We start from the raw sequence: 54,829 nt of genomic DNA on the forward strand, positions 1-54,829 counted from the left end.
CGGTTGAGCGTGATGATGGCCGCGTTGGGGCGGTATTCCAGGAGGACGGCTTCGGTCATTGGGGCGGGTCTCCAGTCGGAGGGATGATGCCACGCTCCAGGTACACGGGACGCAGGTGGCTGCGGAAGGAGGGCAGGCGGAAGGCGAAGATCGTTCCTGCGACGATGCAGGCAATTCCGCCAACCAGGAACGTGAATGGCGCGCCGATGCGCTCTGCCAGGGACCCTGCGGCGAGGTGCCCGATGGGGAGCGACCCGATGAAGAACATCGTGTAGTAGCTCATGACGCGTCCGCGCTTGTCATCGTCCACGATGCTTTGCAGGATCGTGTTGCAGGTCGCCGCCGTCATGAACATGCCGAAGCCCGCCAGGCCGATGAGGAACGCGGAAAGGGGGACGGAGCGGGAGAAGCTGAAGCCGCACGCGCCGACGCCTGCGGTAATGGCGGCGATGGGGATCCACTTGCCGAGCCCGCGCACCGAGGGACGGCGCGCGAGGCTCACTGCGGAGATGACGGCGCCCAGGCCGACCGCGCCGATGAAGATGCCCACGAGATGGGCGCCTTCGCCGAACGTCTTCACGGCGATGGCGGGCATGAGCGTGGAATAGGGGCCGATCGTGAAGCTCAGCGTGCCCAGCAGGAAGAGCATGCTGCGGATGGGGACGCTGCCCATCGCATAGCGCCAGCCGTCGGCAAGGTCGGCCAGCGGATGGCTCGCGGCGCGGGGCGGCGCCGGCCGCACCTTGATACCGAACAGCGCAACCAGGACGGCGAGGAAGCTCGCCGAGTTGAGGGCGAAGCAGGCCGTCTCGCCCCACGCGGCGACGATGAATCCGCCGATCGACGGGCCCACGAGCCTCGCCCCGTTCATGAGGATGGAATTGAGCGCGATCGCGTTCGGGAGGTCGTCCTTGTCGTCGAGGAGCAGGACGAAGAAGGACTGCCGCGTGGGCGTCTCGAACGAGTTGGCGAGGCCCGCGAAAAAGGCGAGGACGGCGAGCTGGGTCATGGTGATGACGCCCAGGCCCGAAAGAATCGCGAGCACGAGCGACTGCAGGCAGAGGAGCGAGAGTACGGTGATCAGGATCCGGCGCCGGTCCAGGCGGTCGCCCAGGACGCCGGCGAAGGGCGACAGGACCAGGTAGGGCACCGAGTTGAGGAAGCCCACGAGTCCCGTGAACAGCGTGGAGCCGGACAGGCGGTAGGCGAGCCACATGAGCGCCAGCGACTGCACCCAGGTCCCGATCATCGACACCGCCTGCCCGGCGTAATAGCGGCGGAAGTTGGGCGAGGCGAGCGCTCGAAGGCTGTGGGGTAGGGGCACGGGGGGGGTCGGATTCCGGCTCGGGGCCGGGTTGCCTCAGGCGAGGCGCGCGAGCTGTGACCGGATGTCTTCGAGCTTCGTGCGGAAGTCCGCGAGCCGCTTCTTCATCTGGTCCACCACGGCGGCCGGCGCACGCGCGACGAAAGCCTCGTTGCCCAGGTTGGTTTCGGCCTTGGCGATCTCGCCGTCCAGCCGCGCGGCTTCCTTCGCCAACCGCTCGCGTTCGGCGGTACGGTCGATCTCGACGTGAAGCATGAGCTTGCCGCTTCCGGTCGCTGCGACGGGGCACTCCACATCCGGAAGCGCGCTGACGACCCTGGCCTCCGACAGGCGCGCGAGGGCTTGCAGGTACGGCAGGTGGATCGCCACCTCGGGACCGGCCTGCACGAACGCCGGCACGCGCTGCCCCGGGGCGAGGCCCATCTCGGATCGCAGGTTCCTGGCCGCGTTGGTGAGTTCCTTCAAGGCGGCGACGGCGCGCTCGGCCTCCTCGTCGATCTTGTCGGGCTGCGGCTGCGGCCAGCGCGCGAGCATGACGGTTTCGCCCGTGGCGCCGGCGAGCGGCGCCACCTTCTGCCAGAGCTCTTCCGTGATGAAGGGGATGATGGGGTGGGCCAGGCGCAGCGTCGTCTCGAGCACCCGGATGAGCGTGCGGCGCGTGCCGCGCTGGGCGGCCTCGCTCCCGGTCTGGAGCTGCACCTTGGCGAGCTCCACGTACCAATCGCAGTACTCGTCCCAGGCGAATTCGTAGAGCGCGCGCGCAGCGGTATCGAAACGGTATTCCTCGAAGCCCTGCGCGACTTGCGCCTCCGCGCGCTGCAATCGCGAGACGATCCACCGGTCGGCAAAGGAGAGTTCGACGGGCGAGGCGGCGTCGAGGCCGGTGTCCTTGCCTTCGCAGTTCATCAGGACGAAGCGAGTCGCGTTCCAGAGCTTGTTGCAGAAGCTGCGGTAGCCCTCGCAGCGCTTCAGGTCGAAATTCAGGGTGCGCCCGAGCGTGGAGAGCGCGGCGAAGGTGAAGCGCAGTGCGTCCGCGCCGTAGGACGTGATTCCTTCCGGATAGTCGCGCTTGATGCGCCTGGCCGCGGCATCCTTGTGCGAGGCGAGCATCAGCCCCTTGGTGGATTTCTCCAGCAACGCGGGAAGCCCGATCCCGTCGATCACGTCGATGGGGTCGATGGTGTTCCCCTTCGACTTCGACATCCGCTGACCCTCGCCGTCGCGCACGGTCGCATTCAGGTATACGTCCCTGAACGGGATTTCGCCGGTGAAGTGGAGCGTCGTCATGATCATGCGCGCGACCCAGAAGAAAATGATGTCCGGCCCCGTGATCATCACCGAAGAAGGCAGGTAGAACTTGCGTTCGCGGGCGAACTGCGCCCCGTCGGGCCACCCCAGTGCCGAGAAGGGAACGAAGGCCGACGAGAACCACGTGTCGAGCATGTCGGGATCGCGCCTGTCGGGCGAAAGGGCCTTGCCGCCGGTCTTCGCCTTCGCGCAAGCTTCCTCGAAGGTGCGCCCCACGTACGGCGTGCCGTCATCGGCGTACCACGCCGGGATCTGGTGCCCCCACCACAGCTGCCGCGAGATGCACCAGTCCTGGATGTTCTCGAGCCACTGGCGGTAGACCGTCGTCCATTCGTCCGGCACGAACCGGATGCGCCCGTCGTTCACCGTCTCGAGGCCGAGCCTGGCCAGGCCATCCATCTTCACGAACCACTGGTCCGAAAGCATCGGCTCGACGACGGCGTCGGAGCGCTGCGAGCGCGGCTGCATGAGCTTGTGCGGCTTCACGCTGTCCACCAGGCCGGCCTTGTCCAGGTCGGCCAGCACGCGCTTCCTCGCCTCGAAACGGTCGAGGCCGCGGTATGGCGCGGGGGCGTTGTCGTTCACCTTCGCGTCGAGAGTGAAGATGTCCACCATCGGCAGCGAATGGCGCGCGCCGACCTGGTAGTCGTTGAAGTCGTGGGCGGGCGTGATCTTCACGCAGCCGGTGCCGAATTCCCGGTCCACGTATTCGTCGCCGATGACCGGGATCAGCCGGTCCGCGAGCGGCAGCCGGATCATTCGCCCGATGAGGTGCTTGTAGCGCCGGTCTTCGGGATGCACGGCCACCGCGGTGTCGCCCAGCATCGTTTCGGGGCGCGTCGTGGCCACCACGAGGCATTCCGTCCCTTCCTCGAGCGGGTAGCGCAGGTGCCAGAGCGAACCGTTTTCTTCCCGCGATTCGACTTCGAGGTCGGACACGGCGGTAAGCAGGACCGGATCCCAGTTCACGAGGCGCTTGCCCCGGTAGATGAGGCCCTCCTCGTGCAGGCGGACGAACACTTCCGTCACGGCGCGCGAGCGCGCCTCGTCCATGGTGAAGTACTCGCGCGACCAGTCGCAGGAGGCGCCCAGGCGTCGCATCTGGCGCGTGATGGTCGACCCCGACGCCTCCTTCCATTCCCGGACGCGCTCGACGAACTTGTCGCGGCCCAGCGCGCGGCGCGAGGTGCCCTCCTGCTCCAGCTGGCGCTCGACCACCATTTGCGTCGCGATGCCGGCGTGATCCGTGCCCGGCTGCCAGAGGACGTTCTCCCCCTTCATCCGGTGCCAGCGGGTGAGGACATCCATCAGCGTCTGCTGGAAGGCGTGCCCCATGTGCAGCGTGCCGGTGACGTTGGGCGGCGGCAGCTGGATGGAGAACGACGGGCGCGCGGCGTCAAAGGTGGCCTTGAACCAGCCGCGGGATTCCCAGTAGGGGTACCAGTGCGCCTCGATGGCGTGAGGGGCGAAGCTTTTCTCGAGTTCCATGGTTCGTTCGTGCCTATCGATGCGGGCGGCGCGCGAGCGCCTCGGCCACCGCGTCGCCGACGGCGTTCGCGATTTCCTGCCTGAGATCTCCCAGCGTGGCGGCCACGGAGGCGTGGACCTCGGCGGCGACCTGCTGGGTGAGGCGGCGTTCCAGGTCCCGGGCCAGGCGTGACTGGACCGCGTTCACGACCTCGGCGATCAGGGCGCGGGTGTATTCGTCGTCGCCGGCGGCCATGGTCCTGTCGTGAACCTGGGCCGGCGGGGCAGCAGGCGCTGCGGGGCCCGCCGCCGGTGTGCCGCCGCGCGTGATCACCTCGGTCAGGACAGGAAAGTCCGCGCTGTCACCGTCTTCGGCGCGAGGGGGCACGTGCCTGCGCAGGAGGGCGTCGGCCTTGCCGAGGATGTCGCGGTCGTCCTCCATGGCCCTCAGGCCTCCTCGATCGCGTTCACGTTGATCTCGTAACCGCGCTTGCGGTAGAAGACGAACCGGCCGCGGGCGCGCTGCCTGTCCTCCTCATCCTTGCCCACGATCTCGAGCAGTCGCTCGAAGGAGGCGAAGAAGGGCGGCCACTCGTCCGCGAGATTCAGGAGCACGTCGTGGTGCGACAGCCCTTCCTCGCTCGCCGCGAGGATCACGGGCGTTTCGGGCGCGATCGGATCGGTGGCGCGGCAATGGGGAACGAAGCGGATCGACTGGAAAGTCCAGAGCAAGCGGTCGAACCCCGCGAGAACCTGCGCGTCCGGCGAATAGACCACCAGCCGGTTGTCGCCATCGGCCGCCTTGGCCGCGAGGCGGCAGGCGTAGCGCAGCTTGTCCTCGGCGTAGTGGTAGAAGTCGATGCGCGTCACGCCGAGCGCCGCGTGAGGAAATTCGCGAGCAGCGCGACGGGGCGGCCGGTGGCGCCTTTCTCGGCTCCCGATTTCCAGGCGGTGCCGGCGACGTCCAGGTGCGCCCAGGGGTAGGCCTTGGCAAAGCGCTCGAGGAAGCAGGCAGCGGTGATCGCGCCGCCCGCGCGCGAGGCGATGTTGGGGATGTCCGCGAAGTTGGACTTGAGCCCCTCCTGGTAGTCGTCCCACAGCGGCAGGTGCCAGGCGCGGTCCCATGAGGCATCGCCCGCCTGGATGAGTTCCCGGGCCAGCGAATCGGTGTTGGCGAAGAGGCCGGTGGCGATGTTGCCCAGCGCGATCACCATCGCACCGGTCAGGGTGGCGATGTCCACGACGGCCGCGGGCTTGTAGCGCTCCGCGTAGGTGAGGGCATCGCAGAGGATGAGGCGGCCCTCGGCATCGGTGTTGAGGATCTCGACCGTCTTGCCGGACATCGTGGTCACGATGTCACCGGGCTTGATGGCGTTGCCGCCGGGCATGTTCTCGGTGGCGGGGACGATGCCCACGACGTTCATCGGCAGTTTCATGAGGGCGACAGCCTTCATCGTGCCCAGCACGCTCGCCGCGCCGCACATGTCGAATTTCATCTCGTCCATCTCGGGCGCGGGCTTGAGCGAGATGCCGCCCGTGTCGAACGTGACGCCCTTGCCCACGAGAACCACGGGGGGCTGGCCCTTCTTCTTCGCGCCGCGGTGCTCGAGGACGATCAGTTTCGGGGGCTGGCGGCTGCCGCGCGCGACGGCCAGGAACGCGCCCATGCCGAGCTTCTCGAGTTCCTTCTCGCCCAGGACCTCGCAATTGAGCCCGTGCAGTTTCGCGAGCGCCTGGGCTTCGGTGGCGAGGTAGGCCGGCGTGCACACGTTGGCCGGCAGGTTGCCGAGGTCGCGCGCGAGGCAAACGCCCCCGGCGATGGCGTAGGCCCGATGGGCGGCCGCTTCGCCGGCCGCGACGTCGCTGCGCCTCGCCAAGTGCAGGACCACCTTGCCAAGGGCCCGCTTGTTCTCCTCCGGCTTGTTCTCCTCCGGCTTGCTCTTCATGCGGTCGAAGCGGTACATCCCCTCCATGATGCCGAGCACTGCCTGCTCGACCTTGAAGGCCGTGTCGCGCTTGCGCAGCGTGATGTCGGTGAGGAAGAAGGCCGCATCGGTCGCCCCGGTGGCGCGCAGCGCCTTGACGGCCGTGTCGATGGCCTTCCGGTAGGCCGACTCGCCCATCTCGCGGTCCTTGCCGAGCCCGACGAGGAGGACGCGGTCGGACGGCACGCCCGCCACGCTCTGCAGGAGGAGCGTCGTGCCGGCCTTGCCTTCCAGGTCGCCGCGGCTCAGTACATCCGTGATGAAACCCTTGGCGGCACGGTCAATGCCCTGCGCGGAGGCAGTGAGCTTTCGACCTTCGAAGACACCAACCACCACGCATCCGGTGCGCTGCTTTTCGGGGCTGCCGCTCTTTATGCTAAATTCCATTTGTTTTCCTGTACTTGGACGCTCGCTGCCGGATTGCGATTATCCCTGTTTTGAGCGACTCAAGTCAAAGCCAGCCGAGCCCGTGTCCACTCATACTTCCTGTCGGCTCTTCCCTCGACGATGATCTTCGATCGCAGCCTCATTCGCGAGTTCAGTCTCGTGGCGCTCGCCGTGGTGGCCGTCCTGATCGCGCTCATCCTCACGCGGCTCCTCATCCTGCTGCTGGGCAAGGCGGCCGGTGGCGAGGTGCTGCCCGAGGCTGTCATCGGCCTCATCGCTTTCGGGATCCTGACCTACCTGCCGATCCTGCTGTCGATCGCGGCGTTCGTGGCGGTGCTGCTCACGCTCACGCGCAGCTTCCGGGACGCGGAGATGACGGTGTGGTTCACCTCGGGGCTGTCGATTGCCGCGTGGGTGAAGCCGGTGCTGAGGTTCGCGCTCCCGATCGCGCTCGTCTGCGCCGCGCTTTCGCTCGTGATCGCTCCGTGGTCGGAGTCACAGAGCCGCGAGTACCGGCGCCTGCTGGAGAGCCGCGACGAGGTCTCCGCGGTGACGCCGGGCGTGTTTCGCGAGTCGCGGCAATCCGATCGCGTGTTCTTCGTGGACAAGCTCTCGGAGCGAGACGACGTGGTGAACAACGTCTTCGTGCAGTCCACGGAGCACAACCGGCTGGGCGTGATCGTCGCGCAGAAGGGCTTTGTCGAGACCGCGGAGAACGGCGACCGCTTCATCGTCCTGGAGAACGGGCGCCGCTATGAGGGGACGCCGGGCCTGCTCGATTACCGGATGGCGGACTTTGCGCGCTACCTGATCCGGATCGAGCCGAAGGAGGCCAAGAAGGAGGTGCCCCCCTCCAAGGCCATGGACACGATGGAGCTGCTCGCGGATCCGACCCCGCACAACATCGCGGAGCTGCACTGGCGGATCGCGATGCCCATTTCAGTGCTTCTCATGGCGCTCATCGCCCTGCCGCTTTCGTTCGTGAACCCGCGCACGGGGCGCTCGTGGAACCTGGTGCTCGCCGTGCTCGTCTATACGCTCTACAACAACCTGCTCTCGATATTCCAGGCCTGGACGTCGCAAGGCAAGGTTCCGCTCTGGCTCGGCCTGTGGCCGGTGCACCTCACGGTGGCGGCCGTCATCGCTTTCCTGCTGTCGAGGCAGATGTACTCCAGGCGTTGGTTCGCGTTCGGGCGGTAGGCGCGCTCGCCCGGGAAGCCGTGCCGAGGTATAATTTCGGGCTTCCCGGCAGCGGGAACTGCAAGCAGTCCACGGAGAGGTGGATGAGCGGTTTAAGTCGCACGCCTGGAAAGCGTGTTTAGGTTAATAGCCTAACGCGGGTTCGAATCCCGCCCTCTCCGCCAGTCTTCAATGCCAACCGCATGATCCGGTTGGCGTTGTCATTTGTGGAATTCCCCCGCTTCTCCGGACACTACGCTAAGCCCGCATGAGTACGTTCGAACTCCATCGGGCTGACCTGCCCAAGCGTCGAATGTCGGCGCCGGGAATTGTAGAACACTTCGATGTAGTCGAAGATGTCGGCGCGCGCGACTTCGCGCGTGGCGTACGTCCTGCGATAGACACGTTCCTTTTTGAGGCGAGGCGAAGAAGCTCTCGACCGCGGAGTTGTCCCAACAGTCGCCGCGCTTGCTCATGCTGCAGGTGATGCCCTCGGCCGACAGCAGGCGCTGGAAGTCCTCGCTGGTGTATTGGCTGCCCTGGTCGGAATGGGCAAAAGCTCCGAAGGCTTGCCGCGTCGCCACAGCGCCATTATCAACGCGTCCAGCACCAGTTGCGCGGTCATGGTGGGTTGCATAGACCAGCCGACCACGCGCCGGCTGAACAGATCCACCACAACGGCAAGGAACAACCAGCCCTCGCCCGTCCAGATGTAGGTGAAATCGGCTGCCCACTTCCGGTTCGGAGCAGCAGCGGCGAAGTCTCGCTCCAACACGTTCGGTGCGATGCTGTGTTCCGGACGCAATCCAATGTCGGTAGGCATGCGCCGCGGCTTGGGCTGCGCGCTCATGCCAGCCCCTCGCATCAGTCGCGCCACTCGATTCTCGCTGCAGGATTGGCCTGCGACGACCATGTCCTCCAGACCCGCGGCGAGCCGTAGGTCTGGTGACTCAAGGCGAAGCTTCCCGGATCAGCACCAGCAAGCCCGCGTTGGCGATCGAGCGCACGCTCGGCGAGCGTCCAAGCCATCGTCCCCGCCCGCGGGGCCCGGCGGCGCCCCCCCCCCCCCCCCCGCGCCCCCGCGGGGGCGGGCCCGCCCGGCCCCCGCGCCCCCCCCCCCCGCCCCGGCCCGGAGGGGGCGCCCCCCCCCCGCCCCCCCCGGGCCCCCCCCCCCCCGCCCCCCCCCCCCCCCCCCCCCCCGGGCCCCCCCCCCCCCCCCCCCCCCCCCCGGCCCCCCGGGGCCCGCCCCCCGGCCCCCGCCGCCGCGGCCCCGCCCGCGCGCGCCCCGCGCCGCGCCCCCCCCGCCCGCGGGGCCGCCGCCGGCCCGCCGGCCCCGCGCCGCCGGCGCGGGCCCGCGCCGCCGCGGCGGGGGGGCGCGGCGGGGGGCCCCCCCCGGGGGCCCCGGGCCGCGCGCCGGCCCCGCCCCCCCCCGCGCCGCGCCGCGGCCGCCCCGGCCCCGCCCCGTTCCCCCCCGAGTTGGCGACAACCCCCACCACTTCCCCAAAAAAAATCCCACCCCCCCCCAATTTTCGGCAAGTTTTTTCCGGTCGAGCGCCCCGCGCCCCGGAACGCCCCGGACCCCCCGACCCCGTTGCCCCCGGCCTTTGTGTGGGCCCCGCGCGGCGGCACCGGTTCCCACGCCCGCGGGCCGTGCGGACTCGACGCCGCCGCACGCCGGCGGCCGGCCGGCTGGGCCGGACGCGCCGGGGCAGAACCCGCTCGACGACACCTCGAGCAAGCGGCACATCATCCGGGTCGGCCACACCCGGCCGATAGCGGGCTACAAACACATACCTCACGTTGGTTCCTTCGCGAAGTAGCCCAGCGCTTTTTTAGAATGTCGCGCTCCATTCGAACTTTCGCCAACTCGCCTAAGCTGCTCGTTCTCCAGCTGCTGCGCAGCCTTCAACGGCAATGCCCGGTCCTTCTCGTATCGACCTGCCGCGAAGTTGTCCACCCACCCCTTCAGGACCGAACGCTCCACGCCAAGCTCACGCGCAACCGCCGACACCGATCGTCCAGGTTGCTGTGTGAGTTTCACTCCCTGCGCTTGAACTCGGCCGTAAACTTCCGTCTTTGCTTCGTTGCCATCGAACACCTCCAATTGCCAGTTTGGCATCATCAGATGTGTCCGGGGAAACGGGGGAATTCCATTTGTGCGGTGGCTTTTGCCCACAATCCCGCCCACAAACGGCGAGGCACCCACGCCTCTGGTGGTGGGGTACCTGGACCCACGGGGGCCATTGTCGGCAGGGCGAGGTGGGCAATCGCGTATTGAATGAAGTCGCTCGAGCGGTACCAACGCACGATGCAGGCATCATGGCAAGCATGAAAATCGCTGAAGAGACGCTTGGAATGCTGGAGGGCGCGTTGCGCGGCACGCGTGTGCCGCGCGTGCGTGCGCTTCACCTGCCGCCTGCGCAGTGGACCGAGACGCGTGACGGTGAGTTCTGCGCGCTCGAGCTGGACGACGGCTCGCTCGGGCTAAGCTACGTGCTGCTCGATGACACGCTAGCCAAGCTTGCTTCCGGCGCGTCAGGGACAGGCCCCGTCGGCGTCGACGCGCTCGCCGTCGCTCGCCACTGGGGCGGCACCGACACCACGTTGCGCACGATCGGATTCGCCGCGGTCAATGCACTGACGCGCCACCTGTTCGACCGCGCCGGCTTTGTTCCACCCGACGCTACCGATTCCATCGGCGGTCTCGCGCCACTGGCGGGGGAGCACATCGGGATGATCGGCTACTTCCGGCCCCTCGTGGCTCAGGTCACGGCAAATGGTGCGCGGCTCATGGTGCTCGAGTTGAGGCCCGACCTGGCGGGAGCACGTGAGGGGTTCCACATCACGCTCGACCCGCGTGAACTCGAGGCCTGCGACAAGGTGCTCTCGACGAGCACCGTGCTGCTCAACGAGACGCTCGACGCCGTGCTCGCGCATTGCGGTCACGCACGCGCATTCGCGATGATCGGCCCCGGCGCGAGCTGCTTGCCCGATGCGCTGTTCGCGCGGGGCGTGACGCTGATGGGCGGCGTGTGGATCGAGCACCCCGACGCATTCAAGAAGGCGCTCGCCGTCGGTGAGCGGTGGGGGCCGTACGCACGCAAGATCGCGCTCGCGCGCGCCGACTACCCCGGAATCGGCGCACTCGGCATCGCCCGATAGGCGTCGCTGCATGCGGGGAGTGGCGATCTGCTGACGGAATTGATGCGTGCGATGAGCCACGCTATCCACGCGATCAGCGAGAGGACCGCGAATCTCCCATGGTGGATGAGTCCGCCTTCATTGCCGGGTGGTGCCGATGTCGGCGTCCTGCAGGCTGGGTGGCTTCCCCTGCAGCGCGTACTCGCCATATTGCTGGATCAGCTTCGCCACCACGCCGGTCCAGCCGGTCTGATGGCTCGCGCCCAGGCCCGCACCCGTGTCGCCGTGAAAGTATTCGTGGAACAGGATCAGGTCGCGCCAATGCGGGTCGTTCTGGAATTTCTCGCAGTTGCCATACACCGGACGGCGGCCGTTCTCGTCCCGGAGGAAGATCCGGATGAGCCGGTAGGACAGGTCGGCCGTCACTTCCCACAGCGTCGCCTTGCGACCGGACCCGCTGGGCAGTTCGACATGGAAGTCGTCGCCGAGGAAATAGTGGTGCTTCTGCAGCGACTCGATGAGCAGGAAATTGAGGGGAAACCACACCGGGCCGCGCCAGTTCGAATTGCCGCCGAATTGCGCGATCGTCGATTCGGCCGGTTCATAGTCCAGCACGAACTGATGAGCGTCCAGGCGCAGGACGAACGGATTCGCCGCGTGCTGTTTCGACACGGAACGCACACCGTGGGCGCTCAGCATCCCGTCTTCCCGCAGTACATGCTCGAGGATGCGGCCGAGCTTGTGCGAATCGACCAGCGCCAGGCGGACCCGGTCCCGGATGCCGCGGTGATTGAAGTCGGCGAGGCCTTGCAGCAGTTCCGGCCGGTAACGGGCGAACCAACGCGAGCGCTCGCTGAAGCCGCGGAATGCGTGCAGGATGTCCCACTCGCCGATCGCGATGGCGGCGACCGGAATCGTGCCGCCGATGGTGAACGCCTTGACCGGCAGGCAGCGCTCGTCCGGGAAATTGAGCACGTCGAAGTAATAGCCTTCTTCCTCGTGCCATAGGCCGCCTTCTCGGCCGCCGACCTGGTTCATGGCCGCGCCAATGTAGATGAAATGCTCGAAGAACTTGGTTGCGATATCCTCGTACACCGGATCCCCCCGGGCGAGCTCCAGCGCGATGCTGAGCATGTTCAGGCAATACATCGCCATCCAGCTGGTGCCGTCAGCCTGCTCGAGCTCGCCGACGCCGGGCAGTCCGGCGCTGCGGTCGAAAGCGCCGATGTTGTCCAGGCCCAGGAATCCCCCCTCGAAGATATTGTTGCCTTGGGCGTCCTTGCGGTTGACCCACCAGGTGAAATTGATCAGCAGCTTCTGGAATATCCGCTCGAGGAAGGCGCGGTCGCTGCGTCCGTACATCTTCTGCTCGATCTGATAGACGCGGATCGCCGCCCACGCATGCACCGGTGGATTGACGTCGCCGAATGCCCATTCGTAGGCGGGAATCTGGCCGTTGGGGTGCATGTACCACTCACGCGTCAGCAGGAGCAGCTGGCTCTTGGCGAAATCCGGGTCGATCATGGCAAAGGTGACGGCGTGGAACGCCATGTCCCAGGCGGCGAACCACGGGTACTCCCACTTGTCCGGCATCGACAGCACGTCGCCCGCGGCCAGATGCCCCCACGCGTGGTCGCGGCCGCGTTTGCGCGCCTCGGACGGCGGCGGGCCGACGGGATCGCCCTCGAGCCAGCGATGCACCAGGAAATGGTAGTACTGCTTGCTCCAGAGCATGCCGGCGAAGGCCTGGCGCTGGACGTTGCGCATGTCTTCGGGCAGCTCGAAAGGCGTGACACGCCGATAGAACGCATCCGCCTCGTCCTTGCGCCGCGCGAACATGGCGTCGAATTCGTCGCCGAGCGGCGCCTTCGAGCCGCCCGCGTTGCCCAGGCGCAGCCGGATCGTCACCGTCTGGCCTGCGCCGACGACGCGCTCGTAGCGCGGGGCAGCCTTGGTGCCGATGCGCGCCGGATTGACCGCTTCGTGCCGGCCATTGACAACGAAGTCGTTGAACGCGTCCTTGACGAAGGGCGAGGCGTTGGGCGCGCCTGACAGGCGCTCGCTATTGGTTTCGTTTTCGGTGAACAGGACGTCCTCAGGCAGCTCGCACACCAGCCAGTGCGGCGCCAGATCGTGGTGCGTCGCCTTGAGGACCACGGCGTCGCCTCCGGATCGATCGATCTCGATGCGCGGCTTCGGCCGGCCCGGATGCCACGACCAGTCGTTCCTGAACCACAACGTCGGCAGCACCTGCAGGGCCGCGGCCGCCGGGCCGCGGTTGATGGCGCTGATCCTGATCAGGATGTCTTCGGGCGCGGCCTTTGCGTATTCGACGAACACGTCGAAGTAGCGATCGTCGTCGAAGATCCCGGTGTCGAGCAGTTCGTACTCGGGCCTCATCCGGTCGCGCCGCCGGCTTTCCGCCACCAGGGCCGCGTAGGGGTAGGCTCGCTGCGGATACTTGTACAGGAACTTCATGTACGCGTGGCTGGGGACATTGTCGAGATAGAAGTAGTACTCCTTGACGTCCTCGCCGTGATTGCCCTCGTTGCCGTTGAGCCCGAACATCCGCTCCTTCAGGATCGGGTCGGCGCCGTTCCACAGCGCCAGCGCAAAGCACAGATGCTGACCCTCGTCCGATATGCCGGCGATGCCGTCCTCGCCCCAGCGGTAGGCACGCGAGCGCGCCTGGTCGTGCGTCAGGCCTTCCCAGGCGTCGCCGCTGGCGCTGTAGTCCTCGCGCACCGTGCCCCATTGCCGCTCACTGACGTACGGGCCCCAGCGACGCCACGGCTCGGTTCCGGCCCGGGCAGCGTCCAGCCGGTCTTCTTCTGCGGTCATCGACGATCGTCCTTCCGCGGGCCGATTGCGCGCACGCAACCCGGGTCACTTCAAAATGCCTGCGCCTGCAAATGACGCTTGCGCCGGAACTATCGTGATGTCAATGCGATCAACGACTATATACGGGGAGGTTCTTCGTCCATCGCAGGAGTTCCTGGGTGTTCCGACATCGAGGTAAGGTGCGGGTTCAAGTCTGCGGCTTGTCGGCCCGCCTGGATGGCGGCTGAAAGCTGGCGGCCGGGCTGCAGGACGAAGGCGCGGCGTCCTTTGTAGAATCCTGGAACGAGCTGACGGGCGTAAAGGGCGAGCCATGAACGTATTGGCAGTCGATGTGGGCGGCACCCATGTGAAGATACTGGCCACCGGGCAGGCCGTATCGCGGGAGTTTGCCTCCGGGCCGAAGCTGACGGCCAGGCAGATGGTTGCCGGCGTGAAGAAGCTGGCAGGGAACTGGAAATACGACGCGGTCGCGATCGGGTATCCGGGACCGGTGCTGCGCAACCGACCGGTGGCCGAACCGCACAACCTCGGGACAGGATGGGTCGCATTCGACTACGAAGCGGCATTCGGCTGTCCGACCAAGGTCGTCAACGATGCCGCGATGCAGGCCCTGGGCAGCTACCAGGGAGGCAGGATGCTGTTCCTGGGCCTGGGCACGGGTCTCGGAACGGCGATGATCGTGGAAGGCGTGGTCGAGCCCATGGAACTGGGCCATTTGCCCTACCGGAAGGGCACCTATGAGGATTATGTGGGGCTGCGCGGGCTGGAGCGCCTGGGTGAGAAGAAGTGGCGGCGGCATGTCGTCGCCGTCGTCGAGCGTCTGCGCGCCGCCCTCGAGCCCGACGACGTGGTCATTGGCGGCGGCAATTCGAAGAAGCTCGCCGAGCCGCCCCTCGGCTGCCGGCTCGGCGACAATGCCAACGCATTCCTGGGCGGATTCCGGCTCTGGCAGAAGGCAGCGGGAGGCAGGCGCAGCCTGCACCGGCGTACGCGCCCCGGTCAGCCCCCCGTGAAAGGCGCATGGAAATGACGGCCGCCGTCGAAGCAGCATCCGCCGCGTGGAAGGCGCTGGCGCAGCATCAGCGGGAAATCCGCGACCTGCACCTGCGCGAACTCTTCGCCGGCGATCCGGCGCGCGCCGAACGCATGACCATCGAGGCGGCGGGCCTGACGCTGGACTACTCCAGGAACCGCATCACCGACGAAACGATCAAGCTGCTCGTGGCGCTCGCGGAGCAGTCGGGCCTGCGCTCGCGCATCGAGGCGATGTTCCGCGGCGAGCGCGTCAATGTCACCGAGAACCGCGCCGTGCTGCACGTGGCCTTGCGTGCGCCGCGCGGCGCCTCGATCATGGTCGACGGGCAGAACGTGGTGCCCGCGGTGCATGCGGTGCTCGACAGGATGGAGGCCTTCGCCGCGCGCGTGCGCAGCGGGGCGTGGACCGGCCATGGCGGCAAGCGCATTCGCAACGTGGTCAACATCGGCATCGGCGGCTCGGACCTCGGGCCGGTCATGGCCTACGAGGCGCTGAAGCACTACAGCGATCGCGGCATGACGTTCCGCTTCGTCTCCAACGTCGACGGCACCGATTTCGCCGAGGCCACGCGCGACCTCGACGCCGCCGAAACGCTGTTCATCGTCGCCTCGAAAACGTTCACCACGCTGGAGACCATGACCAATGCGCACACCGCGCGGGAGTGGTTGCTGCGCGCGCTGGACGGGGACGAAAGGGCGGTGGCGAAGCATTTCGTCGCGGTGTCCACCAATGCCGCCAAGGTATCCGCATTCGGCATCGACACCGCCAACATGTTCGGATTCTGGGACTGGGTCGGCGGCCGCTATTCGATGGATTCCGCGATCGGCCTGTCCACCATGCTCGCGATCGGGCCCGGGCACTTCCGCGCGCTGCTCGATGGCTTTCATGAAATGGACGAGCACTATCGCAGCGCGCCGTTCGCGCGCAATCTGCCGGTGCTTATGGGCCTGCTCGCGCTCTGGTACAACAATTTCTTCGGCGCGCAGACGGTCGCGGTGCTGCCCTACGAGCAGTACCTGAAGCGCTTTCCCGCCTACCTGCAGCAGCTCACCATGGAAAGCAACGGCAAGCGCGTGACGCTCGACGGCAAGCCGGTCGAGCGCGACACGGGGCCGATCTACTGGGGCGAACCCGGCGCCAACGGCCAGCACTCCTTCTATCAGCTGATCCACCAGGGAACGCGGCTCATACCCTGCGACTTCATCGCTTTCGCCCAGTCGCTCAACCCGCTAGGCCGGCACCACGACATCCTGCTCGCGAACGTGTTCGCCCAGGCCGAGGCACTCGCGTTCGGCAAGACGGCGGACGAAGTCGGCGCGGAAGGCACCCCGGACTGGCTGGTGCCGCACCGGGTGTTCGAGGGCAACCGGCCGTCCAACACGATCTTGGCCAGGCGGCTGACGCCGGCAACGCTGGGCAGCCTGGTCGCGCTGTACGAGCACAGCGTGCATACGCAGGGCGTGATGTGGCATATCGATTCCTTCGACCAATGGGGCGTCGAACTGGGCAAGGTGCTGGCGCAGCGCATCGTCCCCGAACTCGAGGGCGCGGCCGAGCCCAGGCTCGCGCACGACAGTTCGACCAACGCGCTGATTCGCCTGTACCGCAAAATGAAGCGGTCGCCGGGATGAGCATCGGCCGCGGCAACTGCGTTCCGCATCGTGGTGACAGGCCGCCGCGATTCGTACGCGACGATGTTGTCCCGGCGCGCCAGGACCGTGGCGCGGGCAATCGCCTTCGCAAGCCATTCATCGAAAGGAACTCACTATGCAGCTCGGAATGATAGGACTCGGCCGCATGGGCGCGAACATGGTGCGCCGGCTCATCCAGGGTGGTCACGACTGCGCGGTGTTCGACGTGTCGCCCCTGGTGGTGGCCGAACTTGTCAAGGAAAAGGCCGTCGGCGCCTCCACCCTTGCCGACCTGGTGAAGAAGCTCGCGAAGCCGCGCGCGCTGTGGCTGATGGTGCCTGCCGCCGCCGTGGACGGAACCATCGCCTCCCTGGTGCCGCTGCTCGAGCCGGGCGACATCCTGATCGATGGCGGCAATTCGTACTATATCGACGACATCCGCCGTGCGAAGGAACTCGCCCCGAAGGGCATCCATTACGTCGACGTCGGCACCAGCGGCGGCGTTTGGGGCCTGGAACGCGGCTACTGCATGATGATCGGCGGCGAAGCTGCGACCGTGCAGCATCTCGATCCCATCCTCGCGCGGCTCGCTCCCGGCATCGGCGACATCGCGCGCAGCCCCGGGCGGGAAGGGGCCATCGGCACCGCCGAACGGGGCTACCTGCACTGCGGCCCGAACGGGGCGGGTCACTTCGTCAAGATGGTCCACAACGGCATCGAATACGGCCTGATGGCCGCCTACGCCGAGGGGTTCAACGTGCTGCGCGCGGCGAACGTTGGGGCGCAGACGCATGCGATCGACGCGGAATCGACACCGCTGCGCCACCCCGAGCATTACCGGTACGAGCTCGACCTGCCCGACATCGCCGAGGTTTGGCGCCGCGGCAGCGTCGTCTCGTCCTGGCTGCTCGACCTCACCGCGAGCGCGCTGGCAAAGGATCCGGCGCTGGCGAAGTTCACGGGGCGCGTCTCCGATTCTGGCGAAGGGCGCTGGACCATGAAGGCGGCAATAGACGAAGGCGTGCCCGCCCCGGTGCTGACCACCGCGCTCTACGAACGATTCGCCTCGCGCGGGGCGGCGGATTTTCAGGACAAACTGCTGTCCGCCATGCGCTACGAGTTCGGCGGCCATCACGAGTTGCCCGCCGGAAAATAGATCGACGGGGGTGCGAAAGCGATGAACGAACAGCCATCAGACGCGCTGGTATTCTTCGGCGCCACCGGCGACCTTGCCTACAAGAAGATATTTCCTTCCTTGCAGGCGATGATCAAGCGCGGCCACCTCGACGTGCCGGTAATCGGCGTCGCCAAGGCAGGCTGGAACCTTGACCAGCTCAAGGCGCGCGCACGCGACAGCATCGAAAGGAACGGCGTGTTCGATGCCGCCGCGTTCGCGCGCCTGAGCGAGCTGCTGCGCTACGTGGACGGCGATTATGGCGACGCGGCGACGTTCCAGGCGCTGCGCAAGGAACTCGGCGCCGCGCACCGGCCGGCGCATTACCTCGCGATCCCGCCCGCGCTGTTTGGTGTGGTGGTCGAGCAACTGGCCAAGTCGGGCTGCACCGAAGGCGCCCGAGTCGTGGTCGAGAAGCCGTTCGGGCGCGATCTCGCCACGGCACGGGATCTGAACCGGATACTGCTCGGCTGTTTCGACGAGGAGCACATCTTTCGCATCGACCATTACCTGGGCAAGCGGCCGGTGCACAACCTGGTCTTTTTCCGCTTCGCCAACGCGTTCCTCGAATCGTTCTGGAACCGCGAGTTCATCAAGAGCGTGCAGATCACCATGGCCGAGGATTTCGGCGTGCAAGGCCGCGGTGCCTTCTACGACCAGGTCGGCACGATGCGCGACGTGGTCCAGAACCACCTGTTCCAGGTGCTGGCCAACCTCGCCATGGAGCCGCCGGCGCGCGACGACGCCGAATCGATGCGCGACGAGAAGGTCAAGGTGCTCAAGTCGATCCGGCCGATCGAGCCGGCCAATCTCCTGCGCGGCCAGTTTCGCGGCTACCTGCAGGAGCCCGGCGTCGCGGCCGACTCGCCGCGGGAGACTTTCGCGGCATTGCGGCTGGATATCGATTCCTGGCGCTGGGCCGGCGTGCCGTTCTACATCCGCGCGGGCAAGTGCCTGCCGGTGACCTGCACGGAGGCTGTCGTCACGCTGCGCCGCGCGCCCAGGGTGTTTGCCGGGTGCGCCGGCAAGGCGAACTACCTGCGCTTCAGGATCAGTCCGGAGATGACCCTCGCCATCGGAGCCACGGTGATGGACCCGAAGGACCGGATGATAGGCGAGCAGACGGAGCTGCTCGCGAGCCACCGGCCCGACGGCGCCCAGATTGACGCCTACGAGCGGGTGCTGGGCGACGCGATGGCCGGTGACCGGACCCTGTTCGCGCGCGAGGACTATGTGGAAGAGGCGTGGCGCATCGTCGATCCCGTGCTCAAGGCGGGCACTCCGGTCCACGCCTACGAGCCCGGCACCTGGGGCCCACTGCCGGCTGACGACAGCGTGTCGCCGCCGGGCGGCTGGCGCAACCCGGTCGTCACCGGCTGATGATGAAGATCGAAGTGCTCGCCGATCCCGACGCCGTGGCGCATCGGGCTGCGGGGCTGGTCGCTGCGGATGCGCGCGCCGCGGTTGACGCACGGGGCCGCTTCGTCATGGCGGTCAGTGGCGGCCGCACTCCCTGGGCCATGCTGCGGGCATTGGCGCAGGAAGACATGCCCTGGGCGGGCGTGCACGTCATGCAGGTCGACGAGCGCGTTGCACCCGCCGGAGACGCGCAGCGCAACCTCACACACCTGGCGGAAAGCCTGCTTGCGCATGCCCCGCTCGCGCCCGCGCAAGTTCATGCGATGCCGGTGGAGGCGACCGATCTGGAGGCGGCGGCGGCCAGCTATGCCAGGATGCTGCGCGAACTCGCGGGTTCGCCGCCGGTGCTCGATCTCATCCACCTCGGGCTCGGACCCGATGGCCACACCGCGTCGCTGGTGCCCGGCGACCCGGTGCTGGATAACATCGCCGACGACGTGGCGCTCGCCGGGCCTTACCGGGAGAGGCGTCGGATGACCCTGACCTACCCGACGCTCGATCGCGCGCGGCGCATCCTGTGGCTCGTGACCGGCGCGGACAAGGCGGCAATGCTCGCGCGACTGTGCGACGCCGACCGCTCGATTCCCGCAGGGCGGGTGCGCCAGAGCCGGGCCCTGCTGCTCGCGGACACGGCCGCAGCGAACCAGGCTCATCCCGGCTGAAGCTCGTGCCACCTCCCGATCTGCGCGATACTCGACGCACTCACGGCGCCGGTCGGCAATTGAGCATCACGGTGTGCTTTGGCAATGTCAGGGTCTCCGGCGGCTTGCCGTTCAGCGTCACGAGCGTCACGTTGGGCTCGAAGAACTCCGTGATGATGACGCCGACGCGCACTCGCGCTCCCTCCGGGATGACCTTGCCTTCGAAGCCCAGCGGAAGCTGGACTTCCAGTTCCTGTCCGACCTTGAGATCAAACATGGATACTCCTCTCGTGCGTATGAGGCAGCGAACGACACTGAGTTGTTACGGACCGCGCCAGCGGCCATTGGCAAGCGGGTAAGCCGCCGGCGCGGATTTCCGACGAACACTCACGCCGCGTGCTTCGCCGATTGCGCGGCAACATGGCTCTCGTGCAGGTCGACGCGCGAGGCATTCAGAGTGCTCAGGATCGCCCTGGCGCGCGCCATCTCTTCTGCCGGGCCGCTCGCCATCACCAGGAACTTGTCGGCCTTCAGGGCAGTCTCGTAGGCGATCACGGTGTCCTTCGGAATGCCACTGCTGTAGAGAGCCGCGCCCAGGGCGCTCAGCCCGCCGATCACGACGGCTCCCTCGATGGCGGCGATCACCGCGGCGGTAAGGTATCCCAGCACGACGACGTGTCCGATGACGGGAACGAAGAGGAACACGCCGCCAACGAGCCAGCCCCAGAGGCCGCCCCAGAAGGCCCCGCGCTTGCCCCAGAATTTCATTCTGTCGCCCGTGTTGTAGAAGCCCACGACCTTCTCGTCGATGTGGTATCCCCTGCCGACCACGCTGAGGTGCTTCATGTCGATTCCGGCCCCGGCCAGCTTCCTGACCGCGGCCTCCGCGCCCTGGTGTTCAGGGAATATCGCGACTGTGGTGCTGGGTTCGTCCTTTTGCATTTGGGTACTCCTTGCTGTGGACAGTCTTCGGATCCAATCTGTGCTTCCGGCCGGGCGCCGTCCGTGCGCCGGCCCACACAGATCAGGGGAGTTCCGGGAAGGCCAGAATCAGGAAGCCTCCGGGTGGCCCTGCTTCTTCAGGTCGCTCTTGAGATTCGCCTTGTCGGTCGCGAGATCCCGCTTTTCTCCCTTGATGGCCCGGGTGTCCTGATAGACGGATTCGGAATCACGGGACACTGCAGCCATCCGGCCTGCCGTGGTGTCGGCCTCGAGTGCCTTCTCGTCCGCGCGCAGTTGCTTCCTGTCGTGCGCCAATGCGGCTTCGTCGGTCTTCATCTGCGGCGTTGCGGGCTTGTCCGCCTTGATCGCCTGCGCTTCGCCCTTGATGGCCAGTTTGTCCCGATAGACTGTCTCGGCGTCATCGGACGTCGCCGCCATGCGGCCCGCCCTGGCATCGGCTTCGAGCGTCTTCTTGTCCGTCTTCAGATTCTGGCGCTCCTGGGATAGCGCGGCCTCGTCGGCCTTGATCTGCATTCTGTCGCCCTGCACCGCGCGGCTCGTGTCCGAGGTCTGCGTTGTCGCCGTGGATTGGGCATATGCAGTTCCACAGGCGAACGCAGCGACGACCATGGGGACGGCAATCCTGAAGACGGGCTTCAGGACGATCGCCCCGCGATGAAATCCGGTGGCGACCAGTTCGTTCGGTTTTCTCGATGTCTTCATGTCAGCTCCTTGGGTCATGGGTGAATGGGTGGGACAGGGGCTTGTCCACGCACTCACGGTGAGTCCCGTTGCTTAGGCCACACTTAAGGGGGCTGGCAGGCGCCAGGGCAGCTCCGGCAGCTAACGGCGCTCGCCGAAGCCGTCGTGAAACAGCTGGGCGATCTCCCGCATGGCGGCATCCTCTTCTGGACCGTTGGCCTCGATCCGCACCGATACGCCCATCACGGCGGTCAGGAGCATGACGGCAAAGATGTTGCGCGCGCTCGCGCGGCGCCCGTTGACCACCAGCGACAAGCTGCAGCGGCAGCGCTTTGCAATGTTCACGATGCGCGCGCACGCTTGCGCATGGAGGCCATGGGGGTTGGAGACGACGATGATTCGGGTCTGCATGAAAGTCCCTGTGTGTGCCCCGTGGGGCCATGGGCGCCTCATCCCTTGTCGCCAACGGCTCCGCGGAAGACAATTGGCCCCTGACCCAGTCTCGATTGACGCGGGCGGTCAGGATTAGTTCGATGGCGGTGGCCTTAAGGTTCCTTTAAGGGTCGTCTCATAAAGTACTTTCCGACGAGATGCCGCAACCCTTCGGGATGCAACCTCGGCGTCAATGGCAGGAAATCGATCCGTGAATCCATGCAATCGCTCGGTGATGCCCCGGCCGATCACTCGAATCGTCCGGCGCGTCGAAATGACCCAGGAGCCCGGCACCGCGCCGGAGGCCACATCGCCGTGCGGGGCGCCGCGCAGGGCAGGGAGATCGCGATGATCGAAAGACGTTTCCACGATTACCGGGCGTCTCGGCGCGTGATCGACGTCACTCCGGGAGCGCGCTGGCGCAGCGCGGTTCGCGCAGCGCTCACGACGGCGCTGATTGTCGTCGCGTTGCCGCTGCTCTGGCTGGCGGGTTCCCTGGTCCTTCTCGGGCTGCTGGGCGCGGCGGCAGCCACGCTCGCCTGGGCGTATGCAAGACATGGGTGGCGAAGCTGGCAGTCTTCCGGCCGCGATGGCGGCACGGTGGACCTGCGCTGACCGGACGCGGAATGGTCTGACCCGTGCGAATCCTGCTGGTCGAAGACGACGTGATGATCGGCGAGGCCGTTCTGGATCTCCTGCGCGCCGAGAACTATGCCGTCGACTGGGTCAAGGACGGCGAGATGGCCGAGACGGCGCTGCGCGCGCAGGGTTACGACCTCGTCCTGCTCGACCTCGGCCTGCCGCGCCGCGATGGCCTGGCGGTGCTGCGTTCGCTGCGTTCGCGCAAGGAGCGCATACCGGTATTGATCGCCACCGCCCGCGATTCGGTGCAGCAGCGCGTCGAGGGCCTGGACGCCGGCGCGGACGACTACGTGCTCAAGCCCTATGATCTCGACGAGCTTCTCGCCCGCATCCGGGCGCTGCTGCGGCGTGCGGCCGGCCGGGCAGAGCCGGTTTACGAGCACAAGGGCGTGAGCATCAATCCGGCGACCCGCGAAGTCGCCATCGGCGGCCGGCCCGTGGCGCTGTCGGCGCGCGAATGGGCGGTTCTGGAGCCGCTCCTGGCGCGGCCGGGCATGGTGCTGTCGCGCGCGCAGCTGGAAGACAAGCTCTATGGCTGGAAGGACGAGATCAGCAGCAACGCCGTCGAGGTCTATATTCACGGCCTGCGCAAGAAGCTTGGCGCCGACCTGATCCGGAACGTCCGCGGCGTGGGCTACATGGTGCCCAAGGCGTGAACATGGGCATGAATGCCGCCCACTCGTTGAGCGCGCGCCTGCTGTGGCTCCTCCTTGCCGCAATCCTGCTGACGGCGGTGATGCAGGCGTCCATCGTGTACCGAACCGCGCGCGCCGAGGCGGATGAGATCTTCGACTACCACATGCAGCAGATGGCGATGGCGCTGCGTTCGGGCCTGCCGGCGGATGCAGCGGCGGCCGGGGCCAACGAGGCCGGCGACGAGGAGAATTTCGACTTCGTGGTCCAGGTCTGGACTTCCGACGGCCTGAAGGTCTTCCAGTCGGCGGCGCGAGCCGAACTGCCCCAGCGCGCGATCCTGGGGTTCTCGACCGTGGAGGCGAGAGGCGGCACGTACCGCGTGTTCTCGATGCAGACCCGCAGCCGGGTCATCCAGATCGCGCAGGACATGACGATCCGAAGTGAGATGGCGCGAACACTTGCGCTGCGGACGGTGGGCCCGGTGGCCGTGGTCGCGCCGCTGCTCATGCTCCTGGCGTGGTGGGTGGTCAGCATCTCGCTTGCCCCCGTGTCGCGGGTGCGCCGTCAGGTGGCGCAGCGCCAGGCAGACGATCTTACCGAGGTGAGCGAGGTCGGCCTGCCGGACGAAATCCGGCCCCTGGTGCACGAATTGAATCTCCTCTTCGGGCGCGTGCGCCATGCGTTCGACGCCCAGAAGAGCTTTGTCGCGGATGCGGCGCACGAACTTCGCTCGCCGCTTGCCGCACTGAAGCTCCAGGTCCTGGGCCTGCAGCGGGCGCCCGACGACGCCGCCCGCGAACTGGCGATCAGCCGCGTGGGCGCCGGCATCGACCGGGCAACGCGGCTGGTCGAGCAGTTGCTGGCGCTGGCACGCCAGCAGGCGAACCTGGCCTCGGGCGCCAAGCCACAGGCGGTCGCCCTGGCGCAGATGGCCGGTCAGGCGGTGGCCGAGGTCGCGCCGGCGGCGCACGCTCGCGGGGTCGATCTGGGCCTGGGCCGAGCCGACGAAGGCGATATCGACGGGCACCCGGAGGCGCTGCGCATCCTGATTCGCAACCTGCTCGACAACGCGATCAAGTACACGCCCCCGGGCGGGCGAGTCGATCTGGAGGTCGAACGCCGTGCCGATGCCTTGGTGCTCAGCGTGGACGACAGCGGTCCCGGAATTCCAGAGCAGGATCGCGAGCGCGTCCTGGATCGCTTCTACCGGCTGGAGGGCAGCGAGACCACGGGCAGCGGCCTGGGACTTTCGATCGTGAAGTCCATCGCGGACCTGCATGGTGCAGAGCTGGAACTCGGCCGTTCGACACGGCTCGGGGGTGTTCGCGCGCAGGTGCGGTTTCCGACTGGACGCTGAGACCGGTCGCCGCGCATGGTGGCCGCGAGCGGCTGCTTAAGCGCCGTCTAAGTGTCCGCACGCATATTGAACGCGTACCGACCTGCAACCCCATTGGAGGATCTCTCATGAACGCTCGCATCTTCACTCTCAAACACGTTGTTGTCGCCCTCGTGGCGGCCGGCGTCATCGGCATGGCCGGCGCATTCGGCGCAGCGGAGAGCGGCCTTTTCGGCAGCACCCACGCCCGCGCCGGTGTTGCTTCCGCGGCCACTTCGGTGCCGGCAAGTGCCACTGCCCCGATGGCCCTGACCGACTTCTCGCAGATCACCGAACAGAACGGAGCCGCCGTCGTGAACATCAGCGTCAGCGGAATGACCAGGACGGCGATGGACGAACCGGCCGGGCGCCAGCATGGCCGTTCGAGAATGAATCCGGACGATCCGTTCTACGAGTTCTTCAAGCGCTTCGGCGTGCCAGGCGAAGGCTCCTCCGGCCCGCAGGAGATGCCCGCGCGCGGCCAGGGGTCGGGCTTCATCATCAGCTCGGATGGACTGATCCTGACCAACGCGCACGTCGTGCGCAACGCGAAGGACGTGACGGTCAAGCTGACCGATCGCCGCGAGTTCCAGGCCAAGGTGCTGGGCACGGACCTGAAGACGGACGTGGCCGTGCTCAGGATCGATGCGAAGAACCTGCCCACGGTGAAGATCGGCAGCGCGCGCGACCTGCGCGTCGGAGAGTGGGTGCTGGCCATTGGCTCGCCGTACGGATTCGACAATAGCGTGACGGTTGGTGTCGTCAGCGCCAAGGGACGCTCGCTTCCGGACGACGGCTTCGTGCCGTTCATCCAGACGGACGTGGCGGTCAATCCCGGCAACTCCGGCGGGCCGCTGTTCAATGCGCGCGGCGAGGTCGTCGGCATCAACTCGCAGATCTACAGCCGCACCGGCGGCTACCAGGGCCTGTCGTTTGCGATACCGATCGACATGGCGACGAAGGTCAAGGACGAGATCGTCGCCACCGGCAAGGCGACCCATGCCCGCCTGGGCGTGGCCATCCAGGAGGTGAACCAGACCTTTGCCGATTCGTTCAAGCTGGACAAGCCCGAGGGAGCGCTCGTGTCGAGCGTCGACAAGGGCGGGCCGGCGGACCAGGCCGGGCTCAAGCCGGGCGACGTGATTCGCAAGGTCGATGGCCAGCCGATCATTTCCTCCGGGGACTTGCCGTCGATCATCGGGGAAGCGACCCCGGGCCAGAAAGTCACGCTCGAGCTGTGGCGGCAGGGCAAGCGCGAGGAGGTGACGGCCAGGCTCGCCGACTCCGGCGACAAGGCGGCCAAGGTCGCCAACGCCGACGAGGCTGTTGGCAAGGGCAAGCTCGGCCTCGCGTTGCGCGCCCTGCAACCCCAGGAGAAAAAGGAGGCCGATGTCGAAACCGGGCTGCTGGTCGAGGATGCCGCCGGCCCCGCGGCGAGGGCCGGTGTGCAGGCCGGCGATGTCCTGGTTGCCGTGAACGGCACGCCAGCCCGAAGCGTCGACCAGGTTCGCGAAGTCCTGGCCAAGTCCAGCAAGTCGGTGGCGCTGCTGATCCAGCGTGACGGAACCAGGATCTTCGTGCCCGTGCGCATCGGCTGACCGGAAGCCGAACGAAGCAGAGTGCCCCGGGGCGGCGCACCCGGTCAGTCAGCCGCCCCCGTTTTTCGCTAAGGAGAGCGGGAATGAAAGCCCTGCTGCCGGGCATGGCCTCGACGTCCCGTCTCCAACCCGCCAATCGCAAGAGAGCATCACAGTTTGTCCAGGGACTCGGCCCGGTCCCAATCCGGCCCCGGTGGATCGCGCCGCAGGGCCTCGATCCACGCCAGGTAGTGGGTTGCCACGCCGTCGCTGTCGCGCTTGGCGAGCAGGCCCCGGAAGGCAGCCTGCGCGGCATCCCAATCCTGCCGGCCGAACGCCGCGAGAGCCGCGGCCGTCATCGTCCGCACCTCCGCGTCCTCGTCGAACGTGTAGACGTCCACGGGCTTGCTCTTGCCCTTGACGATGATGCGGCCCACTTCCCGCAGCGGCATCCCGGGTGGAAGCCGCTGTGCCGTGGCGCCGCTCAGGAGGATCGGGGTCCCGAAGAGCTTGTTGGCTCCCTCGAGGCGCGAGGCGAGATTCACGCCGTCGCCCAGCGCCGTGTAGTTGAAGCGGTCCTCCGCGCCGAGGTTGCCTACGACCGCCTCGCACGTGTGGATGCCGACGCGCATCCGGATCGGAGGCAGGCCCTGCTCGGCGAGGCTCGCGCGCAGGTCTTCCATGTCGGCCTGCATCTCGCGGGCCGCCAGGCAGGCATTGGTGGCGTGGTCCGCGTCGTCGAGCGGCGCGCCCCACAGCGCCATGATCGCGTCGCCGATGAACTGCGTGAGGGTGCCCTGACGGCGCTTCACGATGGCGGAGGCGCGCGAGAAGTGCTGCTGCAGCACCTGGGCCACCTGCTCAGGCCCGTGCTTTTCGGTGATGGTGGTGAAGCCGGCCAGGTCCGTGAAGAGCACGGTGATCGTGCGGCGCTCGCCTCCCAGCCTCAGGCGGTCGGGCTGCGCGAGCATGTGGTCCACGACCTCGGGGGAGACATAGAGCGCGAAGGCGCGACGGATCTCCGAGCGGCGGCGGCGCTCGCCGATGAAGGCGATGGCGCCGAAAACGAGATAGGCGATGAGCACGCCCGCGATGGCGAGCGAGACGGGAAGCCACGTCGAGCGATCGGCGAACAGCCAATAGGATGTGCCCGCGAGCGCCGCGCACAGCAGGATCACGACGAGAAGGCTCGGCAGCGGGCGCCAGCGGCGCAGCAGCGCGGAGGCGAGGAGGGAACCGGCCACAATAAGCGCAAGGCGCCAGGGAAGCGAGGCGGGAACGATCAGGTTGTTGGCCACCGCCCCCTCGAGGACGTTGGCGTGGATCTCGACGCCGGGCGTGAGTCCGCGCGTCTGCGCGGTGAACGGCGTGAAGAAAAGGTCGGCCTGCGCGGCGCGCGCATCCAGGCTTGCCTGCACGTCGCGGCCCACGAGGACGATCTGGTCCTGGAACGCCCCGGCGGGCAGGTCGGTATCGGCATTGAGCGCCTGGTAGAAGGACACGTAGGGAAACGTGTGGTCCGGCCCCACGTAGCGGACCATGGCGCCGGACGGCACGACAGGCGTTGGCAGCATGCCTGGCGACAGCATGTTGGCGCGATCGATGATGGCCTTCCAGAAAACGTCCTCGCCGTCCGGCACCCGCCGGATCACACCGTCGCTGTCGAGGTCGACGTGCGCCAGGCCCTTCGACGCTCCCGCGGCGACGAAGGCGGGGATCGGGTCCATCCGGATCCATTGGCGAACGTAGGCGGTTTCCTGGTAGGCCATGGTGGAGGCGATCACCACGTTGCCGCTGTCGCGGATCGCCTGCGCGAGCGCGCGGTCCTCCTCCTCGGTCGAGACCTCGGAAAGCGTCACGTCCAACGCGACGATCAGGGCGCCGGAACGCTTGAGCTGGTCGATCAGCTTTCCGTACAGGCTCCGCGGCCACGGCCATTGGCGGCCGATCTGCGCGAAGGAAGCCTCGTCGATGCCGACGATCGTGATCGGCAGGCGCGACTTCATCGGAGCGGTGGCCACGGTGAGCGCGTCGAAGCCGCGTTGCTCGAGCCCGAGACCGGCGCCGGTGAACGACAGCGCCACCATTGTCGCGGACACCGCCGCCGCGATGCCGAGCCAGACGCGAAGGGATACCGGGGCGGCCCGCTCTCCGGCGGGCATGCGAAGGAACGCGAGGAGGGCGGCGAGAAAGCGGCGCATCCGGGCCGTCAGAAGCGCCAGCTCGCGGCAACGCCAAAGGCGTCCGACGTTTCCTTCTTGAGCAGGTTGAAGCCGTAGAGCTCGACCGACCAGCGCTTGTCCGCGCTCTCGATGTACACGTTGAATCGCGCGTCCCAGCCCGCGGGCACGACCACGTTGTTGGCTTCATCGGAGTAGCGCTGGCTGCGCCACGCGCCGGCCACGGTGACGAAGGTATGCCAGCCGGGGGCCCACGTGGCACCCACGTCGGCATGCTGGCGGGGGATCCAGGGGACCTGCTTGCCGGCAAAGGCGGACGACGTGTTCTCGCTGTCGGCGTATTCGTAGTGAAGCCGCATCCCGACGCCGCGGCCGATCGTGCGCTCGTAGGCCACCTGGGCGCGCCGGACCTTGCCCTCACCGAACACGGGCGTGTCTTCCAGTTCGTCCGGCCGCGTGGGGGGCGTGAGCACGCGGTTGCGCAGGCGATCGAGATTCGTCACGTCCGCGCGCGTGTTGAGCACACCATCCAGCGGCGAGACGAGGTTGTTCACGTTCACATAGTCGTAGTGCGCTGCGACGAACGACACCGGCGAAATCGTCCACTCCCATTGCGCGCGGCATTGCTGCAGGTCGCCGCCGGGAAAGACGAGCTGGGTTTCCACCGGGATTCCCGCGACGGCGACGGGCTGCAGCGTGTCGAGCGCGGCGGGACGCAACCACTTGAGACAGGCGAGGCGCCCGATGTTTCCTTCCCGGGGCCTCCAGACGACACCCGCGCGCGGGTCGGTACCGCGTTTGTGATAATCGTCGGTAAACGACGTCGTTCCCTGTGCGCTCGTGACCGAGATGTCGCGGTCCTTGCGGTAGTCGCGCCAGACGAAGCCCAGTTCCCCCACGAGGGATCCACGGCCCATCGTGGCGAGTACGTTCACCGCTTCGGAACGGTCGATGTCGTTCTGGTCGAGGTATTGCTGCAGCGAAGGCGTGCCCACAAAGTGCAGCGTGGAGTCCTGCGCCAGCGTGCGCGGCGATTCGACGCGCGCGTATTCCGCGCCCAGGGTGATTTCAACGAGCTTGCCCAAGCTTCCGGTGTATCTCGCGCCTGCATCGCGGCTATCGGGCCGCGTGTTGAAGGTGGAGGCGCGGACGAGCGTCTGGTTGGGCAGGTACACGTTCGTGGACTGGTCCAGGTTCGAGTCCTCGCGTCCGGCGCCCGCCTTGATCCAGACCGCGTCGCTGGCCGAAATTGAATACCGCGCTCCCACGTCGATGCGACCGACGGATCCGTCGATCCGGCTGAAGAGGCCCGTAACGTCCTGCTTGCCGATGTCCACGTCTGCGGACAGGCGGTTGGCATAGAGGAAGAACGAGAGGTCGTAGGAAGGCTTCGCGCCCAGCGCCACCGTGTAGGTCTTCGCGCGCGCCTCGAACGCGGTGTTGCGCGGGTCGATGTGCGTGTCGATCCCCTCGAGGAAGTAGGCGAACTGCGCGCCATCGCCGACGATCCCGTTCACGGAAAGCACGGGCTCGGTGAGCGAGATGTCGTCGCTGCGCGTGTAGCGAAGCGTTGCGGTTGCGTGATTCCCCGGTGCGGGCACGAGCGCCTGGAAGCGGTTCGAGGCGCCGAACGCGAGCGAATCGGTGATGAAGCCCTGCATGAGTTCCGAGCGGCGACTGTATTCGCCAGGGTAGCGGTCGGCGAGGAACAGGTGGCTGCCGCCCCAGAAGGGAAGGTAGGACTCCTGCGCGGCACTGCTGGCCCACGCCTCCAGGCCCATGTAGCCCAGTGCGTTGCCCACGTTGGCCACGCCCTTCTGGTTGTCGGCGACCGCGTCCAGCGACTTGAGGAACGGCAGGCGCACGAGCGCCTCGCGCCCTTGCGCCGCGGCGGCCACGGGATCGATCGCGTCGATCCGGACCATCGAGGAGAGTACGTACGGGAGCGGATCCCTGGGATCGACCTCGGCCGCGCGCTTGAGCATGTCGGCGGCCGCTTCGCGACGCCCGTCCTGATAGTAGGCTGCGGCAAGGTAGGCGTAAGCGCGCGCATAGCGCGGCTCGATCAGGGTCGCCTTGAGGAGCGCTTCCGTGGCCGCCTCGCGATTGCCCAGTCGCAATTCGAGGATGCCCAGGCCCGTCAGCGCAACGTAGTTGTCGGGCTGCAGGTCGAGCGCCTTCGAGAAGCTCGCGCGTGCGCGGCCGAGCGCGCCGGCTGCGGTGGAGGCCGTGCCATCCTCTGCGACCGCGCTCGCGTTTGCCGGGTCGAGCGCCACGGCCTTGCCCAGGTGGTCGAGGGCCGGGCGCAGATTGTTGCGCTCTTCCTCCACGATGCCCAGACCGAGCCAGCCGCGCGGGTCGCCCGCGGCGAGATCGATCGCCCGCTGGCAGGCGCTCGCGGCTTCGTCGGCGTAGCCATCGAGGCGCGCTGATTCGCACACGGCGAGCCAGGCGTCGAGCGAGTCGGGCGCGCGCTTTGCAGCCTCGCGCGCGATGGCGAGCGCCTTCGCGCTTTCGCCTTCGAGCAGGGCGTAGCGCGAGAGGGCGGCGGCGAAACGCTCGTCCTTCGGGTTGCGTGCCCGGCCCCGGTCGATTGCTTCCGTGGCCGCGCGCATGTCGCCCCGGTACGCTTCGAAATCCGCGAGCAGGAGGTCGGCTTCGGCGGGCCGCTGTGCCCCCGAATCCGCGTAACGCTTGAGCCGCGCGTATGCCTCGGCCATGCCCAGCCCGCGCGTGCCTTCAAAGCTGTCCGGGTCGGCGCGGACCGACGATACCCATTGCACGCGCTCGCGCGAGACCGTCACCTGCAGCTTGACCGGCGCCTTGCCCTTTTCAGCGCGCGCCTGCTCGCCGCGTTGCACCACGAGCGCGCCGAAGTCGTTCGAGAAGTCCACCTCTCCGCTGAGCACCGACAGCGTGGCGCGCCCATCCGGATCGACCACCATCTCCCAATCGGTGCCGCGGATGGCCGCTACGGCCGAAGGCGTTTCCATCACAAGCCCGCGGGGCGCGGACTTCGACTGCACCCAACTGCGGCCCGCATTGAGGTTGAGGATCGTCTTGGCATCCGTTCCCTTGGCCGCGCTCTTGATCTGCAGCACGCTGTTGGGAGCCAGTCGGACCTGCGTGCCTTCGGCCAGCAGCACGCCCATGCGGGAGAGGTCCAGGGTGCGGACGAAGTTGGTGGGGAAAAGCGGTTGCTTGACCTTGGCGGGGGACCAGGCGACTTGCCGGGCCTCGCGCGCTTCGCCCTTGCCTTCCAGGCTGACGATCTCGGCGACGGAATCGGCTGCGATTGCGGAGTGCGCCAGGAAGAGGGCGGCGGCTGTGGGAGCAAGACGGCGGGCGAAGACGCTGTGCATTCTGGTCATCCTCCCGGCGCGCGGGCTAGAAGCGGTGTCTAGTAAGCGAAAGCTGTCTTCCGTCCGGCAACGTCATGGTGGCGGTGGTGGTCGTGTCGAATTGTACCGTCACCGGTGCCACGGTGCTCGGGGGGAGAGTGGGGGGCTTGTACCCGCCCATGAGCGTCTGCCCGTTGGCGTAGCTCCACCAGTTGCCGCTGAAAGTGCGCGGGTTGGGCGTGGGGAAGAGCGACAGGTACCACACCGGGTTGCCCGCCTCGTCGTACATGTAGCCGGCCAGATCCGCGCTCCCGTTCTGCCACTCGATGAAGAAGCCGCGGCCGCTCTCCGCCGGGTTCCACCACCAGCCGCTTTCGGGCACGTTGGCCTGGGGAGCTGCGGCGAGTCCGCCCGGAATGATATTGAAGCGCTCGATGGCGACCGTCCCGCCGGGCCACACCATCGTCCCGTTGGAGGCGTCCGAGAAGGCCAGCGTGAAGGGGCCCGCGCTCTGCACCGGATTCGGAGGCTTGTAGGCACCGGTGAGCGTCTGCCCGCCGGTGACCTTGAGCAGGTCGCCGGTGAAGAGGGAGCCGTCGAGCGAGGTGTTGCCGGTGGCCACGTACCAGTTGGAGCGCCCCGTGTCGTCGTAGAGGAAGGCGGCGAAGAAAATGTGATTGCCGGCGACTTCGACGGAGTAGCCGCGACCGCCCTCGGTGGTGTTCCACCACCAGCCGGTCTGCGGGGCCTGGGGCTTGCACTCACGCGCACCGGGGACGGTGACCACATTGCGATTCAGGCCCCCGCTCAACATGGCTGCTGCGTTCGTGCCGTAGCCCACGTAGAAGGTGGCGCCTCCGATGTTGGCCGTGGCCACGCCGTTGATCACGCTTACCGCCTGGCCCTGCGAGGAGAGGACGCCGGTGACATAGGCCTGGAGGCTGGAGGGGGACACCGCCTGCAGCTGGCCCGAGGAATCGAGCTGGGCGAGGACGCAGGCGATCGCCGTATCCTTGGTGCCGTCGGACTTCCTCGCGTACCCCAGGGGAGGCAGCGAGGCATTGGCGGGCGCCGCCTTCACGAGGTCCGACGGGGCCATGGCGAACGAATAGACGCTGCCCTGCCTGCCGACATCCTCCGGACGGTACTGGATCGCGGCCGTGATGTTCGAGACCGTGGGACCGATGCTCCCCGTCACGACCATCGGGAAGACGGGCGGCGCTCCGGTTCCCTGGACGCTGAGGTGGATCGTGTTGGTGCAGGTTTCCCCCGTGGGCGAATTCACGAACGGTTGCGGTGGACAGCGCTGGTCGCCGCTCATCGCAAGCGATGGCGATGCCGAGTATTGCGCGGTCAGATCGCAATTGACTGCGCCATTGGCCTCGTGATCCCCGTACACGGAAGCGGCCGAGCCGTCGGACTGGACGAACCACGCAGGAGTCCCGGAGGGCTGCGCCATCGAGTACGGAGCTCCATTTCGGGTGGCGATCGCCAGGCCCCAAATGCCTTCGAACTCGCCAGATTCGGAGACCGTCCCGGACCACGGCAGCGTGAACGCGTAGGTGGTAGTCGAGCCGTTGCACGAAATTTGCTCGACGTTCGTGATCACGCCACGCCAAGGTCCGGCAAAGGCACTTGGTGTGCTCTGCGCGTACGCGGCGCCTGTACCAGTAAGCATGACCAGCGCTCCGCTGGTTGCCGAAAGAAATAGCTCAACACCAATAATCCCGTGCGCCAGCCCGCTGAGAACTTTCATTGACTTCACCTCCGGGTAGGGGTGACACGAATCGCGACGTGATCCGTACTGCGCTTAGTGAGACGCTCATGCGTTTCGCGACCCGAGGCGCGCTAAGCAAGCCTTGAGTCGTGAGTGCGCCACCCTCGAGACCTTCAGAACCGGTGCCGGGTGAGGGGAAGCTGCCGTCCGTCCGGCAACGTCATGGTGGCGGTGGTGGTCGTGTCGAACTGCACCGTGACCGGCGCCACGGTGCTCGGGGGGAGGGTGGGGGGCTTGTACGCGCCCATGAGCGTCTGCCCGTTGGCGTAGCTCCACCAGTTGCCGCTGAAGGTGCGCGGGTTGGGCGTGGGGAAGAGCGACAGGTACCACACCGGGTTGCCCGCCTCGTCGTACATGTAGCCGGCGAGGTCGGCGCTCCCGTTCTGCCACTCGATGAAGAAGCCGCGGCCGCTCTCCGCCGGGTTCCACCACCAGCCCGACTCCGGCACATTGGCCTGGGGAGCTGCGGCGAGTCCGCCCGGAATGATGTTGAAGCGCTCGATGGCGACCGTTCCGCCGGGCCACACCATCGTCCCGTTGGAAGCATCGGAGAAGGCGAGCGTGAAAGGGCCCGCGCTCTGCACCGGATTCGGAGGCTTGTAGGCACCGGTGAGCGTCTGCCCGCCGGTGACCTTGAGCAGGTCGCCGGTGAAGAGGGAGCCGTCGAGCGAGGTGTTGCCGGTGGCCACGTACCAGTTGGAGCGCCCCGTGTCGTCGTAGAGGAAGGCGGCGAAGAAGATGTGATTGCCGGCCACTTCGACGGAGTAGCCACGGCCGCCCTCGGCGGCGTTCCACCACCAGCCGGTCTGCGGGGCCTGCGGTTTGCATTCACGATTGCCCGCGACGCTGGCCACGCCGCGATTCAAGCCGCCACTGAGCATCGCCGAGGCGTTCGATCCATACCCCACGTAGAAGGTGGCGCCTCCGATATTCGCGGTCACGGCACCGTTGATGATGTTCACCGCCTGTCCTTGCGCGGAGAGCACGCCGGTCACGTAGGCTTGCAGGCTCGAGGCGGTGACCGCCTGCAGTTGCCCGGTCGAGGTGAGTTGGGCCAGCACGCACGCCACCGCGGCGTCCTTGCGGCCATCGCGCGACACCGTCCTGCCCACCACCAGGGGCGCCTCGCCGCCTTTCGCCGATCGCACGACATCCGCGGGCGCCGAAGCGAAAACGAAGACGCTGCCGGTCGTGCCCTGGTCCTGCTGGCGGAACTGCAGGTTCGCCTTGACGTCGCCGCCCGCGTTCGACGCGACGAGGAGAAACACGGGAATCTTCTGTGACGGAATCACCTTGGTGATCGCGGGGTTCAGGTCGAGAAACCAGTTGTTCGCCTCGATGCTCCCGGTGCCGTCGTCCCGGATGACGACGATGGGTAGATCGCGAGTGACGAAGGTCCCGTCGCCCAGGCGCCCGTCGACGTTTTTGCCCCACGCGTAGACCGTGCCGTCCGCCTTGAGGGCCATGGCGCCCCCGCCGCCGCCGGATACCCCGACGATGGCGGCAATTCCGGTCACCACGACGGGGCTCGTCTGGCTGTAGCCGGACCCGTCACCCAGCTGGCTATCCCAATTCGCGCCCCAAGCCCATACCGTGCCGTCGCTGCGGATCGCGAAGGAGAAGGAGTCACCCGCGGCGATCGCGACGACGTCGGTCAGCCCGGGAACCGGAGCGGGAATCCCGTGATCGATGTTCGTGCCGTCCCCTAGCTCTCCGGAATAATTGAGGCCCCACGACCATACCGTGTGATCGCTCCGCAACGCGAGGGAATGCCCGCCTCCCGCCGCGACGGCGATCACGTTGGTCAGGGCGGCCACCGGCACGGGGGCGTCGCGGTTGATCGTCGTGCCGTCGCCGAGCTCGCCGGCGCCATTGCCTCCAAAGGCGCGGACGGTCCGGTCGCCCATGAGCACCAGCGTATGGGAGGGTCCCGCCGAGAATGCGCTGACGCCCGCGAGCCCGGGGATCTGCGCCGGGTTCAATTCGTCGACATCGCTGCCCCGGCCGAGAAGGCCCCCATAGTTGTAGCCCCAGGACCACACGGTTCCGTCGGACTTGAGCGCGAACGAGGAGTAATACCCCGCGCCGACATCCTTCACGCCGGCGAGCCCGGTCACCGGAGCCGGTGTGGACCTGCTGATCCGGCTTCCGTCGCCCAGTTGCCCGAGGCCGTTGCCTCCCCAGGCGAGAACGGTACCGTCGGACTTGAGCGCCAGCGTATGGCTGCCCCCGCCCGCGATCTTCGTGACCGACGTCGCGCCGGGAACGATGGCAGGCGTCGTTCGCAGTGGCCGTACGCCATCGCCGAGTTCACCGAAGTCGTTCGCGCCCCAGGCGCGCACCAAACCGTCATCGGAAACAGTGAAGGCGTGATAGCCGCCGGCGGCGATTGTGGCCGCGGGGGGAATCGCCGCAACCCGCACCGGCTCCCCCCGGTTGTCTGTCATCCCGTCGCCCAGCTGTCCGTAGCTGTTGTTGCCCCAGGTCCAGACGGAGCCGTCTGCGGTTCGCGCGACCGAAAAGTAGTTGCCTGCGGCGATCGCCGTCACGCCGGCGAGCCCCGATGCCCGAACCGGTGTGGTCGATGGCGTATTGCGTCCATCGCCCAGCTGGCCCGAATAGCCGCCGCCCCAGCCATAGACGCTTCCGTCCTGAAGGAGCAACAAGGTATGGTCGTCGCCGGCCGCCACATCCTTCGCGGCAAGGCCGCTGGACACGAGGTACGGCGAGGAACGGTCGGCCGTCAGGCCGTCTCCCACCTGCCCGCTGTAGTTGCTGCCCCACGCGTAGACCCAGCCGTTGGCCGTCACCGCGACGCTATGCTCGTTTCCGGCCGCGACGCGGATCACGCCGGACAATCCGATCACGGGGCTCGGCATGGTTCGGCCCGTGTAATCCGTGCTGAACGTGCCGTCGCCCAACTGCCCCGCGTCGTTCCGCCCCCACGCCAAAAGCGTGCCGTCGCGCTTGAGCGCGAGGCTGTGGGCGCCTCCCGCCGAAATCGCGGTGACGTCGGAGATCCCGGGCACCTGCACCGGCTTGCGCAGGCTCTCCTCGTATCCCAGCTCGCCGTGATAGTTCACGCCCCAGGACCAGACGGTTCCGTCGCCCTTCAGGGCGAGCGTGTGATCCCCACCCGCGGAAATCGCGATCACGCCGGCGAGGCCTTCCACAGGGGCCGGCGTGGAGCGGTTCGTGACGGTTCCGTCGCCCAGCTGTCCCACGTTGTTGGCGCCCCAGGCCCAGACGGTGCCGTCGCGCAGGAGTGCAACGACATGATTTTGCCCCGAACTCACCTGCGCCACGCTGGAAACACCGAGCACGGCGGCCGGGGTGGTGGACTGGAGCGTGCGCCCGAGCCCGAGTTGCCCGGTGGAATCGTCCCCCCAGGTCCGGACCGTGCCGTCCGCGCTCAAGGCGACGCTGTGGTGATTGCCGGCGCTGATCGCGGGTGCGACGGCATGGGCGAACGTGGCCCCCAGCATGGCAGCGATGAACGCGGGGATCCAGGAATGCGGGTGATGCATGTGTATGCCTCCCCGTCCAGACTGGCCTGGGTTCTGCTGCAGGCGCTGCAGTGTGCTCTCCCGGCACTCCCGGATCAAGCCGGGCCAATGCCCGAACGGCAGCCGGTCAGGCTCCCGCGCGAAGCCCCAGGCGTCTGAGGCACCGGTCGATCCAAAGCGCCGTGAGCTTCTCCTGCACGGAGTTCTGTCCGAGCCGCGCGCGAAGGCCGGGGAAATCCACCCGGTCGAGCTCCTGGTCCTGGTTGAAGCAGGAAAAGACGTAGGAGGTCTTCCCGGTGACCGGGTCGCGGTGCGGCTGCAGGCACTGCGCGCAGATCTCCTTCATCATGCATTGCATCGGCGAGTTGATGGACCCGATGGCCACGTGCGACGCCTTGAGGTGCGGGGCCAGCACGCCGTGGCGGGCGCCGGCAACCGCAGCCATCATCGCGTCCGACCCAATGACGATCAGGCGGTCCGCGTCAGTCAGCGCGATGGAGACGGTCCCGAGGCGGCCCTCGGCATGCGCCTTCATGGCCTCGACGATGTTGCCGTGGAACGACTTGTCCCGCGCGCGGCCCGGCGTGAATCCCGGCGCCTCGTCGCAGCACCAGACCACCTCGTCCGCCGCCGCTTCGATCTGGTCGACCTTGTAGCGGTCGATGCGCTTCTTGTACCCCGCGAAGTAGAGCACTTTGGAGCCGGCCTTGCGCAGGGCGGCGCCGATCGAGAAAAGCACCGCGTTGCCGAGCCCGCCGCCGATGAGGACCACGGTCTCGCCGCCGGGCGTTTCGGTGGGCGCGCCCGTGGGGCCCATGAGGATCACGGGCTCTCCGGGCTGGAGGTGCGCGCACAGGTCGCTCGAGCCGCCCATCTCCAGCACGATCGTGGAGACGAGTCCCTGGTCGCGGTCGACCCAGGCGCCGGTGAGCGCGATGCCTTCCATCGCGAGGCTCGTGCCGTCAACCCGCCGGGCGAGCGTCTCGAAGTTCTGCAGCCGGTAGAACTGGCCGGGCAGGAACTGCCGCGCCGCGAGCGGCGCGTGCAGGACGACCTCCACGATGTTCGGGGTCAGCCGCTCGACATGGTGAACACGCGCGCGCAACAGCGAGTTCATGGTGGCGAGGAATGCCGCGGCATCGGCGGCGGGGCGCGAGGGGCGGCGCTCGAGCACCCGGCTCACCACCGGGTAGCCCTGCTTGGCCGAGCCCATGGCCTTGACCACGTTCCCGGAAAACGAGGGGTGCAGGTCGCCGAAGAAGCTCATGTAGCGATTCTCGCTGTCGCGCGAGAGGAGCATGTTCGGCATCGCGGGCTTCGCGGATCGCTCGGGGGTGACCGGGTTGCCCTCGTCATCGACCGCGCGGAAGTACCGGCCGTCCACGACGAAGTGGCCGGCATCCTCGCGCGCAAGCACGGTGTTGGGCTGCGTGCCCGCGGCCACGAGGATACTGCGGGCGGGAAGCGGGAACTCGCGCTCACCCGATTCCGGGGATGCGCGGACGGTGAGAGCCTGCGCGTGGCCGTAACGGTCCACGTCCACGCGAACCGGCGTGAGTTGCTCGGCGAAGCGGATGCCTTCCTCGAGGGCTTTTTCGATTTCCTCGTGGTTGAGCGTGTAGCTGGGGCTGTCGATCATGCGCTTGCGGTAGGCGATGGTGGATCCGCCCCACGATTGCAGCAGTTCCACCACGCGGGCCTTCCGGCCTTCGCGGGCGGCCGCCACGCGCTCCTGCCGTATCGCCCGGGCGTGGGCGATGAACTCGGCCGCGATCTCGAGCTCTTCCTCGCGCCACGCCGACCTCACGCGCGCCTCGCCCAGCTCTTCCACGAGCGTCTCGTAGCGGGAGAGAAACTTTTCCACCTGCACCGGGTAATAGGCGAGCGACTCGGTGGCCGTGTCGATGGCCGTGAGGCCGCCGCCCACCACGACGATCGGCAGTCGCAATTGCATGTTGGCGATGGAATCGGTGCGCGCCGCGCCCGTGAGCTGCAGCGCCATGAGGAAATCGGAGGCGGTGCGCACGCCACGGGCCAGGCCGTTCGGAAGATCCAGGACCATCGGCTTGCCGGCCCCGGCCGCGAGCGCGATGTGGTCGAAGCCCATGGCGAAGGCCTGCTCGGCCGTGAGCGTGCCGCCGAAGCGAACGCCGCCCACCAGCGCGAAGCTCGCGCGCCGCTCGACGAGCAGGCGCGCGATCTTGAGGAAATTCTTGTCCCAGCGCACGGTGATGCCGTACTCGGCCACGCCGCCGAAGCCGGCCATCACGCGGTCGTCGAGCGGTTCGCCGAGCGATTCGATGTCGCGGATCGGCTGGAACGGCACGCGGCTTCCCGAGGCATCGACACCGGAGATCGACGGGTCGAGCGGCTCGATCTTCAACCCGTCGATGCCCACGACCGTGTGGCCATCGTTCATGAGGTGATGCGCCGTCGTGAATCCCGCGGGACCCATGCCCACCATGAGGACGCGCTTGCCCGTGGCGGGGCGGGGCAGGGGGCGGCGCAGGCTGAGCGGGTTCCAGCGCGTGAGGAGCGAGTAGATCTCGAAGCCCCAAGGCAGTCCGAGCACGTCCTTGAGCGTGCGCGTCTCGGCCTGCGGAATGTTCACCGGATCCTGGCGCTGGAAGATGCACGACATCATGCAGTCGTTGCAGATGCGGTGCCCGGTCGCGCACACGAGGGGGTTGTCGATCGTGATCATCGCGAGCGCGCCGATCGCAACGCCTTCGTTCTGGAGCTTGTGGAACTCCGAGATTCGTTCCTCGAGCGGGCAACCGGCGAGCGGCACGCCGAAGACGCTCTTCCTGAAGGCGACCTTCCCGTTCCCGTCCGGTTTCTCCTTCAGTCCCTTGGAGCACGAATCCTTCCCCTGCTCGTGGCAGATGATGCAGTAGTTGGTCTCGCCGAGTGCTGCGGTGAGGCTCATGCCCGGGTCGGTGAGCGCAAAGCCCTCGCGTCGGCGGACATGGTTCAGCGTGTGCACGGCGTATCCGGCGGACGAGTCGGTGGACACGGGCACGAGGTGCAGCGGCTCGACCTTCTGCGGCGGCTTGAAGAGCACACCCGTCCGGTTGCGGCGGCGGCCCTCGGCCGTGTGCGCGGCCCAGGCGCTGTAGCGCTCCGCCAGCGCGAGGACCTCTGCATTCGCCGCTTCGTCCGCCTGCCACACGAGTACGGCGCGTGCGAATGCAAGTTCCTCGAAGCGCCCGCCGAGCTTCGCGGCGAGTTCGGCCTCGAGTTTCGGGCCGTCGATCGTCGCGGCCTCGTCGGCCTTGATCTTGAGCATCGCGCGGCGCTGCACGAACTTGCGCTTGACGCGGAAGAGCGGCTCGCTTTCCGTGTGCGCGGCGACCAGGCGATCCACCTCGGGACCGATGCCGAAGAGCTCCGTGATGAAGTCATCCAGGACGGGTGCCACGGCGATAAGGAGTTCGGCTTCGTCCTTGACGGCGAGGGAGTCGGGAGCAGTGCGGGCGGCGGTCAGTCGCGCGCTCAGGTCCGGGTTCGCGGTCGTGAGGGCTGCGACGAAGCCGGCATCGAGGCGCGCAAGCCCCGCGGTTTCGTAAAGATCATCGAAGCGCAGGCCGAAGGCGAGAGCAAGCGCTGTGGCGGGGGGGGCGGTGCGGGTGGTCATGGAATTCCCATACTCGGCGCAGGGATTTGTGCGTGCGCCATGCGGTGCAAAGCGGATCATTTTAGCCGAGCCGGGAGGGGAATGCTGCGCTGCGTCAGAGCAGCGCGCACCGGCCGGGTCATGGGACCAAATCCGCAGCCCGTTGCGAACCGTATCCACTATCATTATCCGCACAGTGGCGAGCCCGCCACGTTTCCCGGGAGCACTCATGATCGTGCCGAACCGTTCGCGAACCAAGCGATCCCTCATGTCCGCCCCGCTTGCCTGTAGCGGATGCGGTCCCCGGCTGGCCCTCGCGCCTCCTCAACCCGACTGAGAATGGAGCCCACCATGCAACGTCGCAACTTCCTCCGCCTTGCCGGACTCGCCTCCACGGGCCTGGTCCTTCCCGCCGCAGTCTCCCGCGCCTTCGCGCAATCCCCCGCCGACCGCTGGCGCACCTTCGAGGTGACCACGCGCGTCGAGGTCGTGAAGCCAGCGGGCAAGACGCGCGTATGGCTGCCGACGCCGCTCACCGTCGATACGCCGTACCAGAAGTCGCTGGGAAGCACGTTCAAGGCCGAAGGGGCCGAGGGGAGCGCCGCCTCCGATCCCGCCTGGGGTCTGGGCATGGTGTGGACCGAATGGGCGGAAGGCGCGAAGCCCGTCCTCACGCTCGTGAGCCGGTTCGCGACGCGCGACGTCGCGGTGGATCTGACGAAGCCGCGCAAGGTGTCCGGGAATCCCGCGGAACTCGCCCAGTACCTCAAGGCGACCGAGTTCCTGCCCACCGACGGCATCGTGAAGGACACGGCGATGGACATCACGAAGGGCACCCGGGGCGACGTCGAGAAGGCGCGCGCCCTCTACGAATGGATCTGCGACAACACCTTCCGCGATCCGAAGACGCGCGGCTGCGGTGAAGGCGACATCAAGTACCTGCTCGAGACGAAGAACCTGAGCGGCAAGTGTGCGGACCTGAACTCGCTCTACGTAGGCCTGGCCCGGGCCGTGGGATTGCCCGCGCGCGACGTGTACGGAATCCGCGTGGCGAAATCCGAGTACGGGTACAAGAGCCTGGGCGCCGGGACCGAGAACATCACCAAGGCGCAGCATTGCCGCGCCGAGGTGTTCCTCAACGGCTACGGCTGGGTGCCGGTCGATCCCGCCGACGTTCGCAAGGTCGTCCTGGAGGAGCCCCCGGGCAACCTGCGGATCGGGGACGAGAAGGTGACGAAGGCGCGCGCGCGGCTCTTCGGGTCGTGGGAGATGAATTGGCTCGCCTACAACTTCGCCCATGACGTGGCGCTTCCGGGCGCGGCGAAGGGCAGGATCCCGTTCTTCATGTATCCGCAGTGCGAGACGGCCGATGGCAGGCTCGACAGCCTCGACCCGGACAACTTCAGGTACCAGATCACCGCGCGCGAGATCTGACCCTCGAAAAGGCCGCGCGCGAAGCGCGGCCTCCCTCCCTGTGCTTCGATTCCCGACTTCGATCATTGCCATGGCGATGCTGGCTGCCGCCTTGTCCACGCAAGCAGCCGATTCCCTCAGGCCGTGGGCGGGAGGAGTCACGCCCGTGCTCGTCCTGAAGACACCGGCCGGCGACACGGTCGATCTTGCCAAGCTTCGCGGCAAGGTGGTGTTGGTGAATTTCTGGGCCACCTGGTGCGCTCCGTGCGTCGAGGAGATGCCCGCGCTCGCGAGGTTGCGCGTAAGGCTTGCACCCCGCGGCTTCGAGGTGATCGCGGTGAACCAGGGCGAGATGCCCGAGCGGGTGAATGCCTTCACCGGCCGCACCGGGCTGGACCTCCCGATCCTCATGGATCGCGACAAGCAGGCCGCGAAGGCATGGAAGGTGCGGGCGCTGCCGACGACCTTCATCGTCGATGCGGCCGGGCGCATTCGCCTGTTCGCGGAAGGCGAGCTGGATACCGGTGAGGCGCTGGAGGCGGCGATCCTGCCCTTGCTTCCGCGCGAGCGGCCGTCGTCCGCGGCCCGCTGAGTACCATGGACGGCCCGTTGCTCATTGATCGTCTCGCCCTCGATACCGGGGCCGAGCGCCGTGAGCTCGTGGAAGGGCTCCTGCGCGAGCCCGCGGCCATCCCGCCGAAATACTTCTATGACGAATTGGGCTGCGCGCTCTACGGCGCCATCTGCCGCCTGTCCGAGTACTACCCGACGCGAACGGAGATCGAGCTTTTCCAGGCGAGGCGCCTGGAGATCGCCTCCGTCATCGGTCCCGGGCGCCAGTTCGTGGATCTCGGAGCGGGCGACTGCTGCAAGGCGAAAGGGTGGCTACCGCACCTGTCGCCTTCGCGCTATGTCGCGGTGGACATCGCCATCCACGAGATCGCGGCTGCGCTCGAGAAGCTGGCGCCGGATTTCCCGGACCTCGAGCTCGTTGGCGTGGCGACCGACTTCTCGCGCGCGCTGGATCTGGACGGTGTCCTGGTCGATACGCCCGCACTTTTCTTCTATCCCGGATCCAGCATCGGGAACTTCACGCCGACGCAGGCCACGGCATTCCTCGCGGGTATCCGGCGGTATTGCGCAGCGCGGCCCGGCAGCTCGCTCCTCATCGGGGTGGACGGGAAGAAGGCGAAGGCCACGCTCGATGCGGCCTACGACGACGCGCTCGGCGTCACGGCGGCGTTCAATCGCAACTCGCTGCGCCACCTGAACGCGAAATTCGGCTTCGATTTCGACGTGGACGGGTTTTCGCACGTCGGCTTCTACAACGAGGCCGAGGGGCGCATCGAGATGCACCTGGAGAGCATTCGCGACCAGGAGGTGCTGCTGGACGGCCGCGGACGCCGCTTCCGGCCGGGCGATCGCATCCACACGGAGAATTCCTACAAATACGCGCCCGCGCAGTTCGAGGCGATGCTCGGGGACGCGGGATTCACTTCCGTGCGCCGATGGGACGCGCAGGGGGTGGCTTACTCGGTGTTCCACGCCGCCTGAGCGGCGACCTGCCGGACCGCGTCAGCCGACGTGAACGACCGGCTGGCCGGCCAAGACATCCCCGATGACGGCAGCGTGAGCGAACCCGTCGTCGATGAAGATCCGCAGGACCTCCTCCACCGTTTCGGCACTGCACGACACCAGGAGCCCGCCGCTCGTCTGCGGGTCGGTGAGGAGCGCCTTGCCCGCCTCGTCGATCGCGGGCCCGAACATGACCTTGTCGTCGTAGCCCGCGAAGTTGCGCCCCGATGCGCCGGTCGTGAACCCTTCGCGCGCAAGCGCCAGGGCACCAGGAAGAATCGGGAGCGCGTTCCAGTCCACGCGCGCGGCCACGGCCGAGCCCTTGCAGATCTCGAGCAGGTGGCCGAGCAATCCGAAGCCCGTGACGTCGGTGAGCGCATGGACGCCCGCCAGCTTGCCGAGCTTCGGTCCCGGCGTGTTGAGCTTCGTGGTGCTCTCGATCATCGCCCGATAGCCGACCTCGTCGAGTCGCCCCTTCTTGAGCGCGGCGCTGTAGATGCCGACGCCCAGCGGCTTGCCGAGAACGAGCTTGTCGCCCGGCTTCGCGCCGGCGTTTCGCTTGAGGTTGCGCGGATCCACCAGGCCGATGGCGACCAGCCCGTAGATCGGCTCCACGGAATCGATGGTGTGGCCGCCCGCGATCGGGATGCCCGCGCGGGCGCACACCGATTCGCCGCCTTCGAGGATGCGTCGGATCGTCTCGAGCGGAATCTTGTTTACCGGCATGCCCACGAGGGCCAGTGCGAAGAGGGGACTGCCGCCCATGGCATAGACGTCGGAGATGGCGTTGGTCGCCGCGATCGCGCCGAAGTCGAACGGGTCGTCCACGATCGGCATGAAGAAGTCGGTGGTGGCGACGATCGCCTGCGTCTCGTTGATCTGGTACACGGCCGCGTCGTCGGCGGTCTCGATGCCGACCAGCAACTGCTTCGGCACCAGCCCGGGGGCCGCCTTGGAGAGGATCTGCTCGAGCACGCCGGGGGCGATCTTGCAGCCGCAACCGCCGCCGTGGCTGAACTGGGTGAGTCGGACAGGCATGTCCATGGTGAAGCTCTCCTCGAAGGGGCTCGTCAGTGGGGGATTCTAGCGCCGCTTCGCGCCGGCAAGGCCCAGCACCAGTCGCCTAAGCGCCAGGCGCTCGCGCGCCGGAGAAAACAATGGTCGGCGCTCCCTGCAGGCCTGGCGCAGGGCACGAAGCGCTTGCGGGTCCTCCAGCAGGGACGTGAGAAGGCTCGCGAGCCCCGCAGCATCACCGACCCCGAAATAGCCCGGATAGTTCCCGCCGAGCATGCCGATGTTGCCCGAGACCCGGCTCGCGACGACCGGCGTTCCCGCCGTGATGGCCTCCACGATCACGTTGGCCCCTCCCTCCATCACCGAGGGGTGGACGAGCACGTGGGCGTCACGGATGGCGCAACGCGCCAGCCCGTGCGGTAGCGGGCCGCTCCACCGGTAGCGCGAATCGCGCGCCATCGCGTGGCGAGCCGCCTTCTCGAGTGCAGGATCGAGGGCCGAGCCGATGTGGCGCAGGCGGATGGGCAACTGCGGATCGAGCAGTTGCATCGCCTTCCAGAGCGTTTCCGGGTCCTTTTCCTCGCGCAGGTGCCCCACGGCCACGCAGTCGAGCCGCCCGGCCGGCTTGCGAATGGGCGCCAGCGGGGTCGAGGACTGGTAGATCACTTCGCACTTGCCGAGATGCTCGCGCGGCACGTGCCCGAGGGCGTCGTCCTGGAGGGCGATGATCCGGTCGGCGAGGTCCAGCGATCGCCGGGCCAGCGCACTCGCGGGGAGGTCGCGGTACAGATCAGTTCCGGAAAGTACGAGCACGACAGGCGTGCGGGGGTTCGCGGTCTTGAGCCTCTCGATGGAGGCGGCGCTGCGTCGGGCGTGCAGGGCGAGAACCACATCCGCGCTCTCGCCATTCCATTCGCTCTGTACAATCGGCTTCGCGACTCCGGCGAGGAATCCGGCCCACCGCCGGGCGGTGCGCCAGTTGCCGTTGTTGGATTCGCGCGTGCCGGGCGTCACGATGAATGCCACCGGCCTTGCTCGGGAAGAACTGCCCATGCTGAACGATGTCCACGCGCTGGCGGACGCCTTGCGGGAGAGCCGCGAGTATACCCTCTCGATGTATGGTCACCTCGAGGGCGCGCAGTGGCAGGTGCCGCTCCTGGAAATCGTGAATCCGCCCCTCTGGGAACTTGCGCACATCGGATTCTTCCAGGAGTTCTTCTGCCGGCGCTGGAAGCCGGACGATCCGGAAGGAAAGCGCACGCCGTCGCGGCTTGCGGGGGCCGATTCGCTGTTCGACTCGCGGACCGTCGCGCATGATTCGCGGTGGTCCCTGCCTTACCCGCCGCTCGAGGAGGTGTTGCGCTACCTGGAGGCAACGCTCACCGCGTCGCTCGATGACCTCGCATCGAGTCGCGAGGACGAACGCCACCGTTTTCGCCTGGCGCTCTTCCATGAGGACATGCACGGCGAGGCGCTGCTCATGACACTGCACACGCTGGGACTTCCCGCGCCCCGTCGCGAGCACCTGCGAATGCCCGCTGCGGTCGCCGGCGGCGCAGAGGACGTGCATTTTCCCGGCGGCGAGTTCCAGCAGGGAGCACGATGCGGCGACGGCGAGCACGCATTCGACAACGAGAAGTGGGCGCATCCCGTGCGCGTGGCTGCCTTTGCGATGGCTTCGCGGCCGGTGTCCAACGGCCGGTACCTGGCGTTCGTGGAGGAGGGCGGCTACCGGCGCGAGCAGTTCTGGTCGCCGGAAGGGCAGCGCTGGCTCGATTCGTCGGGGGCGACGATGCCGCGGAACTGGAAGAGGGACGATAGCGGCTGGTCGATGCGCTGGTTCGACGCGTGGGGTGCATTGCAGGAAGACGAGCCCGTGGTGCAGGTCTGCCGGCACGAAGCCGAGGCGTGGTGCCGTTGGGCCGGCCGGAGGCTGCCGACCGAGAGCGAGTGGGAGTACGCGGCGCGCAACGGCGGGCGCGAGGACCGCTACCCGTGGGGCGATGCCGTGCCGCCTCCGGCACTTGCGCTCGACTACCGGATCGCGCGTCCGGTTGCCGCGCCCGACCCGGCGCCATCGGCGAGCGGCCTCGAGATGATGATCGGCGGGGTGTGGGAATGGACCTCCTCGGATTTCGCGCCATACCCCGGCTTCGAGACGGACGCATACGCGGAGTATTCGGAGCCGTGGTTCCATACTCACGCAGTGCTGCGGGGCGGGTGCTTCGCGACACGCTCGCGTCTGGTCCACAACCGCTGGCGCAACTTCTATCTGCCCCATCGCAACGATGTCTTCGCGGGCTTTCGAACCTGCGCGGCAGCAGCCTGATTCGATGTGCGATAATCCGTTCCGGCGGGCCTCCCCGCATTGAAGGGCGGCGAACCTGGTCAGGTCGGGAACGAAGCAGCCATAGTCGATTCCTTCAAGTGCCGGGGGTCAGGCTCGCCTTTCCAGATTCCATGAGGCCGCGCGTGGCGCGGCCTTTTCGCCGGACGATTCCATGACGTACCAGGTCCTCGCGCGCAAGTGGCGCCCCAAGGCGTTCGACCAGTTGGTCGGACAGCCGCATGTGGTCACCGCGCTCGCCAATGCGCTGGACACCGGCCGCCTGCACCACGCCTACCTGTTCACCGGTACCCGCGGCGTCGGCAAGACGACGCTCGCGCGCATCCTCGCCAAGTCGATCAACTGCGAGACGGGCGTCTCGTCCCGGCCGTGCGGCAAGTGCCGCGCCTGCACAGAGATCGACTCGGGGCGGTTCGTGGACATGCTCGAGGTCGACGCCGCGACCAACACCAAGGTCGACGAGATGCGCGATCTCCTCGACAATGCGCAGTACATGCCCGTGTCGGGGCGCTACAAGGTCTACATCATCGACGAGGTGCACATGCTCTCGCGGCATGCGTTCAACTCGATGCTGAAGACCCTGGAGGAGCCGCCCGAGCACGTGAAATTCATCCTCGCGACCACCGACCCGCAACGGCTGCCGGTAACGGTGCTCTCGCGCTGCCTGCAGTTCAACCTGAAGGCGCTGCCGCCGCCGTTGCTGGCCGGGCACCTCAAGCGGGTGCTCGAGGCGGAGGGCATTGCCTTCGACGAGCCGGCACTCGCGCTGTTGGCGAGGGCCGCGGCGGGCAGCGTTCGCGACAGCTTGAGCCTCGCGGACCAGGCCATCGCCTTCGGCTCGGGAAAGGTGACGGCCTCGCAGGTCGCGGACATGCTCGGCGCGGTGGGGAGCGAGCTTGCCTGGCCTCTCCTTGAAGCAATCGCCTCCGCCGACGGTGCAGGCGCGCTGGCCGAGGCCGAGCGGATCTCCGAGCGCGGCCTGTCCTGCGACCAGGCCCTGCAGGACGTCGCGGCCATCCTGCATCGCGTGGCGCTCGCGCAGCACGGCGCGCAGCTTGCGCCCGACGAGCCGGACACGGCGCGCATCGTGTCGCTGGCCAACCGTCTCGACCCGGGGCGCGTCCAGGTGATGTACCAGGTCGCCGTCCTGGGCCGGCGCGATCTTGCGCTGGCGCCCGACGAGATCGCCGGTTTCGGCATGGCCATCATGCGCATGCTCTCCTTCGGCACGACGTCGGCGGGCGAGAGCCTTCCCGCGCGCAGCGTGCCCGCCGCCTCGGCGCCGCGCAGCGAACCGGATCGTGCCGCAAGCGCTCCTCGGGAGGAAAAGCAAATGGCGCCCCCGGCAGCAACGCCGGCCGCCTTCGAGGGCGACTGGAGCTCGTTCGTCGAGGGCCAGAGCCTGAGCGGCATGGCCGGGCTGCTCGCCCGGTACGGTGAGATGGATTCCTTCGAGGGCAACCACCTGAAGCTCGTCCTTCCCGAGGCGCACCGGATGTACGCGGAGAAGTCCTACCTGGAAAAGCTCAAGGCAGCGCTCGCCCCGCAGTTCGGCGCGGGCTTCCGGTTGTCGGTCCGGGTGGGTGAGACGCTCGGCCGAAGCGTCGCGGCCGTGCGCGGCGTCGAGGCGCAGAAGCGCCTGGACAGCGCGACGGCGGCCCTCGAGAGCGACCCGTTCGTGCGCGATCTCGTGGAGGGCATGGGGGCACAGATCGTGTCATCGTCCATCCGGATCGCGGGAGACAAGGATTCCGGGGCAACCGAAGACAAGAGGGGAAAGCCATGATGAAGGGCGGGCTGGGCGGTCTCATGAAGCAGGCGCAGCAGATGCAGGAGAACATGCGCAAGGTCCAGGAGAGTCTCGAGTCCATCGAGGTCGAGGGCCAATCGGGCGCTGGACTGGTGAAGGTGGTGATGACCTGCAAGCATGCGGTGAAGCGAGTGACCATCGACCCGAGCCTGCTCGGCGAGGACAAGGACATGCTAGAGGATCTCGTCGCCGCCGCCTTCAACGACGCGGCGCGCAGGGCCGAGGCGACCAGCCAGGAAAAGATGGCGGGCTTCACCTCCGGGCTCAACCTGCCCCCCGGAATGAAGCTCCCGTTCTGAACCTTATCGCGCCACGATGCAGACGCCCGATTCGCTGGACGAGCTGATCCAGGCCCTTCGCTGCCTGCCCGGCGTCGGGCCGAAATCCGCCACGCGGATGGCCTATCACCTGCTGCAGCGTGACCACGCGGGAGCGGGGAGACTGTCGGCGGCCCTGGGCGAGTCGCTTCGCAAGATCCGCCATTGCGCGCGCTGCAACACGTTCACGGAAGCCGAGACCTGTGTCCTGTGCTCGTCGCCTCGCCGTGACGCCTCGCTCCTGTGCGTGGTGGAATCGCCGGCCGACCTGCTGATGATGGAGCAGACGCAGAGCTACGGTGGCCTCTACTTCGTGCTGATGGGGCGGCTTTCACCGCTGGACGGCATCGGCCCGCGCGAGATCCATCTCGACAGGCTCCTCAAGCGCGCGATGGATGGCGTGGTGAAGGAAGTGATCCTCGCGACGAATTTCACGGTCGAAGGCGAGGCGACGGCCCATTACGTGTCGGAGATGCTGGGGGGCAAGGGGCTGGCGGTGTCGAGGATCGCGCGCGGGCTCCCGGTCGGGGGCGAGATCGAGCACGTGGACGCGGGCACCCTGGCCCAGGCCCTGATCGAACGCCGTCCTGCCTAGCCGAGCGGCGCGTCCGGAGCGCGCACTTGCGCGTTGTTCTACTGCATCAGGCGCCGGCGCACGAATCTCGCGAATGCGACGATGAACCAGGCCGCGAACGCCAGGAACACCGCCAGCGAGGCGAGGAACACCGCGGGGTAATTGAGGGCGACCCAGATTCCGCCCAGGACCATGGCATCCTCGGTGAAGGACGCGATCCAGTTGGAGATGGGCTCGGGCGAGGTGTTGATTGCCGCCCGCCCGCCGGCCTTCGCGAAGTGGGTTCCCGCCGTGATGGTGCCGCCCAGGAGACCCGCGGCCACGGTGATCGCATTGAAGTCCTCGCCCGCCACGCCGGCGGCGAGCAGCGCGCCCGCGGGGATCCGGATGAAGGTGTGCACCGCGTCCCAGGCGCTGTCGATTCCCGGGATCTTGTCCGCCAGGAACTCGACGGCGAGCAGGATCCCGGCCGCTACGATGACATAGGGGTGGGAAAGGACCGCGAGTGCCTCGGGCAGCGTGAGATAGCCCAGGCGTGCGGCCAGGCCCAGGACGAACACCACGAGGTAGAGGCGAAGGCCGCTGGCCCAGGCCACGAGGGAGCCCAGCGCCACGGCCTGAAGCAGTTGCCAGTTTCCCGGATCCAATGCTCAAGTCCTTGATTTCAGTTGAGGCAGATCGCCCCCGCGGTTTGGGGCGCGGTCTGTGTTTGACGCAGTATGCGTGGGGATGTCATAATGACCCTCTCGACGCGCGGTTCATCTTTTTTGAGCCGGCTGTTCGAAATCGGGCGCGGGGTGGAGCAGTCTGGCAGCTCGTCGGGCTCATAACCCGAAGGTCGCAGGTTCAAATCCTGCCCCCGCAACCAAATCCCTGCAGGCATTTTGCCCGGCAAGGGACGCCCGTCGCTCTTTAACAAGTTACAGCCGATAGAGGTGGGTGCTGTGGGTGCGCACCGAGAGCCACTGCATTGTGGGTGGTGATCGGAAATGAAGCATCTTGCAGTACTCACTTGGAATCCATGTGATTTCTTTGTGAGTTTTGATGGATTGAACTGAAGAGTTTGATCCTGGCTCAGATTGAACGCTGGCGGAATGCTTTACACATGCAAGTCGAGCGGCAGCGCGGGGCAACCTGGCGGCGAGCGGCGAACGGGTGAGTAATGCATCGGAACATGTCCATGTCGTGGGGGATAGCCCGGCGAAAGCCGGATTAATACCGCATACGCTCGAGAGAGGAAAGCAGGGGACCGCAAGGCCTTGCGCGATTGGGTTGGCCGATGTCCGATTAGCTTGTTGGTGAGGTAAAGGCTTACCAAGGCGATGATCGGTAGCTGGTCTGAGAGGATGATCAGCCACACTGGGACTGAGACACGGCCCAGACTCCTACGGGAGGCAGCAGTGGGGAATTTTGGACAATGGGGGCAACCCTGATCCAGCCATTCCGCGTGAGTGAAGAAGGCCTTCGGGTTGTAAAGCTCTTTTGTCCGGAGCGAAACGGTACGGGTGAATATCCCGTGCTACTGACGGTACCGGAAGAATAAGCACCGGCTAACTACGTGCCAGCAGCCGCGGTAATACGTAGGGTGCGAGCGTTAATCGGAATTACTGGGCGTAAAGCGTGCGCAGGCGGTTTTGTAAGCCAGATGTGAAATCCCCGGGCTTAACCTGGGAATGGCATTTGGGACTGCAAGGCTTGAGTATGGCAGAGGGGACTAGAATTCCTGGTGTAGCAGTGAAATGCGTAGATATCAGGAGGAATACCGATGGCGAAGGCAGGTCCCTGGGCTAATACTGACGCTCATGCACGAAAGCGTGGGGAGCAAACAGGATTAGATACCCTGGTAGTCCACGCCCTAAACTATGTCAACTGGTTGTTGGGGGTTTGACACTCTCAGTAACGAAGCTAACGCGTGAAGTTGACCGCCTGGGGAGTACGGCCGCAAGGTTAAAACTCAAAGGAATTGACGGGGACCCGCACAAGCGGTGGATTATGTGGATTAATTCGATGCAACGCGAAAAACCTTACCTACCCTTGACATGTCCTGGAGCCCGGAGAGATCCGGGTGTGCCCGAAAGGGAACGGGAACACAGGTGCTGCATGGCTGTCGTCAGCTCGTGTCGTGAGATGTTGGGTTAAGTCCCGCAACGAGCGCAACCCTTGTCATTAGTTGCTACATTCAGTTGGGCACTCTAATGAGACTGCCGGTGACAAACCGGAGGAAGGTGGGGATGACGTCAAGTCCTCATGGCCCTTATGGGTAGGGCTTCACACGTAATACAATGGTCGGTACAGAGGGTTGCCAAGCCGCGAGGTGGAGCCAATCCCAGAAAGCCGATCGTAGTCCGGATTGCAGTCTGCAACTCGACTGCATGAAGTCGGAATCGCTAGTAATCGCGGATCAGCATGTCGCGGTGAATACGTTCCCGGGTCTTGTACACACCGCCCGTCACACCATGGGAGCGGGTTTCACCAGAAGCCGGTCGCCTAACCGCAAGGGGGGCGCCGACCACGGTGAGATTCGTGACTGGGGTGAAGTCGTAACAAGGTAGCCGTATCGGAAGGTGCGGCTGGATCACCTCCTTTCTAGAGAAGCGTCATTCTGCAGTACCCACCATCTATCGGTTGTATCGTTTGGCGTAGCTGCCCCCGGGCAGGGTCTGTAGCTCAGTTGGTCAGAGCACACGTCTTGATAAGGCGTGGGGTCGATGGTTCAAATCCATCCAGACCCACCACTCTTCGAACCAGGCTGGGCGGGGGGGTGGTTCACGGGATCCATCGGGGGGGCCATAGCTCAGCTGGGAGAGCGCCTGCTTTGCAAGCAGGAGGTCATCGGTTCGATCCCGGTTGGCTCCACCACGGCTGCGCGGCAAGTGGTGCTGGGGCAGGGGCGGGAGCAACCAACAGAGGGAAGAAGAGAGGCGAGGTCTTGGGCCTTCGTTCTCTTCTGGCTTCTTCGGAAGTTGGACTAAGCGGTTGCCGTTGCCTGGCATCTGCTGTCCCGCAAGGGACCGGCTGATCTTTAACAATTCGGGAAATGAAGGTAGTTCTTGGGGAGGGGTCCGTCCTGGGGTTTGGGGCGGGCTGTTGCGCAAGGACACTGGGTAAATGTATTGCATCGTGTGCTTGCCGTATTAAAAAGGGCGGCGAGCACGCACAAGCGCTTAATGAGAAGCCTTGTAGCGAAGCTCTTTTGCTGTGCCGAGAGGTGCGGTGGAGAGGGCAGAGTTATAGGGTCAAGCGAATAAGTGCATGTGGTGGATGCCTTGGCGATAACAGGCGATGAAGGACGCGACAGCCTGCGATAAGCTGCGGGGAGCCGGCAAATAGGCGCTGATCCGCAGATTTCCGAATGGGGAAACCCGGCCCGCAAGGGTCACCTGCACCTGAATACATAGGGGATAAGGAGCGAACCTGGAGAACTGAAACATCTCAGTAACCAGAGGAACAGAAATCAACCGAGATTCCCAAAGTAGTGGCGAGCGAAATGGGACCAGCCTTCGAGTTTTAGCACGCGCGTTAGCGAAAGGGTCTGGAAAGGCCCGCCGCAGAGGGTGATAGCCCCGTACGCGAAAACCCGTGTGTGGAACTGAGCTCGAGCAAAGTAGGGCGGGACACGTGAAATCCTGTCTGAAGATGGGGGGACCATCCTCCAAGGCTAAATACTCGTTATCGACCGATAGTGAACCAGTACCGTGAGGGAAAGGCGAAAAGAACCCCGGGAGGGGAGTGAAATAGAACCTGAAACCGCATGCATACAAACAGTCGGAGCCCAGGGGGGGGCCAGGGCCCTTGCGGGGGGGGGGCTTGGGGGGGGGGGGGGGGGGGGGGGGCCGGGGGGGGGGGGGGGGGAAAGGGGGGGGGGGGGGGGGGGGGGGGGGGCCGCCCGGCCGGGGCGGGGGGGGGGGGGGGGGGGGTGACGGCGTACCTTTTGTATAATGGGTCAGCGACTTACGTTCAGTTGCGAGCTTAAGGCTTGGTGCCGGAGGCGCAGCGAAAGCGAGTCTGAACAGGGCGTTCAGTAGCTGGGCGTAGACCCGAAACCGGTTGATCTATCCATGGCCAGGCTGAAGGTGGGGTAACACCCACTGGAGGGCCGAACCCACGCCCGTTGAAAAGGTCGGGGATGAGCTGTGGATAGGGGTGAAAGGCTAAACAAAACCGGAGATAGCTGGTTCTCCTCGAAAACTATTGAGGTAGTGCGTCACGTATTACCTTCGGGGGTAGAGCACTGTTATGGCTAGGGGGCCGCTATAGGCTTACCAAACCATGGCAAACTCCGAATACCGAAGAGTAGAAGCGTGGCAGACAGTCCCCGGGTGCTAACGTCCGGGGACAAGAGGGAAACAACCCAGACCGCCAGCTAAGGTCCCCAATATTGGCTAAGTGGAAAACGAGGTGGGAAGGCACAGACAGTCAGGAGGTTGGCTTAGAAGCAGCCATCCTTTAAAGAAAGCGTAATAGCTCACTGATCGAGTCGTCCTGCGCGGAAGATGTAACGGGGCTCAAGCCAATAACCGAAGCTGCGGATCGCTGCAATCCACCATAGTGTTCTTGATGCTGCCAGGAGTTCTGGGCGGCGGTTGTTCGAGTGCGTCATGGGGATTGCAGCGGTGGTAGAGGAGCGTTCCCTACGCCTGCGAAGGTGTGTCGAGAGGCATGCTGGAGGTATGGGAAGTGCGAATGCTGACATGAGTAGCGATAAAGCGGGTGAAAGGCCCGCTCGCCGAAAGCCCAAGGTTTCCTGCGCAACGTTCATCGGCGCAGGGTGAGTCGGCCCCTAAGGTGAGGCAGAGATGCGTAGCTGATGGGAATCCGGTCAATATTCCGGAACCGCCGACGGGTGCGATGTGGGGACGGAGAAGGTTATGCAGACCAGGTGTTGGACGTCCCGGTGAAGCGTGTAGGTGGATCTCTTAGGGGAAATCCGGGGGGTCAACACCGAGGCGCGGGACCAGGGGAGTTTTACTCCCCGAAGCTGCAGATACCCTGCTTCCAGGAAAAGCCACTAAGCTTCAGCCCGTCGGGACCGTACCGCAAACCGACACAGGTGGGCAGGATGAAAATTCTCAGGCGCTTGAGAGAACTCAGGAGAAGGAACTCGGCAAATTGACACCGTAACTTCGGGAGAAGGTGTGCCCTGCATAGGTGGAGGGGTTCGCCCCCAAAGCCGAAGAAGGCCGCAGAGAATCGGTGGCTGCGACTGTTTATCAAAAACACAGCACTCTGCTAAGACGTTGGAAGTCGACGTATAGGGTGTGACGCCTGCCCGGTGCCGGAAGGTTAAGTGATGGGGTGCAAGCTCTTGATCGAAGCCCCGGTAAACGGCGGCCGTAACTATAACGGTCCTAAGGTAGCGAAATTCCTTGTCGGGTAAGTTCCGACCCGCACGAATGGCGTAACGATGGCCACACTGTCTCCTCCTGAGACTCAGCGAAGTTGAAATGTTTGTGAAGATGCAATCTACCCGCGGCTAGACGGAAAGACCCCATGAACCTTTACTGTAGCTTTGCATTGGAC

At 66.6% G+C, this 54,829-nt stretch carries 40 protein-coding genes, 4 tRNA genes, 2 rRNA genes and 1 other RNA gene (2 of these 47 only partly in view); 25 read left to right on the forward strand and 22 right to left on the reverse strand.

Annotated features, from left to right (window positions below):
* The 6 genes in view from IPP91_00235 to IPP91_00260 are tightly spaced (at most 36 nt apart) and all read right to left on the reverse strand, a layout consistent with a single transcriptional unit that may run on beyond the window.
* Positions 1 to 59 carry the beginning of an enoyl-CoA hydratase/isomerase family protein gene (locus IPP91_00235; protein ID MBL0140528.1) on the reverse strand. Its footprint begins 727 nt before the window's first position, so 59 of the gene's 786 nt are visible here — the first part of the coding sequence; its start codon is at positions 57 to 59; its stop codon lies beyond the left edge, outside the window.
* Positions 56 to 1,324 (reverse strand): MFS transporter, encoded by a 1,269-nt coding sequence (locus tag IPP91_00240; GenBank protein ID MBL0140529.1) that lies wholly within the window; start codon positions 1,322 to 1,324, stop codon positions 56 to 58. The genes IPP91_00235 and IPP91_00240 overlap by 4 nt, the downstream gene beginning before the upstream one ends.
* 36 nt (positions 1,325 to 1,360) lie before the next feature.
* Positions 1,361 to 4,120: a valine--tRNA ligase gene (locus tag IPP91_00245; GenBank protein MBL0140530.1), complete on the reverse strand. Its 2,760-nt coding sequence runs from the start codon at positions 4,118 to 4,120 to the stop codon at positions 1,361 to 1,363.
* A gap of 13 nt (positions 4,121 to 4,133) precedes the next feature.
* Positions 4,134 to 4,541, reverse strand: a complete 408-nt coding sequence (locus IPP91_00250) for a hypothetical protein (protein MBL0140531.1) — start codon at positions 4,539 to 4,541, stop codon at positions 4,134 to 4,136.
* A 5-nt stretch (positions 4,542 to 4,546) separates the two neighbouring features.
* On the reverse strand, positions 4,547 to 4,969 hold the full coding sequence (locus IPP91_00255; GenBank protein MBL0140532.1) for a DNA polymerase III subunit chi: 423 nt from the start codon (positions 4,967 to 4,969) through the stop codon (positions 4,547 to 4,549).
* A complete protein-coding gene (locus IPP91_00260) occupies positions 4,966 to 6,471 on the reverse strand; it encodes a leucyl aminopeptidase (GenBank protein MBL0140533.1) in 1,506 nt (501 codons plus the stop codon). Before IPP91_00260 ends, IPP91_00255 begins: the two co-directional genes overlap by 4 nt.
* 120 nt (positions 6,472 to 6,591) lie before the next feature.
* On the opposite strand from IPP91_00260, the gene lptF reads away from it, so the two are divergent.
* Together lptF and IPP91_00270 are read left to right on the forward strand one after the other, a co-directional pair.
* Positions 6,592 to 7,671, forward strand: coding sequence for an LPS export ABC transporter permease LptF (lptF, locus tag IPP91_00265; GenBank protein ID MBL0140534.1), 1,080 nt, complete (start codon positions 6,592 to 6,594; stop codon positions 7,669 to 7,671).
* 73 nt (positions 7,672 to 7,744) lie between these two features.
* Positions 7,745 to 7,835 (forward strand) — tRNA-Ser (locus IPP91_00270).
* Positions 7,836 to 7,871: 36 nt separating this feature from the next.
* Here IPP91_00270 and IPP91_00275 read toward each other — a convergent pair.
* From IPP91_00275 to IPP91_00285, 3 genes are all read right to left on the reverse strand, one after another.
* On the reverse strand, positions 7,872 to 8,234 hold the full coding sequence (locus IPP91_00275; protein MBL0140535.1) for a DDE-type integrase/transposase/recombinase: 363 nt from the start codon (positions 8,232 to 8,234) through the stop codon (positions 7,872 to 7,874).
* Complete coding sequence (locus tag IPP91_00280; protein MBL0140536.1) at positions 8,123 to 8,500, reverse strand: DDE-type integrase/transposase/recombinase; 378 nt, start codon at positions 8,498 to 8,500, stop codon at positions 8,123 to 8,125. The genes IPP91_00275 and IPP91_00280 overlap by 112 nt, the downstream gene beginning before the upstream one ends.
* Positions 8,501 to 9,445: 945 nt before the next feature.
* A complete protein-coding gene (locus tag IPP91_00285) occupies positions 9,446 to 9,772 on the reverse strand; it encodes a transposase (protein ID MBL0140537.1) in 327 nt (108 codons plus the stop codon).
* A gap of 206 nt (positions 9,773 to 9,978) precedes the next feature.
* On the opposite strand from IPP91_00285, the gene IPP91_00290 reads away from it, so the two are divergent.
* The gene (locus IPP91_00290; GenBank protein ID MBL0140538.1) at positions 9,979 to 10,812 is read left to right on the forward strand and encodes a hypothetical protein; all 834 of its coding nucleotides are present in this window, start codon (positions 9,979 to 9,981) and stop codon (positions 10,810 to 10,812) included.
* A gap of 117 nt (positions 10,813 to 10,929) precedes the next feature.
* On the opposite strand, the gene IPP91_00295 is transcribed toward IPP91_00290, so the two are convergent.
* The gene (locus tag IPP91_00295) at positions 10,930 to 13,632 is read right to left on the reverse strand and encodes a glucosidase (GenBank protein ID MBL0140539.1); all 2,703 of its coding nucleotides are present in this window, start codon (positions 13,630 to 13,632) and stop codon (positions 10,930 to 10,932) included.
* A 310-nt stretch (positions 13,633 to 13,942) separates the two neighbouring features.
* Between IPP91_00295 and IPP91_00300 the strand changes: the two genes are divergently transcribed.
* The 5 genes from IPP91_00300 (at position 13,943) to pgl (ending at position 19,554) form a co-directional block, all read left to right on the forward strand.
* Positions 13,943 to 14,662, forward strand: a complete 720-nt coding sequence (locus IPP91_00300; protein MBL0140540.1) for an ROK family protein — start codon at positions 13,943 to 13,945, stop codon at positions 14,660 to 14,662.
* Positions 14,659 to 16,299: a glucose-6-phosphate isomerase gene (gene pgi, locus IPP91_00305; GenBank protein MBL0140541.1), complete on the forward strand. Its 1,641-nt coding sequence runs from the start codon at positions 14,659 to 14,661 to the stop codon at positions 16,297 to 16,299. Before IPP91_00300 ends, pgi begins: the two co-directional genes overlap by 4 nt.
* Positions 16,300 to 16,435: 136 nt before the next feature.
* Positions 16,436 to 17,455, forward strand: coding sequence for a decarboxylating 6-phosphogluconate dehydrogenase (gnd, locus tag IPP91_00310; GenBank protein ID MBL0140542.1), 1,020 nt, complete (start codon positions 16,436 to 16,438; stop codon positions 17,453 to 17,455).
* A gap of 21 nt (positions 17,456 to 17,476) precedes the next feature.
* Positions 17,477 to 18,853: a glucose-6-phosphate dehydrogenase gene (gene zwf, locus IPP91_00315; GenBank protein MBL0140543.1), complete on the forward strand. Its 1,377-nt coding sequence runs from the start codon at positions 17,477 to 17,479 to the stop codon at positions 18,851 to 18,853.
* Complete coding sequence (pgl, locus tag IPP91_00320; protein ID MBL0140544.1) at positions 18,853 to 19,554, forward strand: 6-phosphogluconolactonase; 702 nt, start codon at positions 18,853 to 18,855, stop codon at positions 19,552 to 19,554. Before zwf ends, pgl begins: the two co-directional genes overlap by 1 nt.
* 40 nt (positions 19,555 to 19,594) lie before the next feature.
* Here pgl and IPP91_00325 read toward each other — a convergent pair whose 3' ends face one another.
* The 4 genes from IPP91_00325 to IPP91_00340 all read right to left on the reverse strand — a co-directional run bounded on the left by IPP91_00325 (position 19,595) and on the right by IPP91_00340 (position 21,588).
* Entirely contained in the window at positions 19,595 to 19,810 is a 216-nt protein-coding gene (locus IPP91_00325; protein MBL0140545.1) for a hypothetical protein, read from the reverse strand.
* A 110-nt stretch (positions 19,811 to 19,920) separates the two neighbouring features.
* Positions 19,921 to 20,475, reverse strand: coding sequence for a DUF1269 domain-containing protein (locus IPP91_00330; GenBank protein MBL0140546.1), 555 nt, complete (start codon positions 20,473 to 20,475; stop codon positions 19,921 to 19,923).
* A 108-nt stretch (positions 20,476 to 20,583) separates the two neighbouring features.
* Positions 20,584 to 21,198: a hypothetical protein gene (locus IPP91_00335; GenBank protein MBL0140547.1), complete on the reverse strand. Its 615-nt coding sequence runs from the start codon at positions 21,196 to 21,198 to the stop codon at positions 20,584 to 20,586.
* 120 nt (positions 21,199 to 21,318) lie between these two features.
* Complete coding sequence (locus IPP91_00340) at positions 21,319 to 21,588, reverse strand: HPr family phosphocarrier protein (GenBank protein MBL0140548.1); 270 nt, start codon at positions 21,586 to 21,588, stop codon at positions 21,319 to 21,321.
* Positions 21,589 to 21,957: 369 nt separating this feature from the next.
* Here IPP91_00340 and IPP91_00345 point away from each other — a divergent pair, with 369 nt between their 5' ends.
* The 4 genes from IPP91_00345 (at position 21,958) to IPP91_00360 (ending at position 25,860) form a co-directional block, all read left to right on the forward strand.
* On the forward strand, positions 21,958 to 22,224 hold the full coding sequence (locus tag IPP91_00345; protein MBL0140549.1) for a hypothetical protein: 267 nt from the start codon (positions 21,958 to 21,960) through the stop codon (positions 22,222 to 22,224).
* Between the two features lie 23 nt (positions 22,225 to 22,247).
* On the forward strand, positions 22,248 to 22,907 hold the full coding sequence (locus IPP91_00350) for a response regulator transcription factor (GenBank protein ID MBL0140550.1): 660 nt from the start codon (positions 22,248 to 22,250) through the stop codon (positions 22,905 to 22,907).
* Between the two features lie 2 nt (positions 22,908 to 22,909).
* Positions 22,910 to 24,244: a sensor histidine kinase N-terminal domain-containing protein gene (locus tag IPP91_00355; protein MBL0140551.1), complete on the forward strand. Its 1,335-nt coding sequence runs from the start codon at positions 22,910 to 22,912 to the stop codon at positions 24,242 to 24,244.
* A 107-nt stretch (positions 24,245 to 24,351) separates the two neighbouring features.
* On the forward strand, positions 24,352 to 25,860 hold the full coding sequence (locus tag IPP91_00360; GenBank protein ID MBL0140552.1) for a DegQ family serine endoprotease: 1,509 nt from the start codon (positions 24,352 to 24,354) through the stop codon (positions 25,858 to 25,860).
* A gap of 149 nt (positions 25,861 to 26,009) precedes the next feature.
* Here the strand turns inward: IPP91_00360 and IPP91_00365 are convergent, their stop codons facing one another.
* From IPP91_00365 to IPP91_00385, 5 genes are all read right to left on the reverse strand, one after another.
* A complete protein-coding gene (locus tag IPP91_00365; GenBank protein MBL0140553.1) occupies positions 26,010 to 28,040 on the reverse strand; it encodes a CHASE2 domain-containing protein in 2,031 nt (676 codons plus the stop codon).
* 8 nt (positions 28,041 to 28,048) lie between these two features.
* Positions 28,049 to 31,381 (reverse strand): FecR domain-containing protein, encoded by a 3,333-nt coding sequence (locus IPP91_00370; protein MBL0140554.1) that lies wholly within the window; start codon positions 31,379 to 31,381, stop codon positions 28,049 to 28,051.
* Between the two features lie 25 nt (positions 31,382 to 31,406).
* On the reverse strand, positions 31,407 to 33,038 hold the full coding sequence (locus tag IPP91_00375) for a hypothetical protein (protein MBL0140555.1): 1,632 nt from the start codon (positions 33,036 to 33,038) through the stop codon (positions 31,407 to 31,409).
* Positions 33,039 to 33,250: 212 nt separating this feature from the next.
* The gene (locus IPP91_00380) at positions 33,251 to 36,664 is read right to left on the reverse strand and encodes a hypothetical protein (GenBank protein ID MBL0140556.1); all 3,414 of its coding nucleotides are present in this window, start codon (positions 36,662 to 36,664) and stop codon (positions 33,251 to 33,253) included.
* Positions 36,665 to 36,770: 106 nt separating this feature from the next.
* The gene (locus IPP91_00385; protein MBL0140557.1) at positions 36,771 to 40,280 is read right to left on the reverse strand and encodes an FAD-dependent oxidoreductase; all 3,510 of its coding nucleotides are present in this window, start codon (positions 40,278 to 40,280) and stop codon (positions 36,771 to 36,773) included.
* Between the two features lie 330 nt (positions 40,281 to 40,610).
* Here IPP91_00385 and IPP91_00390 point away from each other — a divergent pair, with 330 nt between their 5' ends.
* The 3 genes from IPP91_00390 (at position 40,611) to egtD (ending at position 43,226) form a co-directional block, all read left to right on the forward strand.
* Positions 40,611 to 41,693 (forward strand): transglutaminase domain-containing protein, encoded by a 1,083-nt coding sequence (locus IPP91_00390; GenBank protein ID MBL0140558.1) that lies wholly within the window; start codon positions 40,611 to 40,613, stop codon positions 41,691 to 41,693.
* Positions 41,694 to 41,763: 70 nt separating this feature from the next.
* On the forward strand, positions 41,764 to 42,264 hold the full coding sequence (locus tag IPP91_00395; protein MBL0140559.1) for a TlpA family protein disulfide reductase: 501 nt from the start codon (positions 41,764 to 41,766) through the stop codon (positions 42,262 to 42,264).
* A 17-nt stretch (positions 42,265 to 42,281) separates the two neighbouring features.
* On the forward strand, positions 42,282 to 43,226 hold the full coding sequence (egtD, locus tag IPP91_00400; GenBank protein ID MBL0140560.1) for an L-histidine N(alpha)-methyltransferase: 945 nt from the start codon (positions 42,282 to 42,284) through the stop codon (positions 43,224 to 43,226).
* Between the two features lie 21 nt (positions 43,227 to 43,247).
* Here egtD and selD read toward each other — a convergent pair whose 3' ends face one another.
* A complete protein-coding gene (gene selD / locus IPP91_00405) occupies positions 43,248 to 44,285 on the reverse strand; it encodes a selenide, water dikinase SelD (protein ID MBL0140561.1) in 1,038 nt (345 codons plus the stop codon).
* Positions 44,286 to 44,330: 45 nt separating this feature from the next.
* Positions 44,331 to 45,314 carry a TIGR04348 family glycosyltransferase gene (locus tag IPP91_00410; GenBank protein MBL0140562.1) on the reverse strand — a complete coding sequence of 328 codons (984 nt, stop codon included), beginning with the start codon at positions 45,312 to 45,314 and terminating at the stop codon, positions 44,331 to 44,333.
* Here IPP91_00410 and egtB point away from each other — a divergent pair.
* The 5 genes from egtB (at position 45,313) to recR (ending at position 49,330) form a co-directional block, all read left to right on the forward strand.
* Positions 45,313 to 46,590, forward strand: a complete 1,278-nt coding sequence (gene egtB, locus IPP91_00415) for an ergothioneine biosynthesis protein EgtB (GenBank protein MBL0140563.1) — start codon at positions 45,313 to 45,315, stop codon at positions 46,588 to 46,590. The genes IPP91_00410 and egtB overlap by 2 nt on opposite strands.
* A gap of 23 nt (positions 46,591 to 46,613) precedes the next feature.
* Positions 46,614 to 46,712, forward strand: an RNA gene (ffs, locus tag IPP91_00420) — signal recognition particle sRNA small type.
* 50 nt (positions 46,713 to 46,762) lie between these two features.
* Positions 46,763 to 48,394 carry a DNA polymerase III subunit gamma/tau gene (gene dnaX, locus IPP91_00425; protein ID MBL0140564.1) on the forward strand — a complete coding sequence of 544 codons (1,632 nt, stop codon included), beginning with the start codon at positions 46,763 to 46,765 and terminating at the stop codon, positions 48,392 to 48,394.
* Entirely contained in the window at positions 48,391 to 48,717 is a 327-nt protein-coding gene (locus tag IPP91_00430; protein ID MBL0140565.1) for a YbaB/EbfC family nucleoid-associated protein, read from the forward strand. Before dnaX ends, IPP91_00430 begins: the two co-directional genes overlap by 4 nt.
* A 16-nt stretch (positions 48,718 to 48,733) precedes the next feature.
* Complete coding sequence (recR, locus tag IPP91_00435; protein MBL0140566.1) at positions 48,734 to 49,330, forward strand: recombination protein RecR; 597 nt, start codon at positions 48,734 to 48,736, stop codon at positions 49,328 to 49,330.
* Positions 49,331 to 49,368: 38 nt separating this feature from the next.
* Here the strand turns inward: recR and IPP91_00440 are convergent, their stop codons facing one another.
* On the reverse strand, positions 49,369 to 49,935 hold the full coding sequence (locus tag IPP91_00440; protein ID MBL0140567.1) for a DUF4126 domain-containing protein: 567 nt from the start codon (positions 49,933 to 49,935) through the stop codon (positions 49,369 to 49,371).
* A gap of 165 nt (positions 49,936 to 50,100) precedes the next feature.
* Here IPP91_00440 and IPP91_00445 point away from each other — a divergent pair.
* The 5 genes from IPP91_00445 to IPP91_00465 all read left to right on the forward strand — a co-directional run.
* A tRNA-Met gene (locus IPP91_00445) sits at positions 50,101 to 50,177 on the forward strand.
* Positions 50,178 to 50,360: 183 nt separating this feature from the next.
* Positions 50,361 to 51,895, forward strand: a 16S ribosomal RNA gene (locus IPP91_00450).
* A gap of 70 nt (positions 51,896 to 51,965) precedes the next feature.
* Positions 51,966 to 52,044: transfer RNA gene (locus IPP91_00455), tRNA-Ile, on the forward strand.
* A gap of 48 nt (positions 52,045 to 52,092) precedes the next feature.
* Positions 52,093 to 52,168: transfer RNA gene (locus tag IPP91_00460), tRNA-Ala, on the forward strand.
* A 375-nt stretch (positions 52,169 to 52,543) separates the two neighbouring features.
* A 23S ribosomal RNA gene (locus IPP91_00465) occupies positions 52,544 to 54,829 on the forward strand (it continues 807 nt past the right edge of the window).
* Together the 16S and 23S rRNA genes with 3 tRNA genes alongside form the textbook arrangement of a ribosomal RNA operon.

It is taken from the genome of Betaproteobacteria bacterium (genome assembly GCA_016720855.1).
GTDB lineage: Bacteria > Pseudomonadota > Gammaproteobacteria > Burkholderiales > Usitatibacteraceae > FEB-7.

What these genes read in the sequence shown, in the direction of transcription:
- IPP91_00245 (MBL0140530.1), bottom strand. Translation starts at nt 4,120, where the DNA reads ATGGAACTCGAGAAAAGCTTCGCCCCTCACGCCATCGAGGCGCACTGG.
- IPP91_00250 (MBL0140531.1), bottom strand. Translation starts at nt 4,541, where the DNA reads ATGGAGGACGACCGCGACATCCTCGGCAAGGCCGACGCCCTCCTGCGC.
- IPP91_00260 (MBL0140533.1), bottom strand. Translation starts at nt 6,471, where the DNA reads ATGGAATTTAGCATAAAGAGCGGCAGCCCCGAAAAGCAGCGCACCGGA.
- lptF (MBL0140534.1), top strand. Translation starts at nt 6,592, where the DNA reads ATGATCTTCGATCGCAGCCTCATTCGCGAGTTCAGTCTCGTGGCGCTC.
- IPP91_00280 (MBL0140536.1), bottom strand. Translation starts at nt 8,500, where the DNA reads ATGAGCGCGCAGCCCAAGCCGCGGCGCATGCCTACCGACATTGGATTG.
- IPP91_00285 (MBL0140537.1), bottom strand. Translation starts at nt 9,772, where the DNA reads ATGATGCCAAACTGGCAATTGGAGGTGTTCGATGGCAACGAAGCAAAG.
- IPP91_00290 (MBL0140538.1), top strand. Translation starts at nt 9,979, where the DNA reads ATGAAAATCGCTGAAGAGACGCTTGGAATGCTGGAGGGCGCGTTGCGC.
- IPP91_00295 (MBL0140539.1), bottom strand. Translation starts at nt 13,632, where the DNA reads ATGACCGCAGAAGAAGACCGGCTGGACGCTGCCCGGGCCGGAACCGAG.
- IPP91_00300 (MBL0140540.1), top strand. Translation starts at nt 13,943, where the DNA reads ATGAACGTATTGGCAGTCGATGTGGGCGGCACCCATGTGAAGATACTG.
- pgi (MBL0140541.1), top strand. Translation starts at nt 14,659, where the DNA reads ATGACGGCCGCCGTCGAAGCAGCATCCGCCGCGTGGAAGGCGCTGGCG.
- gnd (MBL0140542.1), top strand. Translation starts at nt 16,436, where the DNA reads ATGCAGCTCGGAATGATAGGACTCGGCCGCATGGGCGCGAACATGGTG.
- zwf (MBL0140543.1), top strand. Translation starts at nt 17,477, where the DNA reads ATGAACGAACAGCCATCAGACGCGCTGGTATTCTTCGGCGCCACCGGC.
- pgl (MBL0140544.1), top strand. Translation starts at nt 18,853, where the DNA reads ATGATGAAGATCGAAGTGCTCGCCGATCCCGACGCCGTGGCGCATCGG.
- IPP91_00325 (MBL0140545.1), bottom strand. Translation starts at nt 19,810, where the DNA reads ATGTTTGATCTCAAGGTCGGACAGGAACTGGAAGTCCAGCTTCCGCTG.
- IPP91_00330 (MBL0140546.1), bottom strand. Translation starts at nt 20,475, where the DNA reads ATGCAAAAGGACGAACCCAGCACCACAGTCGCGATATTCCCTGAACAC.
- IPP91_00335 (MBL0140547.1), bottom strand. Translation starts at nt 21,198, where the DNA reads ATGAAGACATCGAGAAAACCGAACGAACTGGTCGCCACCGGATTTCAT.
- IPP91_00340 (MBL0140548.1), bottom strand. Translation starts at nt 21,588, where the DNA reads ATGCAGACCCGAATCATCGTCGTCTCCAACCCCCATGGCCTCCATGCG.
- IPP91_00345 (MBL0140549.1), top strand. Translation starts at nt 21,958, where the DNA reads ATGATCGAAAGACGTTTCCACGATTACCGGGCGTCTCGGCGCGTGATC.
- IPP91_00355 (MBL0140551.1), top strand. Translation starts at nt 22,910, where the DNA reads ATGGGCATGAATGCCGCCCACTCGTTGAGCGCGCGCCTGCTGTGGCTC.
- IPP91_00360 (MBL0140552.1), top strand. Translation starts at nt 24,352, where the DNA reads ATGAACGCTCGCATCTTCACTCTCAAACACGTTGTTGTCGCCCTCGTG.
- IPP91_00365 (MBL0140553.1), bottom strand. Translation starts at nt 28,040, where the DNA reads ATGCGCCGCTTTCTCGCCGCCCTCCTCGCGTTCCTTCGCATGCCCGCC.
- IPP91_00370 (MBL0140554.1), bottom strand. Translation starts at nt 31,381, where the DNA reads ATGCACAGCGTCTTCGCCCGCCGTCTTGCTCCCACAGCCGCCGCCCTC.
- IPP91_00375 (MBL0140555.1), bottom strand. Translation starts at nt 33,038, where the DNA reads ATGCTTACTGGTACAGGCGCCGCGTACGCGCAGAGCACACCAAGTGCC.
- IPP91_00380 (MBL0140556.1), bottom strand. Translation starts at nt 36,664, where the DNA reads ATGCATCACCCGCATTCCTGGATCCCCGCGTTCATCGCTGCCATGCTG.
- IPP91_00385 (MBL0140557.1), bottom strand. Translation starts at nt 40,280, where the DNA reads ATGACCACCCGCACCGCCCCCCCCGCCACAGCGCTTGCTCTCGCCTTC.
- IPP91_00390 (MBL0140558.1), top strand. Translation starts at nt 40,611, where the DNA reads ATGCAACGTCGCAACTTCCTCCGCCTTGCCGGACTCGCCTCCACGGGC.
- IPP91_00395 (MBL0140559.1), top strand. Translation starts at nt 41,764, where the DNA reads ATGGCGATGCTGGCTGCCGCCTTGTCCACGCAAGCAGCCGATTCCCTC.
- selD (MBL0140561.1), bottom strand. Translation starts at nt 44,285, where the DNA reads ATGCCTGTCCGACTCACCCAGTTCAGCCACGGCGGCGGTTGCGGCTGC.
- egtB (MBL0140563.1), top strand. Translation starts at nt 45,313, where the DNA reads ATGCTGAACGATGTCCACGCGCTGGCGGACGCCTTGCGGGAGAGCCGC.
- IPP91_00410 (MBL0140562.1), bottom strand. Translation starts at nt 45,314, where the DNA reads ATGGGCAGTTCTTCCCGAGCAAGGCCGGTGGCATTCATCGTGACGCCC.
- dnaX (MBL0140564.1), top strand. Translation starts at nt 46,763, where the DNA reads ATGACGTACCAGGTCCTCGCGCGCAAGTGGCGCCCCAAGGCGTTCGAC.
- IPP91_00430 (MBL0140565.1), top strand. Translation starts at nt 48,391, where the DNA reads ATGATGAAGGGCGGGCTGGGCGGTCTCATGAAGCAGGCGCAGCAGATG.
- recR (MBL0140566.1), top strand. Translation starts at nt 48,734, where the DNA reads ATGCAGACGCCCGATTCGCTGGACGAGCTGATCCAGGCCCTTCGCTGC.